The 43,008-nt window shown below is 66.3% G+C and carries 37 protein-coding genes and 1 tRNA gene (1 of these 38 cut by a window edge); 21 read left to right on the top strand and 17 right to left on the bottom strand.

Annotated elements, in window-relative coordinates; genetic code table 11:
* Nucleotides 1–105 precede the first annotated feature (105 nt).
* The 7 genes from hpxZ to ADADO0_RS10465 all read right to left on the bottom strand — a co-directional run bounded on the left by hpxZ (nucleotide 106) and on the right by ADADO0_RS10465 (nucleotide 7,886).
* Nucleotides 106–492: an oxalurate catabolism protein HpxZ gene (gene hpxZ, locus ADADO0_RS10495; RefSeq protein ID WP_511305076.1), complete on the bottom strand. Its 387-nt coding sequence runs from the start codon at nucleotides 490–492 to the stop codon at nucleotides 106–108.
* Nucleotides 493–501: 9 nt separating this feature from the next.
* Entirely contained in the window at nucleotides 502–1,959 is a 1,458-nt protein-coding gene (locus ADADO0_RS10490) for an AtzE family amidohydrolase (protein ID WP_511305075.1), read from the bottom strand.
* Complete coding sequence (locus tag ADADO0_RS10485) at nucleotides 1,956–2,168, bottom strand: AtzG-like protein (protein ID WP_511305074.1); 213 nt, start codon at nucleotides 2,166–2,168, stop codon at nucleotides 1,956–1,958. The genes ADADO0_RS10490 and ADADO0_RS10485 overlap by 4 nt, the downstream gene beginning before the upstream one ends.
* Before the next feature lie 250 nt (nucleotides 2,169–2,418).
* The gene (locus tag ADADO0_RS10480; RefSeq protein ID WP_511305073.1) at nucleotides 2,419–4,185 is read right to left on the bottom strand and encodes a dipeptide ABC transporter ATP-binding protein; all 1,767 of its coding nucleotides are present in this window, start codon (nucleotides 4,183–4,185) and stop codon (nucleotides 2,419–2,421) included.
* Nucleotides 4,186–4,199: 14 nt separating this feature from the next.
* Entirely contained in the window at nucleotides 4,200–5,087 is an 888-nt protein-coding gene (locus ADADO0_RS10475) for an ABC transporter permease (RefSeq protein WP_511305072.1), read from the bottom strand.
* Nucleotides 5,084–6,097: an ABC transporter permease gene (locus tag ADADO0_RS10470; RefSeq protein WP_511305071.1), complete on the bottom strand. Its 1,014-nt coding sequence runs from the start codon at nucleotides 6,095–6,097 to the stop codon at nucleotides 5,084–5,086. Before ADADO0_RS10470 ends, ADADO0_RS10475 begins: the two co-directional genes overlap by 4 nt.
* 166 nt (nucleotides 6,098–6,263) lie before the next feature.
* Nucleotides 6,264–7,886, bottom strand: a complete 1,623-nt coding sequence (locus ADADO0_RS10465; RefSeq protein ID WP_511305070.1) for an ABC transporter substrate-binding protein — start codon at nucleotides 7,884–7,886, stop codon at nucleotides 6,264–6,266.
* A 1,560-nt stretch (nucleotides 7,887–9,446) separates the two neighbouring features.
* Between ADADO0_RS10465 and ADADO0_RS10460 the strand changes: the two genes are divergently transcribed.
* The 14 genes from ADADO0_RS10460 to gltS all read left to right on the top strand — a co-directional run bounded on the left by ADADO0_RS10460 (nucleotide 9,447) and on the right by gltS (nucleotide 25,156).
* Nucleotides 9,447–10,442, top strand: coding sequence for a Bug family tripartite tricarboxylate transporter substrate binding protein (locus tag ADADO0_RS10460; protein ID WP_511305069.1), 996 nt, complete (start codon nucleotides 9,447–9,449; stop codon nucleotides 10,440–10,442).
* A 199-nt stretch (nucleotides 10,443–10,641) separates the two neighbouring features.
* Nucleotides 10,642–10,899 carry a hypothetical protein gene (locus ADADO0_RS10455; RefSeq protein ID WP_511305068.1) on the top strand — a complete coding sequence of 86 codons (258 nt, stop codon included), beginning with the start codon at nucleotides 10,642–10,644 and terminating at the stop codon, nucleotides 10,897–10,899.
* A gap of 303 nt (nucleotides 10,900–11,202) precedes the next feature.
* Entirely contained in the window at nucleotides 11,203–11,697 is a 495-nt protein-coding gene (locus ADADO0_RS10450; RefSeq protein WP_511305067.1) for a Na+/H+ antiporter subunit E, read from the top strand.
* Between the two features lies 1 nt (nucleotide 11,698).
* Complete coding sequence (locus ADADO0_RS10445; protein ID WP_511305066.1) at nucleotides 11,699–11,974, top strand: monovalent cation/H+ antiporter complex subunit F; 276 nt, start codon at nucleotides 11,699–11,701, stop codon at nucleotides 11,972–11,974.
* The gene (locus ADADO0_RS10440; protein WP_511305065.1) at nucleotides 11,971–12,267 is read left to right on the top strand and encodes a monovalent cation/H(+) antiporter subunit G; all 297 of its coding nucleotides are present in this window, start codon (nucleotides 11,971–11,973) and stop codon (nucleotides 12,265–12,267) included. The genes ADADO0_RS10445 and ADADO0_RS10440 overlap by 4 nt, the downstream gene beginning before the upstream one ends.
* The gene (locus tag ADADO0_RS10435; protein ID WP_511305064.1) at nucleotides 12,264–13,190 is read left to right on the top strand and encodes a hydrogenase subunit MbhD domain-containing protein; all 927 of its coding nucleotides are present in this window, start codon (nucleotides 12,264–12,266) and stop codon (nucleotides 13,188–13,190) included. Before ADADO0_RS10440 ends, ADADO0_RS10435 begins: the two co-directional genes overlap by 4 nt.
* Complete coding sequence (locus ADADO0_RS10430; protein WP_511305063.1) at nucleotides 13,187–13,501, top strand: NADH-quinone oxidoreductase subunit K; 315 nt, start codon at nucleotides 13,187–13,189, stop codon at nucleotides 13,499–13,501. The genes ADADO0_RS10435 and ADADO0_RS10430 overlap by 4 nt, the downstream gene beginning before the upstream one ends.
* On the top strand, nucleotides 13,498–14,985 hold the full coding sequence (locus tag ADADO0_RS10425; RefSeq protein ID WP_511305062.1) for a complex I subunit 5 family protein: 1,488 nt from the start codon (nucleotides 13,498–13,500) through the stop codon (nucleotides 14,983–14,985). The genes ADADO0_RS10430 and ADADO0_RS10425 overlap by 4 nt, the downstream gene beginning before the upstream one ends.
* On the top strand, nucleotides 14,982–16,613 hold the full coding sequence (locus ADADO0_RS10420) for a complex I subunit 5 family protein (RefSeq protein WP_511305061.1): 1,632 nt from the start codon (nucleotides 14,982–14,984) through the stop codon (nucleotides 16,611–16,613). The genes ADADO0_RS10425 and ADADO0_RS10420 overlap by 4 nt, the downstream gene beginning before the upstream one ends.
* Nucleotides 16,614–17,193: 580 nt before the next feature.
* Nucleotides 17,194–18,297 carry an efflux RND transporter periplasmic adaptor subunit gene (locus ADADO0_RS10415; protein ID WP_511305060.1) on the top strand — a complete coding sequence of 368 codons (1,104 nt, stop codon included), beginning with the start codon at nucleotides 17,194–17,196 and terminating at the stop codon, nucleotides 18,295–18,297.
* Nucleotides 18,294–21,365 carry an efflux RND transporter permease subunit gene (locus ADADO0_RS10410; RefSeq protein ID WP_511305059.1) on the top strand — a complete coding sequence of 1,024 codons (3,072 nt, stop codon included), beginning with the start codon at nucleotides 18,294–18,296 and terminating at the stop codon, nucleotides 21,363–21,365. The genes ADADO0_RS10415 and ADADO0_RS10410 overlap by 4 nt, the downstream gene beginning before the upstream one ends.
* A gap of 31 nt (nucleotides 21,366–21,396) precedes the next feature.
* Nucleotides 21,397–22,431: a patatin-like phospholipase family protein gene (locus tag ADADO0_RS10405; protein ID WP_511305058.1), complete on the top strand. Its 1,035-nt coding sequence runs from the start codon at nucleotides 21,397–21,399 to the stop codon at nucleotides 22,429–22,431.
* Between the two features lie 3 nt (nucleotides 22,432–22,434).
* Nucleotides 22,435–23,883 carry a GntP family permease gene (locus tag ADADO0_RS10400; protein ID WP_511305057.1) on the top strand — a complete coding sequence of 483 codons (1,449 nt, stop codon included), beginning with the start codon at nucleotides 22,435–22,437 and terminating at the stop codon, nucleotides 23,881–23,883.
* Nucleotides 23,884–23,944: 61 nt separating this feature from the next.
* Nucleotides 23,945–25,156, top strand: a complete 1,212-nt coding sequence (gene gltS, locus ADADO0_RS10395; protein WP_511305056.1) for a sodium/glutamate symporter — start codon at nucleotides 23,945–23,947, stop codon at nucleotides 25,154–25,156.
* A 27-nt stretch (nucleotides 25,157–25,183) separates the two neighbouring features.
* Here the strand turns inward: gltS and ADADO0_RS10390 are convergent, their stop codons facing one another.
* Nucleotides 25,184–26,329: an alpha/beta hydrolase gene (locus ADADO0_RS10390; protein WP_511305055.1), complete on the bottom strand. Its 1,146-nt coding sequence runs from the start codon at nucleotides 26,327–26,329 to the stop codon at nucleotides 25,184–25,186.
* Nucleotides 26,330–26,505: 176 nt separating this feature from the next.
* On the opposite strand from ADADO0_RS10390, the gene ADADO0_RS10385 reads away from it, so the two are divergent.
* Complete coding sequence (locus tag ADADO0_RS10385) at nucleotides 26,506–27,558, top strand: AI-2E family transporter (RefSeq protein ID WP_511305054.1); 1,053 nt, start codon at nucleotides 26,506–26,508, stop codon at nucleotides 27,556–27,558.
* A gap of 3 nt (nucleotides 27,559–27,561) precedes the next feature.
* Here the strand turns inward: ADADO0_RS10385 and ADADO0_RS10380 are convergent, their stop codons facing one another.
* The 5 genes from ADADO0_RS10380 to ADADO0_RS10360 form a co-directional block, all read right to left on the bottom strand.
* Nucleotides 27,562–29,010: an alpha/beta hydrolase gene (locus ADADO0_RS10380; protein WP_511305053.1), complete on the bottom strand. Its 1,449-nt coding sequence runs from the start codon at nucleotides 29,008–29,010 to the stop codon at nucleotides 27,562–27,564.
* Nucleotides 29,011–29,104: 94 nt separating this feature from the next.
* A complete protein-coding gene (locus ADADO0_RS10375) occupies nucleotides 29,105–29,809 on the bottom strand; it encodes a DUF1796 family putative cysteine peptidase (protein ID WP_511305052.1) in 705 nt (234 codons plus the stop codon).
* A gap of 125 nt (nucleotides 29,810–29,934) precedes the next feature.
* Nucleotides 29,935–30,333 (bottom strand): nuclear transport factor 2 family protein, encoded by a 399-nt coding sequence (locus tag ADADO0_RS10370; protein ID WP_511305051.1) that lies wholly within the window; start codon nucleotides 30,331–30,333, stop codon nucleotides 29,935–29,937.
* 1 nt (nucleotide 30,334) lies between these two features.
* Nucleotides 30,335–31,231 (bottom strand): MBL fold metallo-hydrolase, encoded by an 897-nt coding sequence (locus tag ADADO0_RS10365; RefSeq protein ID WP_511305050.1) that lies wholly within the window; start codon nucleotides 31,229–31,231, stop codon nucleotides 30,335–30,337.
* Nucleotides 31,232–31,299: 68 nt separating this feature from the next.
* Nucleotides 31,300–31,935: a DsbA family protein gene (locus ADADO0_RS10360; protein WP_511305049.1), complete on the bottom strand. Its 636-nt coding sequence runs from the start codon at nucleotides 31,933–31,935 to the stop codon at nucleotides 31,300–31,302.
* 116 nt (nucleotides 31,936–32,051) lie between these two features.
* On the opposite strand from ADADO0_RS10360, the gene ADADO0_RS10355 reads away from it, so the two are divergent.
* Nucleotides 32,052–32,963, top strand: coding sequence for a LysR family transcriptional regulator (locus tag ADADO0_RS10355; protein WP_511305048.1), 912 nt, complete (start codon nucleotides 32,052–32,054; stop codon nucleotides 32,961–32,963).
* Between the two features lie 315 nt (nucleotides 32,964–33,278).
* Here ADADO0_RS10355 and ADADO0_RS10350 read toward each other — a convergent pair.
* Together ADADO0_RS10350 and ADADO0_RS10345 are read right to left on the bottom strand one after the other, a co-directional pair.
* Nucleotides 33,279–33,355 (bottom strand) — tRNA-Met (locus tag ADADO0_RS10350).
* Between the two features lie 129 nt (nucleotides 33,356–33,484).
* Nucleotides 33,485–34,348 (bottom strand): RNA methyltransferase, encoded by an 864-nt coding sequence (locus ADADO0_RS10345; protein WP_511305047.1) that lies wholly within the window; start codon nucleotides 34,346–34,348, stop codon nucleotides 33,485–33,487.
* A 219-nt stretch (nucleotides 34,349–34,567) separates the two neighbouring features.
* Here ADADO0_RS10345 and ADADO0_RS10340 point away from each other — a divergent pair, with 219 nt between their 5' ends.
* Complete coding sequence (locus ADADO0_RS10340) at nucleotides 34,568–35,782, top strand: NADP-dependent isocitrate dehydrogenase (protein ID WP_511305046.1); 1,215 nt, start codon at nucleotides 34,568–34,570, stop codon at nucleotides 35,780–35,782.
* Nucleotides 35,783–35,850: 68 nt separating this feature from the next.
* Here the strand turns inward: ADADO0_RS10340 and ADADO0_RS10335 are convergent, their stop codons facing one another.
* Nucleotides 35,851–37,584 carry a cation:proton antiporter domain-containing protein gene (locus ADADO0_RS10335; RefSeq protein ID WP_511305045.1) on the bottom strand — a complete coding sequence of 578 codons (1,734 nt, stop codon included), beginning with the start codon at nucleotides 37,582–37,584 and terminating at the stop codon, nucleotides 35,851–35,853.
* Nucleotides 37,585–37,794: 210 nt separating this feature from the next.
* Between ADADO0_RS10335 and crcB the strand changes: the two genes are divergently transcribed.
* Nucleotides 37,795–38,172, top strand: coding sequence for a fluoride efflux transporter CrcB (crcB, locus tag ADADO0_RS10330; protein WP_511305044.1), 378 nt, complete (start codon nucleotides 37,795–37,797; stop codon nucleotides 38,170–38,172).
* 10 nt (nucleotides 38,173–38,182) lie between these two features.
* On the opposite strand, the gene ADADO0_RS10325 is transcribed toward crcB, so the two are convergent.
* The gene (locus ADADO0_RS10325) at nucleotides 38,183–38,956 is read right to left on the bottom strand and encodes a ferredoxin--NADP reductase (protein ID WP_511305043.1); all 774 of its coding nucleotides are present in this window, start codon (nucleotides 38,954–38,956) and stop codon (nucleotides 38,183–38,185) included.
* 191 nt (nucleotides 38,957–39,147) lie between these two features.
* Here ADADO0_RS10325 and ADADO0_RS10320 point away from each other — a divergent pair, with 191 nt between their 5' ends.
* The 3 genes from ADADO0_RS10320 to ADADO0_RS10310 form a co-directional block, all read left to right on the top strand.
* A complete protein-coding gene (locus ADADO0_RS10320) occupies nucleotides 39,148–40,752 on the top strand; it encodes an acyl CoA:acetate/3-ketoacid CoA transferase (RefSeq protein WP_511305042.1) in 1,605 nt (534 codons plus the stop codon).
* Between the two features lie 37 nt (nucleotides 40,753–40,789).
* Nucleotides 40,790–41,476 (top strand): TetR family transcriptional regulator, encoded by a 687-nt coding sequence (locus ADADO0_RS10315; RefSeq protein ID WP_511305041.1) that lies wholly within the window; start codon nucleotides 40,790–40,792, stop codon nucleotides 41,474–41,476.
* Nucleotides 41,477–42,160: 684 nt separating this feature from the next.
* Nucleotides 42,161–43,008: the 5' portion of an oxidoreductase gene (locus ADADO0_RS10310; protein WP_511305040.1), read on the top strand. It continues 628 nt past the right edge of the window; 848 of the gene's 1,476 nt are visible here — the first part of the coding sequence; it begins with the start codon at nucleotides 42,161–42,163; its stop codon lies off the right edge, out of view.

Below are 43,008 nucleotides of genomic sequence, written 5' to 3'. Positions count from 1 at the left end.
ATTCGCTGAAAGGCGATGATTTCATATCGACGTGTGTGGCCTCAATATGCGGCGTGAAAAGCCTAACGCATTGAGGGGACACGAATTTACCTCCGCGCGGCGCCCTCACTCCGGCTCCGTTATCACGCTGACGTGGGCGGCGACCACCTTCCAGCCCTCGGGAAACCGCACCCAGCTTTGCTGCTGCCGCCCCACCTTGCCCGACGCACCGTCGCGATAAAACAGGGTGGAGGCCGTGGCGAAATCCGCGCCGTAGCTGGTGATCACGGTGCGCGCGGTGGTGCGCATCAGCCCCACCGGCGAGCGCCCGCGCCGGAACGCCTTGATCTCGTCCATGCCATAGAGATTCTCGCCGCCGCCGTAGCGGATGGTGAGGGGGCTGTCGTTGAACAGCGCCTCCAGCGTCTCCACGTCATTGGTGACGAGCGCCACCTCGTATTGGGCGAAGGCGGCTTCGACTTCGGCGAGCACATCGGGACGGTTGATCTCCACGGAAACTCCTCAAAAGTTCGCCACCGGCGCCCGGCAGGTGCCGGCTTCGCTCAGGGCATGGGCGACACGCAGGGCCAGATCCTCCCGCCACGGCGGGGCGATCACCTGGACACCCAGCGGCAGCCCGCGCGGATCGCCATCGTCCACCCACACCGGCACCGCCACCACGGGCAGGCCGATGAACGAAATCGGCTGGGTGAACAGGCCGAGATTGGGTCGCACGAGCAGGGTCTCTCCGTCCAGTACGAACGTCTTCTGTCCACGCTCCGGCGCACGGCAGGGGGTGGAGGGCGCGAGGATCACGTCCACCTCCTCGAACAGCTTCAGCATCTCCAGGCGGAAGTGCCGGCGGAACCGCTGGGCCGCCATCACCCAGGCGGCGGGAATGGCAAGGCCGGCGATCAGCCGGTCGCGCACCGCCGGGTCGAAATCCTGCGGCCGGGTGCTGAGGCGGTGGGCGTGCAGCGCCGCCCCCTCGGCGGCTGTCATCACATAGGCGGACGCCCGCGCCCGCGCAGCGCCGGGAATATCCACCATTTTGTCCGCGCCCAGCGCGGTAGCCACCGCGTCCACGGCGGCGAACGCCTCGGGCATGGCCTTGGCGCGGAAATAGCCGCCCGCCACCGCGATCCGCAGGCTGGCGATGCCTTCGCCAAGACGCGGCGCGGTGGGTTCAAACGGGCGCGTCGTCTGGGATGGATCGTCGAAATCCTCGCCCTGCATGGCGTCATAGGCCAGCGCGAGATCGGTCGGGCAGCGGGCGAACGGCCCAAGATGGTCCAGCGCGGAAACAAAGGGGAAGGTGCGGGCCCGCGAAAGCCGGCCATAGGTCGGTTTCAGCCCGAAGATGCCGCACAGGGCCGAGGGCACGCGGATCGAGCCGTTGGTGTCGGAGCCGAGCGCCAGCGGCACCTCGCCGGCGCCGATCGCCGAGCCCGAGCCGCCGGATGAGCCGCCCGCCATATGCGCGAGATTGTGCGGGTTGCACGAGGCGCCGTCATGGGCATTCTCGCCGGTGAAATCATAGGCGTATTCGCCCATGTTCAGCCCGCCCACCAGCACCGCGTCGGCCGCTTCCAGCCGCTCTATCAGGGTGGCGTCGCGGGACGACGGCGGCAGGTCGCGGTTGATCTTCGAGCCGGCCTTGGTGGGAAGGCCGGCGATATCGAACAGGTTCTTCACCGCGAACGGCACGCCCGCGAGCCGGCCCAATTCCTGACCCGAGGCGCGGGCGGCATCGACGGCATCCGCCTTGGCGCGGGCGCGTTCGACGGTGACATCGGTGAAGGAATTCACCTTCGGCTCCACCGCCGCTATCCGCGCCAGCGTCGCCTCCAGCACCGCCCGTGCGGTGACGGTGCCCGCCTTCACGGCGGCGGCGATCTCGTGGGCGTGCGCGGTCGCGAAAGGGGTGGCGTCCTGGACGGGCGCGGCCAGGGTTTCAGGTGTGAGAATTTCGGTTGTCATGGGCGATACACCGGCGCGGGGTCGAACTCGTCGCCGAGATCGAAGGCCATCACGAAGGCGGCGGCATCGGCGACATTGCGCAGATAGGCGGTCGCCTCGCGGCGCCATTCCGGCTGCATGGGGATTGCGAATGCGCCAATGGCGCCATCCAGCAGCCGCTCCAGCGCGAGATCATCCGGCGCGGGGATCGGCGTCTTAGCTTCAGACATCAAACACTCCGTGGATTGAATTCATGATCCGCCGCCCATTCATCGTTGGGCCTCCCACTTTTACGGCCTCTCCCGCCCTCTCCCCCTTTTTCGCCCCCTCCCCCCTTGAGGGGGAGGGTTGGGGTGGGGGGTATGGCGCCGCCCAAACCACCCGCTCAAACCAGGTGGACAGATACCCCCCACCCTTCCCTCCCCCTCAAGGGGGGAGGGTGAAATCCGAGGGGTCGGCATGTGCTTGCCGCAGTTGGCCTCACACCGGCGGATGGGGAATCGCGGCGATGAGTTCGCGGGTGTAGGCGTCCTTGGGGGACTCCAGAACCTGGTCGGAGGTCCCCTCCTCCACCACGCGGCCATGCCGCATGACGATGACGCGGTCGCACAGCAGCTTCACGACGTGGAGGTCGTGGGAGACGAACAGATAGCTCATGCCCAGCGTGTGCTTCAGTTCCTCCAGAAGGTTGAGCACCACCGCCTGCACCGACACGTCGAGCGCCGCCGTGGGCTCGTCGAGGATCACCAGATCCGGGTTCAAAGCGATGGCGCGGGCGATGCCGACACGCGCCTTCTGGCCGCCGGACAGCTGGTGGGGGAAACGGTCCAGCAGGTCGCCGGGAAGGCCGACCATGCTCGCCAGTTCCTCGACCTTGGCCCGCAGCTTGGCGCCCCCGCCCATGCCGGCCATGCGCAGCAGCGGATCGGCGATGGCGCGGGCGGCGGTGTAGCGCGGATTGAGGCTTTCGGTCGGGTCCTGGAACACCATCTGGATGCGCTTGCGGATGGGATGGTGGGCGAATTCCTTGGCGGGAATGGCGCCGATATCCTGCCCGTCGAAGGTGATCTTTCCCGCCGTCGCATCGATCAGGCGCATGACGATGGTGGAGGTGGTGGACTTGCCGCAGCCGCTCTCGCCCACGAGGCCGACGCTCTCGCCCTTCTTCACCTCGAAGGAGATGCCGTCCACCGCGCGGAAGATATCGTCCGCCGGCTCGCTCTTCCCCGCCTTCTTGGCGAACAGCGAGGCCAGCATGCCGGCCGAGGCGCCCTGGCGCTTATATTCCTTGACGAGGTTTTCCACCTTCAGCAGCGGCACTGCGTCCGGCGCCGCCCTGAAGGCCTTGGTCTGCGAAGGCGCCGCGTTCGGATCGCCCTCGGGCAGCAGGTCCTTCAGGGTGATGCCGGGGCGCGGCGTCGCCCGCATCAGCTTGCGGGTGTAGGGATGCTGGGGATCGCGGAAGATGCGCTCGGCGGGGGCGGTCTCCACCACCAGCCCCTTTTCCATCACGATCACAGTGTCGCAATAGGCGGCGGCGAGGCCGAGATCGTGGGTGATCAGGATGGTGGACATGCCGCGCTCGCGCGTCAGTTCGGTCACGAGATCCATCACCGCCTTCTGCGTGGTCACGTCGAGGCCGGTGGTGGGCTCGTCGGCGATCATCAGTTGCGGCCGGCAGGCCAGCGCCAGGGCGATGACGATGCGCTGGCACATGCCGCCCGAAAGCTCGAACGGATAGGCGTGGTAGCGTTCCTCGGGCCGGGCGATGCGCACCTGGTTGAGGATGTCGATGACCTTTTCCTTCACGTTGCTGGGCTGGGCCTGCAAGTGGTGAAGCAGCACGTCGCCGATCTGGTGGCCCACCTTGCGGATGGGGTTCAGCGCGGTGCGCGGGTTCTGGAAGATCATCGACATTTCGCGGCCGCGCAGGTCGCGCATCTGCCCCTCGGGAGCGTGGGCGATGTCGATGCCGGAGAAGGCGATGGAGCCTTCCGCGATGCGCCCCGCGCGGTCGAGGATGCGCATCACCGTATAGGAGGTGACGGACTTGCCCGAGCCGCTCTCGCCGACGATGCCCAGGGTCTCGCCCTTGGCCACCGTGAGGTCGACATTCTTCACCGCTTTGACGATGCCCTTGCGGGTGGCGAACTCCACCGTGAGGTTCTTCACCTCCAGCAGCTTGCCGTGCGGCTCCTCCACCGGAGCGAGGGTTCCGGCCACAGCCGGGTCGATGACACCGTGCATGTTCCCCTCCATTGTCAGGTGCGGCGCTGGGGATCGACGATGTCGCGCAGACCATCGCCCAGCAGGTTGAAGCAGAACACGGCGAACATCAGCGCCAGGCCCGGAAACAGCGCGATCCACCATTCACCCGAGATGATGTAGGAGGCGCCCTCCGCCACCATGATCCCCCACTCGGAGGTGGGCGGGCGCACGCCGAGGCCGATGAAGGACAGGCCCGCCGCGTTGAGGATGGCGTAGCCCATGGTCAGCGACATCTGCACCATCATGATGGGCATGATGTTGGGCAGGATCTGCGTGAGCAGGATGCGCCATTCCGAATTGCCGGTGAGCCGCGCCGCCTGCACGAACCCCGCCTGCCGCCGCACCTGCGCTTCCGAGCGGGCGACACGGACATAGAGCGGAAAGTTGATGATGGCGGTGGCGATGACGATGTTGGTCACCGTATTGCCCAGCGCGGCGACGATGCCCATGGCCAGCACGAACAGCGGGAAGGCCATGATGGTGTCGGAGATGCGGCCGATGATCCGGTCGGTCCAGCCGCCGAAGAAGCCCGAGGCGATGCCGGCGATGCCGCCGGCCGCAAACACCAGCGCCACCGAACAGATCGCGATGCCCATGTCGAGCCGGGTGGCGACCACCACGCGGGAGAAGATGTCCCGGCCCAACTGGTCGGTGCCGAACCAATGGGCGACCGAGGGTGGCTTCAGCGCCATCGGCGTGTTGGACGCCAGCGGATCATAGGGCACGAAGAACGGCCCCAGCAGCGCACAGATCACCAGGATCAGGAACATGCCGAAGGCGAGGCCCGTGACCGGATTGTCCGAGATCACATAGCGGGCGTGCTTGAGGGTCGCGACCAGCGGGCTGGACGGACGTTCGGGATGTGCGGTCGCGAGGGTCATGCTTCGCTCCGGGCGCGGGGATCGATCACGCCGTAAGCGACGTCGATCAGAAGATTGAGGACGATGTAGAGGACCGCCATGGCGAGCACGAAGCCCTGCACCGGCGCGAAATCGGAGGTGATGAGCGCCTCCACCGCATAGGAGCCGATGCCCGGCCACGCGAACACCTTCTCCACCAGCACGTTGGCGCCCAGCAGGAAGGAGAACACCATGCCCAGCGTCGTGATGACCGGGAGCATGGCATTGCGGAAGGCATAGACGATGATGACCTTGTAGGGCGTCAGCCCAGCCGCTCGCGCGGTGCGCACGAACTCCGAGGAGAGCACCGCCAGCATGGAGGCGCGGGTCATGCGGGCGATCGGCGCCAGGGCGAAGATGGCCAGCGTGATCGCCGGGATCACCAGTTGCGCCGCCGATGCGCGGAAGGTTTCGAGATCCCCCGCCAGCAGGCTGTCGATCAGATAGAAGCCGGTGATGTCGGGCGGCGCGGTGGCGAAGGCGTCAAGCCGGCCGAGCGGCGCGGGCGCCCATCCCAGCTTGAAGTAGAACACATAGACCAGCAGCAGCCCGGTGAAGAACACCGGCAGCGAGACGCCCGCCGTGGTGATGATGCGACAGGAATGGTCCACCCATGTGCCCTGCTTCACCGCCGCCGCGATGCCGTAGGGAATGGCGATGAACAGCGCCAGGATCAGGCCCGACAAGGTGAGTTCGGCGGAGGCCGGCAGGCGCGCCGCGATCTCCTTGCCCACCGGCTGGCCGGTGGAGAGCGAGGCGCCGAGGTCGCCCTTGGCCAGCGCCGTCACATAGTCCACGAACTGCGCCGGCAAGGGCTTGTCGAGGCCCAGCTTGGCGCGGATTTCGGCGATGGCCTGGGGGGTGGCGGCGGGACCGGCGAAATACGACGCCGTGTCGCCGGGCAGCACCCGGGTCAAGAGGAACGTCACGATCACCACGCCGATCAAGCTCGGTATGGCTGTGGCGAGACGGCTTCCGATCAGCTTCAGCATGACGGCCTTCCCTCCGGCTCGAGTGCGAGCACGTCTTCATCAGATGCAAGGACGGCGCCAGAACCGGCGGCCGCGAACCTGTTCGAGATCGCTCTGGCGATCTGCCCGGCTCGGCCGGGGACGAGACGGAGGCATGCCTCCGTCTCGCGGGTTTGCGCGGGTGCGCTCAGCCCTTCTGGAGCGTCGCGTAGTTGAGGCGGCGGTGGAACCAGTATTCGTAGCCGGTGATGTTCTTCTGCATCGCCACGTTGACGTAGGGCTGGAACAGCGGGATGCGCGGAACGTCGGCGAACGCGAGATCCACCATGCCCTTGATGTCGGTGTCGTAGGCCGCCTTGTCGCCGATCGCCGCCGCCGCGCGGGCGCCGTCGATGAACGTGTCCATGGCCTTGGACTGGTAGCTCATGGTGTTGAACACCGAATTCGAGCCGTGATAGCACCAGAAGAAGAAGTATTCGGGATAATCCAGCCAGCCCGAGAACACGTTGGTGTAGAGCGGCAGAACCTTCTTGTTCAGCTCGGTGCGCCAGTTGGCGCCGGGGATCTTGTTGATGGTGGTCTTGATGCCGATCTGGCCGAGGCTCTCCTGCACCAGAACGCTCAGCGGCTCGTTGATGCCGGCGAACCCGAGGTCGAAGGAAATCTCGGTCTCGAAGCCGTTGGGATAGCCGGCTTCCGCCAGCAGCGCCTTCGCCTTGGCGAGGTCGGTGGTGTATTTGGTCGGCTGCGGCCAGGCGACCTGGGTCGCGGCATCGGCCGGGGCGCCGAACATCGGCTTGGAGAGGCCGAACAGCACCGCGTCCATGATCTTCTGATAGGGCATGGCATAGGCCATTGCCTGCCGCACCTTCACATTGTCGAACGGCGGCTTGGTGACATTCATCCCCATATACTGGAGGCCGTTGGAATAGGGCGTGGAGATGATGGTGAGCTTGCCGCTCTCCTTCAGTTCCACGAAATCCTTGTTCGGCAGGTCATAGGAGATGTCGGCATCGCCGCGCTCCAGCAGGGCGCGCCGGTTGCCGGCGGAGGGCACCATGCGCCAGATCACCCGCTTCATCTTCGGCGTCGGGCCGCCGACCCAGGCGTCGTTGCGCTCGAAGATGACTTCGGTGCCGGGGGTCCATTTGGTCACTTTGTAGGGACCCGAACCGGCGGTGTTCTGCTTGGTGTATTCCAGGCCCCAGGGGTCCTGCGCCGTGGCGTTCTTCTTCACCAGCTCGGAATTGTAGATGGAGGGCACGATTACTGCGAGATCGGGGATCGTCAGCCGGTCCTTGCGGATGAAGTCGACGCGAACGGTGCGGTCGTCCACCACCACGAACTGTTCCGCCTTCTCCAGCGAGCCGGCCTTCATCTGGAAGGTCGGGAAGCCGCCGACGGTGACGGCGCGGTCCAGCGACCACTTCACGTCCTTCGCCATGACGGGCGTGCCGTCGTGGAAGGTGGCGTTCTTCTTCAGCTTGAACGTGACCGACATGTCGCCGACATTCATGTCCTCGGCGAGCTGACCCTCGAACTTGTCGCGGTCGTAATATTGGGTGCCGTTCACCGTCTTCATGGGATGGGTGATCAGGCGGTCGTAGGAGTTCCAGCTGGCCTCGTAGCCGGGGACGTTGGTGCCGACACCCTGGATGTCGAGATTGTTGGGGCCGCTCTCAGAGACGATCAGCAGCGTCTCGTTTCGCGCCTGTGCCTGGGCGGATGAGAAAACAGCGGGCGCGGTGACGGCCGTGCCGGTGGCGACGGCGGTGGCGGAAGCAGACTGAAGAAATTCACGACGGTTCATCGAAGTCCCCCATAGGAGCGGCGTTCTATCCCTCTCCTTCAAAGAGCGTGCCAATTGCATGCTATTTTTCGTAAATTCAATTAGATCAATATCTTATCTAATTTTAGATGGTGCGGATGTGATGAGACATATGACTAATTTGACTATTTAATAATCAAATAAGTGCACATTGCATGCAATTACACCGCGCGAACCTGCCTGTTTGAAATGCGGGCGCATCTCAGCCGTGCCTGCGGAACGGGCGGAAGGTGCGTGTCCCATGCGAGTCCCAATCCGAGTGGGCGTTATTCCCACTCCCGCCTGCGAGAGCTCTGCGAAAGGGATCTCGCAAACTCCCGCAGTTCGTTAGGTGCAAAGGCCGGGCGGTTTCCACCTCGCCCCGAGGGGGAGAGGTCGGCTGCGAAGCAGCCGGGTGAGGGGGCTCCGGCATCTCAGGACTGGAGAGGGTTGCCCCCTCACCCCAACCCTCTCCCCGTCGGGGAGAGGGAGCATGGCGCGGTCACTTGAGACGCACCACCGATCCCGCATCAGCTCGTTTCGCAGATGTCTCGCAAGCGGGAGAGGGGCAGGGGGTAGGGAGGGGGAATAGGTGAGATATGGCCGGGTGCAGAGCCTTTTCTTACGGCTCCTGCCCCCTCCCCAGCCCTCCCCCGCAAGCGAGAGCTCTGCGAAAGGGATCTCGCAAACTTCCGCGGTTCGTTAGGTGCAAAGGCCGGGCGGTTTCCACCTCGCCCCGAGGGGGAGAGGTCGGCTGCGAAGCAGCCGGGCGAGGGGGCTCCGGCATCTCAGGACTGGAGAGGGTTGCCCCCTCACCCCAACCCTCTCCCCGTCGGGGAGAGGGAGCATGGCGCGGTCACTTGAGACGCACCACCGATCCCGCATCAGCTCGTTTCGCAGATGTCTCGCAAGCGGGAGAGGGGCAGGGGTAGGGAGGGGGAGTTGGTGAGATATGGCCGGGTGCAGAGCCTTTTCTTACGGCTCCTGCCCCCTCCCCAGCCCTCCCCCGCAAGCGAGAGCTCTGCGAAAGGGATCTCGCAAACTTCCGCGGTTCGTTAGGTGCAAAGGCCGGGCGGTTTCCACCTCGCCCCGAGGGGGAGAGGTCGGCTGCGAAGCAGCCGGGTGAGGGGGCTCCGGCATCTCAGGACTGGAGAGGGTTGCCCCCTCACCCCAACCCTCTCCCCGTCGGGGAGAGGGAGCATGGCGCGGTCACTTGAGACGCACCACCGATCCCGCATCAGCTCGTTTCGCAGATGTCTCGCAAGCGGGAGAGGGGCAGGGGGTAGGGAGGGGGAATAGGTGAGACATGGCCGGGTGCAGGCCTTTTCTTAAGGCTTCTGCCCCATCCCCAGCCCTCCCCCGCAAGCGGGAGAGGGGGCGGCATGGCGCATGACGCAACGCCCCCTTGGAAGATGTAGAACCCAGCGGCCTGCCCGCAATTAAATGCGCTGCGTCTCGCAGCCCCAAACAACTCCACCCCATTCCAGATGAGTGCGCGCAAAAATTGTGCGACACTTCTCATACGAGCGCCAAAAACCAAGAACGCTCGATCGGAGGAAGCCTATGCGGATGCTCAACCACCCGCCGCGCATTGCCCTATCCTGCGCGGCGCTTGTCCTGTCACTCTGCCTTGCCGGCCCTTCGGCGCGAGCGGCGGACTATCCGACCAAGACCGTGCACCTCGTGGTGCCCTTCCCCGCCGGCGGCACCACCGACATCTTCGCCCGCATCATCGCGGATCGGCTCGGCAAGTCGCTGGGGCAGCAATTCGTCATCGAGAACAAGGCGGGCGCGGGCGGAAACACCGGCACCGACGGCGTCGCGCGCTCCGAGCCGGACGGCTACACGCTGGTGATGGGCACGGTCGGCACCCACGCGATCAATGCCAGCCTCTACACCAAGATGCCCTACGACCCGATCAAGGACTTCGTGCCGGTGGCCTTCGTGGCAGGCGTGCCCAACGTCCTGGAAGTCAGCCCCAACAAGCTGAAGGCCAAGACCGTCCAGGAGTTCATCGCCGAGGCAAAAGCGGCGAGGCCGCCGCTGACAATGGCCTCGTCAGGCAATGGCACGTCGATCCATCTCTCCGGCGAGATGTTCAAGCAGGCCACGGGCATCGATCTGGTGCATGTGCCCTATCGCGGCTCCGGCCCGGCGGTGAACGATCTGGTGGGCGGGCAGGTCGACGTGATGTTCGACAATCTCCCTTCCTCCATCGGCCAGATCCGCGCCGGCACGCTGCGGGCCATCGCCGTGACCTCGGCGCAACGCTCCCCCGCCCTTCCTGACGTGCCGACCATCGCCGAATCCGGGGTTCCAGGTTTCGAGGCGTCGAGTTGGTTCGCCATCTTCGCCCCTGCCGGCACGCCGAAGGACGTGGTGAACAAGCTGAACGCCGAGGTCCGCAAGGCGCTGGACGATCCAAGCGTGAAGCAGAGGTACGCGGAAGTCGGCGCCGAAATGCGCGTCATGACACCGGACCAGTTCGCCGTGTTCGTGAAAAGCGAGCTGGAGAAATGGTCCAAGGTGGTCAACGCCTCGGGTGCGAAGGTTGATTAACACCGCCGGGCGAAAATCTTGAAAAAGATCGGAACCTTTTATCTCAGGCGACGTTTCGGCATCAGCGGGCACTGTGGGGATTTTGCCCTGTCCGCCCTCCCACTCTGTTCCCGCCCGCCGGCTGAAAGGCTTACGGGCGCTGCGTAGAGATCATCAATAGCCGCCTTTTCGGTGGCGAAAAAACATGGAGGATGCCGACGTGATTGTGCAACGCCACGCCCACGAAACTCTTCCGCCCCTCAAGATCGCCGTCTCCGGTTCCAGCATCGTGCTGCGCTCCCTGGAAGATGCGGCCGCATTCATGCGCGGCCATCCTGTCGGCGAACATGCGGAAATGCTCCTCGACCAGATGGAGTCCGCCTACCGCCCGGATCTTCAGCGCCGCGCATGGCGGGCGTTCGAGACCTTCGCCGAGGCCATGAAGCTCACCCGTGTGTCGCAAGCCCGCGTCATGTGAGCGCCGGGGCCTTCCGGCTCCCTACAATATGCCGCTTCGGATCATGTTCGGCCGGGGCGGCACTTCGCTTAAGCGCAAAATTCCTGATAAATTTCAGCTCCCTATAGTCAGGGGCGCCGCTTAGCGGCCATCCGGCGCTGCTGCGCCGGTAAAGTCCCCTCGGCGGGTGCGCCGCACCCACCCGCATTGTCACGTCTCAGCCCAGGCGATAGGATTCGCCCTCTGCTGCGATGCGGACGTTAGCGTGATGCCTTCCACCCCAGATTTCATGGTTCTGCACGCCGCCGCCCCAAGAGTGGCAGGATGAGCGAAGGTCGAACCTCGTCATTTCCCAGCCTCCCCTCTCTCGCTGCGCGGTGGCTGGCTCTTTTCGGCCTCTGGTGCCTGATCGCGCGACACGCGCCCGCCGATTTCGCCGCCGGCGCCCTGGCTGCCGCGCTTGCCGCCGCCGCCAGCTATTCGCTCTGGCCGGGGGGCGGAAAATTTCCCCAAGCCGGCCCGCTTCTGCGGTTCGCCGGCCGTTTTCTGGGTCAATCCGTGGTCGCGGGTCTCGTGACTGCGCGCTTCGCCTTCGCGCGGCGGCCGCAATTGAAGCCCGCGCTGATCCGCGTTCCCACCCGTTGCCCGGAGGGCTTCAAGCGGAGCTGCTTTCTCTCGGTCATGAGCCTCCAGCCCGGCACCATGCCGGTGGGCACCGAGGGCGACAGCCTCCTCCTGCATTGCCTCGATACCTCCGCCCCGATCGCCGCCCAGGTCGCGGCCGATGAAGCGGCCTTTTGTGCCATCGGCGGTGGTTGAGATGGCGGATGTCCTTCTGCTAGCCGCCGCCGGCATTCTCGCTCTGGTCGGCGCGGGGCTGGTCGGTTTGCGGCGCGCCAAAACCCCGGCGCTGGGAATGATGGGCCTGCAATTGCTGGGCAGCGGCTGCGTTGCCGTGCTGCTGCTGCTGTGCGTCGCCCTCGATATGCCCGCCCTGGCGGATGCCGCCCTGACGCTGGCGCTGCTCGCCGGCTTCGCCTGCGCCGCGCTCTACGGCACGGGTGGAGCCATCCCCCCGCCGAAGGCCGGCGGATGAGCACGCTTCTCGACATATTCAGCATCGCCTCAATTGGCGCCGGGCTGATCTTCTTCGCCGCCGCCGTGGCCGGCGTGCTGCGCTTTCCCGACACGCTGACCCGCCTCCACGGACTGGCGAAGGCGGACAATCTCGGGCTCGGCTTGGTGGTGCTCGGGCTGCTGCCCCAGGCCCCCGACCTCTGGATGGCGGGAAAGATGGTCGCTGTCTGGCTCTTGATGCAGATCGCGTCCGGCGCGGTCGGGCAACTCATGGCGTCCGCCGCCGCGCGCGAGCAAGGAGACGAGTCATGAGCATTGTGCTCGATCTCGCCATCTGCGCGCTGGTGCTCGGCCTCGGGTTTCGCGTCATCGCCGCGCGCGACACGCTGGCCGCCGTCATCGCCTTCATCGGCTGCGGGCTGGCCCTCGCCCTGCTGTGGGTGCGCCTGTCGGCGGTGGACGTGGCGCTGACCGAGGCGGCGGTGGGCAGCGGCGTCACCGGCCTCCTGCTGCTGCGCGCCGCATCGCGCCCGCAGCCCAAAGCCTCCCCCACCCCCGGCCGCGCCCTGAAGATTGCCGCTGCTTTGCTGTCGGCCGGTGTTGCCGGCGCCCTCGCGGTGGCGATGATCTCGCTGCCGACGCCCGCGCCCTCGCTGGCGCCGGAGGCGGCGCAGAATCTCGCCCGGACCGGGCTGGGCAATCCGGTGACGGCGGTGCTGGTGGCCTATCGCGCGCTCGACACTTTGCTGGAAACCGTGGTGCTGCTGCTGGCCCTGGTGGGTGTCTGGTCGCTCGGCTCCAGCGCGCAGTGGGGCGGAACCAGCGCACCGCTCGGCACCGAACCGGCCGCGCCGCCGCTCGTCTTCATCGGCCGCGTCCTGCCGCCGTTCGGCGTGCTGATCGGCATCCATCTCCTGTGGACCGGCGCCGATGCGCCGGGCGGGGCGTTCCAGGGCGGGGCGGTGATCGCCGCCATGTGGCTGCTGGCCCTGCTTGCCGGGAGCGGCGCGCTTCCGGCGCCCACCAACCGCCGGCTGCGCATCCTGGTGGTGGTTGGGCCGCTTTTGTTCATGGCCATGGGCATGCTGGGCATCGCCATTGCCGGGTCTTTCCTGGCTTTCCCGGATGCCATCGCCAAGCCGCTGATCCTGATCATCGAGGCCGGGCTGACGCTCTCCATCGCGGTGGCGCTGGGCCTGATGGTGGCCGGCCCCGCCACGCGGGCTGCGCCATGAACGGCGCCATCAGCGATGCGACGACGCTCTATGGGCTGGTCGCCTGCGCCCTGGTGGGGCTGGGGCTCTACGGCCTGATTGTCCAACCCGAACCCCTGCGCAAGGCCATCGCCTTTTCGCTGATGGGCGCCGGCATTTTCGTCCTGTTTGGCGTCATCGCACGGCGCGGCGCGGGGGCGGGCTTCGGCGGCGATCCGGTGCCGCAGGCCATCGTCATTACAGGCATCGTCGTCGCCTTCTGCGCCACCGCGCTCGCCGTCACCCTGCTGACCCGCCTCGCCACCGTCGAAGATGACGAGGAGGCGCCATGACCGGCGGTCTGGTGCTGGTGGGCGCCATTCTCCTGCCCTTCGCCTTCGCCGCGATCCTGTTTGTCGCGGGCGGGCGGGCGGCGGAGCGCATCGCGCTGGCGTTCCTTCCCATTGGCCTTGCCCTCGCCGTTGCGATCTTCGCCATGGTGGTGATCGGTCAGGCCCCCGTCGCCTATCTCCTCGGCGGATGGCGCCCGCCGCTGGGCCTCGGGCTGCGGGCCGACGGCTTCGCGGCGGCGATGCTTCTGATGACGGCGGTGGTGATCTCAGCCGTCGGCCTGTTCGCCGCGCCCACATTCCGAACACTGCCGGGAGAGCCGGAGACCCGCGCCTCCCTGGCGTTCTGGGTGCTGCTGCTCTCGCTCTGGGGCGCGATGAACCTCGCCTTCCTCGGGCAGGATCTGTTCAACCTGTTCGTCGCGCTGGAATTGCTGACCTTCAGCGCCGTGCCCCTGGTGTGCCTGGACGGCAAGGCCGCGACGCTGCGGGCGGCGCTGCGCTATCTGCTGTTCGCTTTGGTGGGCTCGGCCTTCTATCTCCTCGGCACGGCCCTGCTCTATGGCGCCCACGGCACGCTCGATATCCTGCTGCTGGCAGAGCGGGTGCGCGCGGGCAATGCCCTGGGCATCACCCTGCTCGCCCTGAGCCTGATGACCATTGGCATGCTCGCCAAGGCGGCGCTGTTTCCGCTGCATCTGTGGCTGCCGCCCGCCCACGCCGGCGCCCCTGCGGCGGCGAGCGCGGTGCTGTCCGCCGTGGTGATCAAGGCGCCGATCTTCATCGCCATCCGCCTCTGGTACGACATCGCCCCGCCCCTCGCGCTGCCCCAGGCAGGACAGTGTCTCGCTGTGCTGGGCGCGGGCGCCATCCTGTTCTGCGGCGTGCTCGCGTTCCGGCAGGCACGCCTGAAGCTGCTGATCGCCTATTCCACGGCGGCGCAGATCGGCTACCTCTTCCTGATGTTCCCGCTCACCGGGGACATGCCCTTCTCCTCCTTCGCCTGGACCGGTGGCATCCTCCATCTGGTCGCCCACGGCCTCTCGAAGGCGGCGATGTTCCTGGCCGCCGGCCTGATCGCCGAGGCGGTGGGGCATGATCGCATCGACAGGCTCTCCGGGGTCGGCCGCGTGCTGCCGGTGAGCGTGTTCGCGTTCGGCCTCGGCGGGCTGTCACTCATGGGCCTGCCACCGAGCGGTGGCTTCACCGCCAAGGTCATGCTGCTCTCCACCGCCGTGGCGCAGGGGTCGTGGTGGATCGCGGTGGTGATCCTGGCCGGCGGCCTGCTGGCCGGCGGCTATGTGCTGCGCCTTGTGCTGCCAGCCATCGCCTCCGGCGCGACGCCGCCTCTGGTCAAGACCCTATCCATGCAGCGCCAGATGGTGGCGCTGGTGCTGGCGCTCTGTGCGCTGGCGCTGGGCTTCCTGCCGCTGGAGCCGTTCACCTTCCTCGCCATCGGCCGCCCCGGCGCGTGGGGGATGCCATGACGGGCGCCGTCTATCTGCTCGCGGCCGCGCCGCTGTTGCCCTTCGCCATGGCGCTGCTCTGCGTGCTGGAGCCGGTGCGGCGCCGGATGCCGTCGCTGCTGGCGTTCGCCGCCGTGCCCGGCCTGCTCGCGGCTTTTCTGGCGCCCGGCGACCTGCTGGTTCTGCCCCCAGCCCCGTTCCGCATCACTTTGTTCCTGGATACGCCCGGCGCGATCCTGCTCGGCGCCTCATCGACCCTGTGGATCGCCGCCGGCGCCTATGCCGCCACCTATCTGCGCGCGGACACCGACAAGCGCGGCTTCGCCATCTGGTGGCTGCTGACGCTTGCCGGCAGCCAGGGCGTGTTCCTGGTGGCCGACCTCACCTCCTTCTATCTCGCCTTCGCCTTGGTGAGCCTGTCCGCCTATGGCCTCGCCGCCCATGAGGAAAGCGCGGCGGCACACCGCGCCGGCATCATCTATCTGGTGCTGACGCTGCTGAGCGAAGCCCTGCTGCTGATGGCTTTCGTGATGCTGGCGAGCGGCTCCGGCGGCAATCCGGCGATCCGCGATGTGGTCGCCACCCTGCCCGGCCTGCCGTGGCGCGATTGTGTGATCGCGCTGCTCATTCTCGGGTTCGGGCTGAAGATGGGCCTCGTGCCGCTGCATGTGTGGATGCCGCTGGCCCATTCGGTGGCCCCCGTCCCCGCCTCGGCCGTGCTGAGCGGGATCGTCGTGAAGGCCGGCGTCATCGGCCTGATGCGCTTCCTGCCCTTCGGCGCGGCGCTGGCGGATTGGGGCAATGTGCTGCTCATCGCCGGACTGGTGACGGCCTTCTACGGCATATTGGTCGGCCTCACCCAAACCCATCCCAAGACCGTGCTCGCCTATTCCACCGTCAGCCAGATGGGCGTTGTGGGTGCGGTTCTGGGGGCGGGACTTGCTGCTGGGGATGCCGGCGCCCTGGTGCCGGCTGCGGTCTATGCCGCCAATCATGTGCTGCTGAAGGGCGCCCTGTTCCTGGGTGTCGGGGTCGCCCTGGCGAGCCGGCGCGAAAGGCTCGTGCCGATCCTGGCGGTGAGCGCGCTCACCGGTTTGAGCCTCGCCGGCCTGCCCTTCACCGGCGGGGCCATCGCCAAGCTCGCCATCAAGGGGCCCATGGGCGACGGGATTTCGGCCGCGCTGCTCACCCTTTCGGCTGCCGGCACCACCTTGCTGGTGGTGCGCTTCATCGCCTGCCTGCGCGCGGCGGCGAACGACGGGCCGGTCATAGGGCATCCGGCACCGTTGGGTCTTAGCGCCCCCTGGCTCGGCCTCGCCGCCCTGGCGCTGATGGCCCCCTATGGCCTGTTTACGCTTGCCACCGGATATAGCGTCTCAAGCGTGTTCGTGCCGGCAGACATCTGGAAAACCTTCTGGCCGGTTCTGCTCGGTCTTGGCCTCGCGGCTCTGTTGCGCGGCTGGGCGACCCGCCTTCCCGCCATTCCCCCCGGCGACCTCGTGGTGCTGGCGGACCGTCTGCGACCGACGGCGAAAGCCATGAGCGACGGCGCGGACGATCTCGACGGTGTGCTGCGCCGCTGGCCGGTGGCGATGCTGCTCCTGGCGGGTCTTACGCTGGTGCTTGCGGCTTTGACGACGTGGCCCTGAAGGTGGTGGCCGATGATCTCGATCAAGGCCGAAGAGCCGGACCTGTCGGCTCAGAGAGAGTATCGGGTTATTCCCCTCCCGCTTGCGGGGAGGGGAATTGCATATGGCTTTGTGCGGGCGTTCCCGCCCTACATGACGTCATGCCCGGGCTTGTCCCGGGTATCCACGCCCCTCCGTGCGCGCTGACCTCCTGGGCCGGCGCCCGGCGGCACCGCGTGGATGGCCGGGACAAGCCCGGCCATGACGATTCCATGAGGTCTTCGGCCGCGCGTTTCAAAGAAACGGGGCTCCAAATTTCCAAATGCAATTCCCCTGCGCTTGCGGGGGAGGGTTGGGGAGGGGGCAGGAGCCTAAGAAGAAGCTCGACCCCCGGCCATGTCTCACCCATTCCCCCTCCCTAGCCCTCCCCCGCAAGCGGGAGAGGGAACAACGCCAAAGTGATCCTGGATCCCAGAGATGTAGCGGCATCCCCACACCCAATTCGGCGGGATCGACGGGTTCCAAAGCGATACTGTCAAGCTGGCGTCCATCGTAAATTCGTGTCAGATGAGCGAACGTTTTGGCCTGAAAGGACTGGCTGGTGCCTGTGTTTAAGGATCGCCTGCAACCCATCGGGCGTCGCCCGTTCATTGCCCTCGGGGCTTTGCTTCTGCTGTCCGCCTGCGGCGGCGAACAGAAGGCTGCAGCGCCGGAGCCGCGCCCGGTTCGCACCGTCAGTGTGGCGCCGCACGGCGCCGGAGACGTGATCTCGCTCACCGGCCATGTGGAAGCGCAGAACGAAGCCAATTACGCCTTCCGCATCGGCGGACGCATCACCGAGCGTCTGGTGAATGTGGGCGATCGGGTCGAGGCCGGACAGGTCGTCGCCCGACTCGATCCGCAGAACGAAATCAACGCGCAACGCTCCGCCCAGGCTGCCGTCGTCGCCGCGCGCGGGCAACTCGTCGTCGCGCGCAATGCCTATGAGCGTCAGCGCGCCCTGCTGGCGCGAGGCTTCACGCCGCGCGCGCAGTATGAGCAGGCCGAACAGGCCTATCTCAACGCCCAGTCCCAGGCGGACGATGCGGAAGCCCGCCTCAAGACCGCCGAGGACCAGGTCAATTTCACTGAACTGCGGGCCGATTCCCCCGGCACCGTCACCGCGCGGCGCGCCGAGCCCGGCGAGGTGGTGCAGGCCGGCCAGCCAATCATCCAGGTGGCCCGCAAGGATGGGCGCGATGCAGTGTTCGACGTGCCGGCGCAATTGCTGCGCACCCTGCCATCCGACCCCGAAATCCGCGTCACGCTGACCGACGACGCCTCGGTTTCCGCCACGGGGCGGGTGCGCGAAGTCGCGCCGCAGGCCGATCCCGTCACCCGCACCTTCCGCGTCCGCGTCGGCCTGATCGATGCGCCGGAGGCCATGCGCCTCGGCTCCACTGTCACCGGCCGCACCCAGGTGGACAGCGGCCCGGTGATCGAAGTCCCGGCAAGCGCGCTGACGCGCATCGACGGCAAGCCGGCAGTGTGGATCGTCGATCCCACCGCGCTCACCGTGTCGCTGCGCCCAGTCGTTGTGGTGCGCTACACCCCGGCGAACGTCACCGTGGCCGAGGGCCTGAAGGAAAAGGACATCGTCGTGACCGCCGGCGTCCAGGCACTTCATCCGGGCCAGAAGGTCCGCCTGCTGGGGGCGCGCCCGTGAAGTTCAACCTTTCGGAATGGGCGCTGCGGCACCGTTCCGTCGTGATTTATTTCATGGCGGTGGCGGTTCTGGCGGGGCTGCTCTCCTATCAGCGGCTCGGCCGCGGGGAAGACCCGACCTTCATCATCAAGACCATGGTGGTCCAGGCCGCGTGGCCCGGCGCCTCGGTGGAAGAGACGCTGAGACAGGTGACGGAGCGGCTTGAGCGCAAGCTTCAGGAAACCCCGAAGCTTGATTTCCTGCGCAGCTACACCAGCGCCGGCCTCACCACCATTTTCGTAAACCTGAAGGGCAGCGCCACGGCGCAGGAAGTGCCCGACATCTGGTATCACGTTCGCAAAAGCATCGGCGACATTCGCGGGACGCTGCCGCAGGGCATCGTCGGGCCGGGCTTCAACGACGAGTTCGGCGACACCTTCGGCATCATCTACGGCTTTACGGCCGATGGCTTCTCCCGGCGCGAACTGCGCGACCATGTGGAGGACATCCGCTCCAAGCTGCTGAACATCCCCGACGTCTCGAAGATCGAAATCCTGGGTGCCCAGGATGAGCGCATCTTCATCGAATTCTCCATGGCGGAACTCGCCAGCCTCGGCATCGACCGCAACGCGCTTGTCGCCGCCCTGCAAAGCCAGAACGTGGTGCAGCCCGCCGGCAACATCGAGACCGGCAACGAGATCATCTCGCTGCGGGTCTCCGGCGCGTTCCAGGACGAGCGCGACATCGCGGACGTAAATTTCGTGGTCAACGGCCGCGTGCTGCGGCTCTCCGACATCGCGACGGTGCGGCGCGGCTATGCCGATCCGCCGCAGCCCATGTTCCGCGTCAACGGCAAGCAGGCGCTCGGCCTCGCCATCGCCATGCGCGACGGCGGCGACATCCTGGCGCTGGGTAAGAACATCACCGCCGCCATGGCCGACATCACCGCCGACCTGCCGCTCGGCATCGAGCCGAATCTGGTGGCGGACCAGGCGGTGACGGTGGACGACGCCATCGGCGAGTTCATGAGTTCGCTCTGGCAGGCCATCGGCATCATCCTGGTGGTGAGCTTCATCAGCCTCGGCGTGCGCGCCGGAACGGTGGTCGCGCTCTCGATCCCGCTGACGCTGGCAATCGTGTTCGCGGTCATGGACATCGCCGGCATCGACATGCAGCGCATCTCGCTCGGCGCGCTGATCATCGCCCTGGCGCTCATGGTTGACGACGCCATGACCACCACCGACGCGACCATCAATCGCCTCGCCGCCGGGGACGACAAGGAAAGCGCGGCGACCTACGCCTTCCGCACCTATGCCATGGCGATGCTCGCCGGCACGTTCGTCACAGTGGCGGGCTTCGTGCCGATCGGCTTCGCGGCAAGCTCGGCGGGCGAATACACCTTCTCGCTGTTCGCTGTGGTCTCGATCGCGCTAATCGTCTCCTGGTTCGTGGCGGTGATCTTCGCGCCGCTGCTGGGCGTGCTGATCCTGAAGGCGCCGCCGAAGACGGCGCCCGGCGCGGTGGAAAAGCCGAGCCGCATTCTCGGCGCCTACCAGAGCCTCCTGACGCTGGCGCTGCGGCGGCGCTGGATCACGCTGGCGATCTCGGTCGCGCTGTTCGTGCTCTCTTTCCTGGCCCTGCCGCTGATCCCGCGCCAGTTCTTCCCCTCATCCGACCGGCCGGAACTGCTGGTGGACCTGCGCCTGCCGCAGAATTCCTCCATCTACGCCAGCGAAACCCTCGCGGAACGCTTTGACGCGGTGCTGAAGGGCGACACGGATGTCGACCGCTGGAGCACCTATGTCGGGCGCGGCGCGATCCGCTTCTACCTGCCGCTCAACGTGCAGCTGCCCAACGACTTCTTCGCCCAGGCGGTGATCGTCGCCAAGGATGTGGCCGCGCGCGAGCGGCTGCGGGTGAAGCTGGAAAAGGTGGTGGCGGACGAATTCCCGAGCGTGGTCGGGCGCATCTATCCGCTCGAACTCGGCCCGCCCGTCGGCTGGCCGCTGCAATATCGCGTGGTCGGGCCGGACATCGAGAAGGTGCGCGCCATCTCGTTCGACCTGGCCCAGGTGCTCGCCTCCGACCGGCGCGCCGAGCGGGTGAATTTCGACTGGATCGAGCCCACCCGCGAAGTGCGCATCCGCGTCGACCAGGACCAGGCGCGCCTGCTCGGCCTGTCCACCCAGTCGCTGGCCGGCGTGCTCAACACCGTCATGTCCGGCCGCCCGGTGACGCAGGTGCGGGACGACATCTATCTCGTGAACGTGGTGCTGCGCGCCACCGACGAGCAGCGGGTCTCGCTCAGCGACCTCGCGACGCTGCAAGTGCCGCTGCCGAGCGGGCGCACGGTGCCGCTCAGCCAGCTCGCGACGTTTGAATACACCCAGGACTATCCGGTGGTGTGGCGCCGCGACCGGGTGCCGACCCTCACCGTCCAGGCGGACGTGATCCCCGGCGAACTGCCCGAGAGCGTGGTCAGCGCCCTCGCCCCGAAGATCGCCGCGCTGAACAAGACGCTGCCGCGCGGCTATCGCATCGAGACCGGCGGCACGACCGAGGAGAGCGCGCAATCGCAGGCCTCGGTGGTCGCCGTGGTGCCGGTGATGCTGCTCATCATGTTCACCGTGCTGATGCTCCAGCTCCAGAGCTTCTCGCGCCTCATTCTGGTGCTGTCGGTGGCGCCGCTGGGGCTGATCGGCGTCTCCTCGGCGCTGCTGCTCTCGGGCAAGCCGCTCGGCTTCGTCGCGATCCTCGGCATCTTGGCGCTGATCGGCATGATCACCAAGAACGCGGTGATCCTGATCGGCCAGATCGAGGCGGAGCGGGAGGCCGGCGCCACCGTGTGGGACGCCGTGGTGAGCGCGAGTTGCACGCGCTTCCGCCCCATCATGCTGACCGCGGTCTCCACCGTGCTCGGCATGATCCCCATCGCCCCCACGGTGTTCTGGGGTCCCATGGCGTTCGCCATCATGGGCGGCCTATTGGTCGCAACCATGCTGACGCTGATTTTCCTTCCCGCGCTCTATGTGACGTGGTTCGGTCCCGAGGCACGCCTCGCGACCGCCCCGCAGCCGACGGAGGCGTGAGCGGCCGGGTTTTCAAAGAGGTATAGAAGCGATGCCGTCATACAGCCCCGACCGCCCAACGCTTCTCGTCGACCTCGCGTTGCAGGGCGGCGGGTCCCACGGCGCCTTCACCTGGGGCGTGCTGGACCGCCTCCTGGAAGAACCCTGGCTGAAGATCGAGGGGGTCTCCGGCACCTCGGCGGGGGCCATGAACGCCGCCGTTCTGGTGGACGGCTTCGCGGCGGGCGGTGCCTCCGGCGCCCGCGCGGCGCTGGAGACATTCTGGCGCACGGTGTCGAAGGCCGCCCGCATGAGCCCGATCCAGCGCGGGCCGCTCGACATTTTGATGGGCAAGTGGAGCCTGGACCATTCCCCGGCCTACCTGACCATGGATCTCATGGCGCGCATGTTCTCGCCCTATGATCTCAACCCGCGCGGCACCAATCCGCTGACCAAAATCCTCAACGAAACCATCGATTTCGAGCGGCTGTCGAAAAGCCCGATCAAATTGTTCATCACCGCCACCAACGTCCTGTCGGGCCGTGCGCGGGTGTTCCGCAACGCCGAGATTTCGCCCGACGTGCTGCTGGCCAGCGCCTGCCTGCCCTTCATGTTCCACGCCGTGGAGATCGACGGCGAGCCCTATTGGGACGGCGGCTACATGGGCAACCCCACCATCTCCCCGCTGGTGCGCGAATGCGACTCGCAGGACACCATCATCGTCCAGATCAACCCGGTGCAGCGCCCCACCGCGCCCCGCAGCGCCCGCGACATCCTCGACCGGCTCAACGAGATTTCCTTCAATTCCGCGACGCTGAAGGAATTGCGCATGATCGCCTTGCTGCGGCAGGTGGCCGACCCCGGCCATAGCGAGGGCGCCCGCTGGGCCTCAATGCGGGTGCACCGGGTGCGCAGCGACCTGATGCTGGAGCTGGGCGCCTCGTCCAAGCTCAATGCGGAATGGGCGTTCCTCACCATGCTGCGCGACGACGGCCGCAAGGCGGCGGACGCCTTCCTCACCGACCATGGGGGCGATCTCGGCGTGCGCTCCTCGCTCGATCTCGACGTGCTGTTGAAGGATATCTGATCCATGGGGCTTCTCGGCATCCTGGTCGCCCTCGGGCTTCTACTGGCGCTGGCCTATCGGGGCTGGAGCATTCTCCTGCTGGCGCCGGCGGCGGCGCTGGTGGCGGCCGCCTTCTCCGGCGAGCCGCTGCTGGCCCACTGGACCCAGACCTTCATGCAGAACGCCGCGACCTTCGTGGCGCAGTTCTTTCCCCTGTTCCTGCTCGGCGCCCTGTTCGGCAAGCTGATGGACGACAGCGGCTCGGTCACCGTGATCGCCGAGGAGATGACCCGGCGCCTCGGCGTGAACCGCGCCATGCTGGCGGTGGTGCTGGCCGGCGCCATCGTCACCTATGGCGGCGTCAGCCTGTTCGTCGCCTTCTTCGTGCTTGCGCCCATGGCGACCGCGCTGTTCCGCACCGCCGGCGTGCCGCGCCGGCTGATGCCGGCGGCAATCGCGCTCGGCACCTCCACCTTCACCATGTCGGCCATGCCCGGCACCCCGGCGATACAGAACGCCATCCCCATGCCGTTCTTCGGCACCACCCCGTTCGCGGCACCGGGCCTCGGCATCATCGCCTCGCTCATCATGCTGGGCTTCGGCATGTGGTGGCTGACCCGCGCCGAAAAGGCCGCCCGCGCACGCGGCGAGGGCTTCGGCGACGAGACGCCGGCCGGCGACATCGCCAACGACCAGTTCATCCGCGAGCGCGCCACTGCCTCGCACGAATTCGATACCGCCGAATTGGGCCACGGCGCCCACAGCACAAGCGCGCCGAGCTTCCTGGTTGCGGCCCTGCCGCTGGTGGTGGTGGTCGCCATGAACCTGTTCATGTCCATGGTGGTCCTGCCGCGCATGAACGTGAGCTTCCTGGCCGAGGAACGCTGGGGCAACACCACGCTCGCCGCGGTCGGCGGCGTCTGGTCGGTGGCGGTCGCCCTGGGCAGCGCCATCGTCGTGCTGATCGCCCTCAACTTCCGCCGGCTGCCGGCCCTCAAGGCCACCATGGACGCGGGCGCCAACGCCTCGGTGCTGCCGGCCTTCAGCGTGGCGAGCCTGGTCGGCTTCGGTGCGGTGGTGGCCGCCCTGCCCGCCTTCGCGCTGGTGCGCGACTGGGTGCTCGGCATCGAGGGTGGACCGCTGGTCTCATTGGCGATCGCGACGAACATCCTCGCCGCCCTCACCGGCTCCGCCTCCGGCGGCCTCACCATCGCGCTCGACGCGCTGGGCGGCGCCTATATGAAGCTCGCCGCCGAAACCGGCATCGACCCGGCGCTGATGCACCGGGTGGCGGTGATCGGCGCCGGCACGCTCGACAGCCTGCCCCACAACGGCGCCGTGGTGACGCTGCTGGCGGTCTGCGGCTCCACCCACGCGAAAAGCTATCTCGACCTCGTGATGGTCGCGGTGGTAGGTGCCATCCTCGCCCTGGTGGCGGTCATTCTCCTCGGCGGCACGTTCGGGTCGTTCTGAGGGTCGAACACATACACAGGCCGGACTGGCACAGGCCAGACCGGTCCAGGAGACAGACACGATGCTACCCGCCGCCCTCCAGGTTCCGGGTCTCCTGACCTTCACCATCGCCATCCTGGTGTTCTTCCTCGGCGCCGGCCTCAACAAGGCGGTGGCGCCGCTGCGCAAGTGGAACATCCCGGAAGCGGTGTCCGGCGGCCTCATCGCCGCCCTGGTGACGCTGGCGGCCTATAAGGTCCTCGGCACGGCCATCTCGTTCGACCTGAACGCCCGCGACATGCTGCTGCTGTATTTCTTCACCGGCATCGGGCTCAACGCCCGCCTTTCGGACCTTGTGACGGGCGGGCGGCCGCTGCTGATCCTGCTGGTGCTGACGGTGATTTATCTGGTGCTCCAGAACCTCGTCGCCGCCGGCGCCACCAGCATGCTGGGCCTGCCCAAGGGGATCGGCCCGTTGCTGGGTTCGGTGTCGCTGATCGGCGGGCACGGCACGACCATCGCCTGGGCGCCGTTGATTTCCGAGCGCTTCGGCATGCCCAACGCCATGGAGGTCGGCATCGCCTCCGCCACCCTCGGCCTGGTCATCGCCAGCCTGGTGGGCGGCCCTGTGGCCGGCATCCTGATTTCCCGCTTCAATCTGCGGGGGCCGGCGAGCGAAGACGCGGTGGTCGGCATCAAGGACCCCGACACCGGGCCGGAAGCCGGCAAGCTCACCTATATCAGCGTGCTCACCTCGGTCCTGGTGCTCAATCTCGCGATCCTCATCGCCTTCGCCCTGGAAGAGGTGGTCGAAGCCACCGGCATCAAGCTGCCCATGTTCGTGGTGTGCCTGCTGGTCGCCATCGTGCTGACCAACACGGTGCCGCACATTCTTCCGCGCGTGCCGTGGCCCACCCGCTCGCGCGCGCTGGCGCTGATCTCGGACCTGTCGCTGAACATCTTCCTCGCCATGTCGCTCATGAGCATGCAGCTCTGGACGCTGGGCGGGCTCGGCCCGGCGCTGCTGGTGGTCCTGGGTCTCCAGACCTTGGTGGCGGTGGTCTACATCCTGTTCGTGGTGTTCCCCGCCATGGGGCGCAATTATCAGGCAGCGGTGCTGGCGGCCGGTTTCACCGGCATCAGCCTGGGCGCCACGCCCACCGCCATCGCCAATATGACGGCGGTGACAAAGGTCTACGGCGCCGCGCCGACCGCCTTCATCATCCTGCCACTGGTGTCGGCTTTCTTCATCGACATCGCCAACGCCCTGGCCATCGGCTTCATGCTGCGCTGAGGGCGGTGCCCGGCCGGCGGGTGCGGATCAGTTCCGCATGCCGCCGGTGAAGACCAGGATCGGCGCCGCCACCACCGTGCCGACGGCCGTGCCCACCGCCTGAACCGCGGCGGCGCCATCGGCCTTGCCCCCGCCTTCCGAAATGCTCTGCCCCGCCACGAGGCGATTGCCGAGCAATTGCACCGCCGCCGGCGTGTTGGCGAACTTGCCGTGATTGAGCGGATCGCCGGCCTGGAGCGCGGTGAGATCCAGCACGGTGATGCCGCGCGCCGATTCCAGTTGCGTGCGATACGGCTCCTGGCTGAGGTCGACCGCGCCCACACGGGTCACGCCGCCGGCGATGAAGCTGGACACGCTCAAAGCGGTGTCGTTGCGCGAGACGAAGATGGTGATGTCCGGACGCTGCTTGCCCATCTCCACCACCTGCCGGCGGAACACGTCCACGTCCAGGTCCGGCGATGCCAGGATCAGGTTGGAGATCTTGGAGGGAATCTTTCCGTCCTGGAGCGCGATCTGGCGCAGGGCCTCCATCGTCACCCAGGCGCCCATGGAATGGGCCATGACCACCACCTCGTCCACCTTCGGGCTCGCAGCGGCGGCGCGCAGAACATAGGCGAGGTCTGAGCGCGAGAAATTGGTGCTTTCCCGATCGTAGACGTAATCGAACACGCTGCCGCGCGAGGGCCACGAGAACAGCACCGGCGCGAGGTTCGCGCTCACGTCGTGGGCGAACTGCGCGAAGAAGAACACCGCCCCGTCGAACCGGGTGTTGAAGCCATGCACGAAGATCAGCACGCGCCGCTTGCCGGTGGAGGCGAGCCATTTCGGCACACCGTCGCGGGGCACCGCCGAGAGCGAGGTGACGGCGAATTCGCGCGCGGGATCGCCCGGCCCCTGCTGCGGCCATTGAATGGTGCCGATCTGGCGGTTCGGCGGGATCGACACCACCACGTTCGCGAGGGAAAGCCCCTCCCCCCGCTCGCCAGTAAACACCGTACCGGGATTGTCGGAGGGCGCGCGGGTGGTGGCGACCAGCATGTCGACCTTGTCGGTTCCGACCGGCGGCTCCGCGACTGGAAGCAACAGATTGTCCGGCCGTCCGCAGGCCGCGAGCAGCCCCACCGCGATCACTGCGCCGAACCGCGCGAAAAAGCCTATCCCCTGCAACGCCACGTCACCCCTCCCAAGAGGCGGCAGTCTTAAACCATCTTGCCGGGAAACTGAACTACGGGGCGAATCAAGGTAAAGCCCAGGTTGGGGCGAAGCATCGGGCCACGCCGCGCGCATTGACATCGCGCGCGGCGCCCTGCCTCCTCCCGCCGGGATAGAGATTGGGGAGACATAGGTCGATGGGCGGGCGTGGAACCGGAATTCTGGTGGGCATCATTGCCGCCATCGCCATCTGCGCCGCGCTCTCGCTGGCCGAAACGCTGCTGGTGCCGGTCGCCTTCTCGCTGTTCATCATGGCCGTCGTCTGGCCGCTTCAGAAGGCGCTCCAGGCCCGGTTGCCGAAAATCCTCGCCGTGCTCGCGACCCTGGTGATCACGCTGCTGGTGGTCGGCTCGGTGCTCTCCCTGGTGGTCTGGGGACTGGGGCATGTGGGCCAGTGGGTGTTCTCCAACATGGCGCGGCTCCAGAGCGTCTATCTGGAGATCACCGAATGGCTCGAAGGCCATGGCTTCGTCATGGCGGGCCTGCTCGCCGAGCATTTCGACGTGCGCTGGATGCTGCGGCTGGCGCAGGGGCTGTCGAGCCGCCTGAACAGCCTCGCCTCCTTCCTGATCGTCACCCTGGTCTTCGTGCTGCTCGGCCTGCTGGAAATGGACGCGCTGCGCAGCCAGGTCGCCAACCTGCGGCGCCGGGATTTCGGCGCCTTCCTGCTGGTCTCCGGCGCGGACGTTGCGGCCAAGCTCCAGAAATACATGCTGGTGCGCACCCTCATGAGCATCGCCACCGGCGTCGTGGTGTGGGGTTTCACGCTCGCGGCAGGGCTGGAACTGGCGACCGCCTGGGGCGCCATCGCCTTCGCGCTGAACTACATCCCCTTCATCGGCCCGTTCGTCGCGACCATGCTGCCGACCACCTTCGCGCTGGCGCAGTCGGGCTCGTGGGAACTGGCGCTGCTGGTGTTCGTGTGCCTGAACGTGATCCAGTTCCTGTCCGGCAGCTATCTTGAGCCGCGCATCGCCGGAAAGGCACTGTCCGTTTCGCCCTACATGGTGCTGTTCTCGATCTTCCTCTGGAGCTTCCTGTGGGGCCTGCCCGGCGCCTTCATCGGCGTGCCGATCCTGATCGCCGCCGTCACCATCTGCGCCCATTCGAGTTCCGCAAGCTGGGTCTCCGACCTGCTCTCCGGCCAGGAGGCCAAGCCGGCGGCGACACGGCCGGCGGAGTATCGCTGAGGCTCAGGGCGCGGACGTGGGAATGCCCTCGGCCACCCGGTCCATCATGTAGGGAAAGAACGGGTTGGACGAGATGCGCGTGAGCACGTCGACCGTGACCTGAAGCGAATCGCGCTCGCCATGGGCGACGATGTTGCCAAGATTGATGCCGAAATTATCCGCCGGGTCCGGCTGGAGACCATAGAGCCCGTCCGACAGGGAAAACGGCACGGCGATATGGGACAGCGAATAGACGCTCCGGGGATAGGTGAGGTCGAGAGGCTGCGTCGTGACGATGCTCTGCCCGGCCTGATTGATCCGCGCCTCCACCGCCGCCTCGCCCGGCGAGCGATTGGCGATGATGGTGGTGCGGAACGGCCGTGGCATCGGCGGCAACAGATTTTCCAGCGCGGTGTCGGACGCTTTGTCGAGCAGCGGCGCCAGGGTCGCGTTGCGATTGACGTCGAACAGCACAAGCTCGCTGCGGCCGGCGGGAAGCTGGGCGTGCAGATGGGTGACGATATCCGGTGCGCTCACCGTGTGGTCCAGGACCGACTGGAAGGTCAGCACGGGCGGCATGTTGTTCATGGTGGTGGAATGGCGGCGGATGTTCGCCTGGAGCACCTGCGTCAGCAGATAGGACTGGCGCGCCGCGTTCACCGGGAAGGAATTGTACTTGAACGGATTGAACTCCGGCACGATGCCGAGCCATTTCGCCTGGGCGAATGCCGGGATGACCGCCGGGATCGCGGCGAGCCCGGCGAACCGCGCGGCGCCGGTGATGCCCACCATGGGCGAGACCAGCACCAACCGCTGCGGCCGGTCGAGGGTCGGATCGTCCAGCGCATCGAGCGTATACATCAGCGCCAGCGCGGCGCCGTTGGAATAGCCGACGATATGGATCGGCGCCCCCGCCCCGGCACGGGCCCGCGCCTCGCGGACCGCCAGCCGGGTCGCCGCCATCCAGTCCTGCCACGTCACATCGGTGAGCGCACCGGGCACGGTGCCATGGGCCGGCATCCGGATGCCGATCGCTGCGAACCCCTTCGCGGCATAAAGCTCAGCGAAGTGGCGCAGGCTGTATGGCGAGTCGGTGAGGCCATGGATCAGCACCACCGCGCCCTTCACCGGACCCTGCGGCGCGATCTCGAACGAGCGATTCCAATCTTGCGATAGACGTGGCGGGTAGATCGGGCTGTTGGCGACATAGCGGCTCGGGTAGATCTTGGCGTTCGCGGAGAGCTTGTCGGTGACGTTGGCCTTCACATCGGCGAACACACGGCCCTCGGCGGCGATGTAGCCGGCCCAGTCGGACGTGTCGATTTCCGCAATGGTCAGCTCGTGCGGAACATAGGTGTGCCAAAGCTCAAGCGGCGGCCCGCGCAGCACATCCACCGTCCGCCCAGCCAACGCCAAAAGCACCACCACCACACCGATGATGACCAACCGCTTGAAAAATTTCCAAATACGCACGCCGAACGCCTCCGTCTCCTGATCTTAGAGACCAGCCGGGCTCACTTCGCAAGACGATGCCGCCGTGAACCGGTTAGGTGCGCTTAGATTTGAACTACCGGGTGGCTCCACCGCGACGAAATGGGTTGAAACTCCACCGCTTGGGCCCGAAGGACATCTTCAAATCTTCGTAGGCGAACCGCTGACCTTGGTTGCGACAAGCGATCCCCGCACTACGGAACATCAAATCCCATCCCTTGCGGGAGCCAAGATCATTAACATCGTTCAGACGGGGCACCCTCGCCTGGATCAGGCGCGGGTGCGGCTGCACCTCGGAATAGTCGAGCAGCAGCAAATGCACATCCGGCCCAAGAGCAGAAAGCTGCCCCAAAAGCTGTTCGACAGCAGTCTCCAGCGCCTCGCCCTTGGGATCATGCTCCGCCATCCGCTGACGCACGAACAAAATGGTCCCCGCCTGGCAATCGTCCAGCATCCGGCGATGCAGAAAGGCGTATTTGGACTGCAATGTTGCGGCTATGGCGTCTTCGCCGAGAAGCAGAAAATCCTCTGCTTTGGGATATTCGTGCAGATGCACCGTTCCGGACAGGCGGGAATACAGCGCGCGATCGCCGCCATAGTCCGGCACTTTCACCAGATGCTCGGGCGCGAACACAGCATCGGTGCCGGCCTCCAGCGCCTTGCCGACGCCGGCCATCGGCGTGATCCACCAGTCGAACGGGTAGGCACGCTCCGCCCGGGCGAACCGCCGCGCCTGGAACGCCACCTCGCACAATGCGCCCAGGCTGATGATGCGGTCCACAACGAGACGGGGCGCGGGATCACGAGAGAACGGCCACATGGCGCCATCATTTCAGGACGGTCGTCGGAAGTCACGCCCACCGCCTGACTCAGCGCGGCTCGGTCGGCGTTATGTGGATCCGTTGGTCACGCCGACGGCGTAAGTGCCTCTCGGACCACTGCACTATCGACATATTGCGTCATGCTGGCGATCTTGCCGCCCTTCACCTCATAGAGATGCGCGAAGGCGGCACGCATGGACTTGCCTGTCGCGTTGTAGGTGCCGGAATAGACGCCGAAGGCGGCGACACGGTCGCCGTCTTCCAGGAAGGTGTGGACCTCGGCGCGATAGCCGGTCCATTCGGTGCCGAGACGGCGGAACACGCCGGCGATAATCGCGTCCGGCCCGACATAGGTTCCCGCATACGGGAACCCTTCTGCCTCGGTCCAGGTGGCATCCGACGCCAGAGCAGCCAACAGATTCTTGCCGTTTTCCTCCGACGTCCCCTCATAGGTGGCGCGGATCAGATCGAGATTTGTACCCATCTCAGCCCCACTTCATCTCGCCGGTGGCGACCTTCGCGCCGATATCGAGCGCGACGCCCATGCCGAGGCCGGGGAAGCGGGCGATCATCGCGGCCTTGAGTGCGGCCGAGTCTTTGGCCCTGGCCAGTTCTTCCTCGAAGGCGAGGAGATAAGCCTTGGTATACGCGACGCTGGAGAGATCGGTGGCGGCAGTCGGCACCATGTGGCCGGGCACCACGATGGCCGGCTTGCGGGCCGCGATCTTGTCGAGAGTGGCGATCCAGGCGGCACGCTGTTCCTTGGTCGGGGTGTCCGCAGTCCAGACATACACGCCGGAGAAGATCATGACCCCGCCGAACACGGCGTTCAGCGACGGCACGAAGAGAGAGCGGCGGTTGGCCAGCCCTTCGGCCGGCACGATCTCGACGGTTTCGCCGTCGACGGTGAGCGTGGGCCCATCGAACACCTCGGGGATGATGATGTCGGCCAGCGTCTGCGGGCCGTTCTCCTTGAGCTGCGGGCCCCACACCGCGAGCTTCTTCTCCACACTCGTCTTGATGGCGGCGACCGTCTCGGAGGCGGCGATCACCTTCGTATTGGGGAAGGCGTCCTTGATCGGCTTGAGGCTGAAGTAATAATCGGGATCGGACTGGCTGACATAGATGGTGGTGAGCGTCTTGCCGCTCGCCTTGATCGCCTCTGCCACGGCCCGGCCGTCGGGGAAGGTGAAGCCGCCGTCGATCAGCAGCGCTTCCGAGGCGCCGGTTACGAGCACCGGGGCGCGATAGAAGCCCTTTTCCCCGGCGGGGAAGTGCTTCCAGGAAAGTCCGCCGGCGGCGTAGCCTAGCCCGGTGGGAGCAAAGACGGCGGCGGCGCCGGCGGCGAGGGTGGTTTTCATGAGGGTTCTCCGGGTGAGCATGGGTGTCTCCTGGTGAGGTTGGTTGAATGTGAAGGCAGGCAAACGATCGCCCCGCCAATGGCGCTGGCTCAGGCCGCCTTAAGTTCAGCGACCAGCATGTCCATGCTGCCGAACAAGGCGCTGGCCCTCAGAAGCCGGCGGCGGTCTCCCGCACCGACAATGAGGGCCGGAACACCCTCGGCACCGAACCGGCGCATCTCACCGCGTGCGGTCTCGATGCGCGAACGATAGGCGGCCATCAACGCCTCGTCGGGCGTTTCGAGGCGGTCGGCGATCTCCGGCATGTCCAGGGTGCGCAGCACCTGCACGAGGACGTCCATGTCGGTGATATCGTGACCATCCACATAGCGGGCGTGCTGGATCGCCTTGAGCGCAGCGAACGCCCGCTCCGGGGCGGTCACGGCAACAGCTATGATCGCCAGCGTCGCCGGGCCGGAATCGAACAGCCGTGTGTGGTCTGCCAGAACCTCGTGACGGTAGGCGTCGCTGAACGGCTGGCCGGTCAGGCGGGCGATGCGCTGGTCATTGCTCCACGCATAATCCGCGAAGCCCGCATCCATCGGGCGGGCGCCGGTCCCGGCGAACAGGCCGGTCGGCGCCAGCTCAACATCGATATCCGGCTTGCGCATTAGACTTTCGAGAGTCGCGGATGCCCCGTAGCACCAGCCGCAAAGCGGATCGAACAGATAGGTGATGTTGGTCATGGCCGTCTCCTGGGCCAAGAAAATGGCACGGGAGAACTGACCATAAAAGACAAACAAAACTGACACTCCGTATGTTAAAAACGAACAATCAACCACACCTCCAAAGCTTGTGACCCATGAACCTCAACCGGCTGGCCTATTTCACTGCCGTGGTCGATACCGGCTCATTCACCCGCGCGGCCGAGCGGCTCGGCATCACCAAGGCGGTGGTGAGCAAGCAGGTCGCGCAATTGGAAAGGGATCTGGGAACCAGCCTGCTGGTACGCACCACGCGGCAGGTCCGGCCCACCGAGGCCGGTCGCCTGTTTCACGCGCGGTGCGTCATGATCCTGCGCGACGCGGAAGATGCGTTCGATGAACTGGCGCAGGCCGCGGCGGCGCCAACGGGAACGTTGCGCATCACCGCACCGAACGACTACGGCACGGTCCTTGTCGCCCCTGTCGCGTCCGCCTTCACCGCCCGCTTTCCCGCCTGCCGGGTGGAACTGACGCTGAGCGACGACACGGTCGATCTCGTCTCCGGCCGCATCGATCTGGCGATCCGTGTCGGCTGGCTGGTGGATTCCAGTCTTCAGGCGCGCAAGATCGGCGCCTTTGACCAGTTGCTGGTCGCGAGCCCCCTCTTCGCCGATCGGATCGCATCGCTGCGCGAGCCGGAAGATCTGGGGACCTTGCCCTTCATTGCCAATCTTGCGTTGCGCGAACCGCTGCTCTGGTTGTTCGCGCGCGGTGACCTCGACCGGCAGACCGCACGCATGCAGGCGACCATTGCCATTGACGCGACGCCCGGCGTGCTCGCGGCGGTCAAGGCCGGCGGCGGGCTTTCCATCCTGCCGGACTTTCTGGTGGCGGAATATCTCGCAAACGGGCGACTGATCCATGCGCTACCCGCGTGGAAATTGCCGTCCGGTGGCATCTATACGGTCTATCCCACCGCACGATTCCGCCCGCCCAAGGTCACGGCCTTCGTCGAGATGCTCGCGGCAGCACAGAAGAAGAAGTCACTCGGCCCGGCGCCGGTGGATTAGTGTCGGCCCCCGGCAGGTCGGTCTGCACCACCACTCTCTGGTTGCGCGGATCGGTGACGTCGACGATCGAGCACCAGCCCGCCGCCGTCGCCGCGCCGGAAGTTCCAGCTCGAACGCTGCGCCGGCTTGCTCTCGCCATCGAATATCCACCAGGGATCGGAAGCGCGTGCCCCTTCCGATCCCAAACGGCAGCCCGCCTCGGCGTGACGAACCTTCCATGTCCGGGGCAATTCTTGAGCTAGGGGCTAGTTAGGCCCCTAGAACGGAAAAAGAGAGCCAGGCTTTCGCCTGGCTCTCTTATTTTACCGGTAAATTTGGTTGCGGGGACAGGATTTGAACCTGTGACCTTCAGGTTATGAGCCTGACGAGCTACCGGGCTGCTCCACCCCGCGTCAGAGCTGACAAGTGAGCCGGCGAAGCGGCTGGTCAGCGAGGGGTATGTACCAACCCGGCCCGCTAATTGAAACCCCTGGAGCGATAAATTTAGCGCTTATTATCGCTCCCTGTGGACGACGCAGGCTTCAGTCACCCTCGCCGGCGCCCTCCGGCCCTTTGGCGGCAACGGGTTTCGCGCGCTTGGCGGCGGCTTCGGTGTTGTGGGCAAGTTTGCGGGCTTCGCGGCCGGAGCGGCCCTCCACCAGGGCCGTCACCATGCCGTGGAGCGTCGCAAGGTCCTGCCGGGTCAGGGCGATGCGGTGAAATATGTTGCGGATGTTGCGGGTGGTGGAGGGCTGCTTCTCCGGCGAGCGGAAGAAGGAGGCTTGCTCCAGTTCCCGCTCCAGATGGTCGAAGAAGGCGAACAATTCCTGCTTTTCCGCCACCGGAAACTTGTCCGGCGCCGCGAACGGCAGCGCGCCACCGGTTGCCGCCTTGAACCATTCATAAGCGGCCACCGCCACGCACATGCCCAGGTTCAGCGAGGCGAAGGCCGGGTTCACGGGAAGCGTCAGGATGGCGTCGCACAAAGACACCTCCTCGGTATAGAGGCCGGTGCGCTCGCGCCCGAACACCAGCGCCACGTCTTGCCCTTGCGCCTGCCGGCTCAGGCACGCGGCGGCGGCTTCGTCCGCGCCCACCACGGCCTTTGCCATGCCGCGCTCGCGCGCGGTGGCGGCGAAGGCGAAATTCACGCCCGCGAGCGCGGCGCGCAAATCCGGATAGATCACGACGCCTTCGAGGATTCGGTCGGCCCCGGCACTGAACACGCGGGCGCGCTCGTCCGGCCAGCCCTGGCGGGGGTTGACGATGCGCAGGCGCGAAAGGCCGAAATTGCCCATGGCGCGCGCGGCGGAGCCGATGTTCTCGCCGAGCTGCGGCTCCACCAGAATCACCAGCGGGCCGCCTTCGGCCCAGGGTTTCGTGCTGTCTGTTCCAGAACCGGACATGGGGTTCTCTTGCATCGCGAAGCGCGCCGTGTCGAGACCGAAGCGCGACGGGGGCGCATTGCCGCGCTGCAATTCGGTTCAGGTGCTTCTTCTTCGCGTGTGCGAGTGCTATAGCGGCGACGCTGGGATCGGTGTCATCGGCTAGGAGCGGGGGCGCGCCGGGCCACACCTCCCGTTACCACTCCCACGCTCTCAGAGCGCCCCGAAAGGCCCGTCCACATGGCGAAGATCAAGGTGGCCAACCCCGTCGTCGAGCTTGACGGCGACGAGATGACCCGGATCATCTGGCAGTACATCAAGGACAAGCTGATCCACCCTTATCTCGACGTGGATCTGAAATATTACGACCTCTCGGTCGAGAAGCGCGACGAGACCAGCGATCAGATCACGATCGACGCTGCGGAAGCCATCAAGAAATACGGCGTCGGCATCAAGTGCGCCACCATCACCCCCGACGAAGGGCGCGTGAAGGAATTCGGCCTGAAGGACATGTGGAAGTCGCCCAACGGCACGATCCGCAACATCCTCGGCGGCGTGATTTTCCGTGAGCCGATCATCTGCAAGAACGTGCCGCGCCTCGTGCCCGGCTGGACCCAGCCGATCATCGTCGGCCGCCACGCGTTCGGCGATCAGTACAAGGCCACCGACTTCAAGGTGCCCGGCAAGGGCACGCTGACCCTGTCCTTCGTGGGCGAGGACGGCACGAAGATCGAGCGGGAAGTGTTCAAATTCCCCGGCGCCGGCGTCGCGCTCTCCATGTACAACTTGGATGAGTCGATCACGGATTTCGCCCGCGCTTCGCTGAACTACGGCCTGAACCGGAACTACCCGGTCTATCTCTCCACCAAGAACACGATCCTCAAGCAGTATGACGGTCGGTTCAAGGACATCTTCCAGGCGGTCTACGACGCCGAGTTCAAGGCCGAGTTCGAGAAGCGCAAGATCATCTACGAGCACCGCCTCATCGACGACATGGTGGCGGCCGCGCTCAAGTGGTCCGGCGGTTACGTTTGGGCCTGTAAGAACTACGACGGCGACGTGCAGTCGGACATCGTGGCCCAGGGCTTCGGCTCGCTCGGCCTCATGACCTCGGTTCTGATGACGCCGGACGGCCTGACGGTCGAGGCGGAAGCGGCGCACGGCACCGTGACCCGTCATTACCGCGAGCACCAGAAGGGCAAGGAGACCTCGACCAATTCCATCGCCTCGATCTTCGCGTGGACCCGTGGGCTCGCCCACCGCGCCAAGCTCGACGACAATGCGGAATTGGCGAAGTTCGCCCTGACCCTGGAAAAGGTCTGCGTCGACACCGTCGAAGAGGGCTACATGACCAAGGATCTGGCGCTGCTGGTCGGCGCCGAGCAGACCTGGCTCTCCACCACCGGCTTCCTCGACAAAATCTCCGAGAACCTCACCAAGGCCATGGCGGCCTGAGCCTTTTTGGATATCAGGGACCGGCCGCGGGTGGACTGCCACCCGCGGCCGTTAATTTTTCCGCCGCCTTAATTTTTCAAGGTGCCGTGCTCGATCCGCTCGCGCTCCTTTTCCCGCGCCGCCTCGATCCGGACGGACACCTCCGCCTCCGGCAGGCCCAGCACCACGAGAAGGCGGGCCGAAAGCTGGAGGCTGGCCTCGACAGTCTCCGGGATGACATGGGACACGCCGAGCCCCACCAGCCTGTGGGCATGAGCCGCGTCCTTGACGCGGGCGAGGATGACGGCGTCCGGCCGGTGACGGCGGATCTGCCGCACCATGTCGTCGGCGGCCTCCGGTGCATCGAGCGTCACCACGAAGGCGCTGGCGCTCTCGCAATCCACCCGCTCCAGCATTTCGCCACGACTGGCATCCCCTAAGAACACCTGCCGCCCCGCCGCCTGCTCGGCGCGCACCCGGTGCGGGTCGGCATCCAGCGCGATGAAAGGGACCCCTTCCTCCTCCAGAGCTTCGGCGACGATGCGCCCGACCCGGCCGAAGCCGCCGATCACCACATGCCCGCTCCGCGCCGGGGCAAGCACCATCTCCTGCGCATCCTGCTGCTCATGCTCCAGGCGCAGGCGCAGGAGACCGCCGAGGCGGGCAAGAAGCGGGGTGCAGACCAGGGAGAGCGTCACCACCGTCACCAGGAAGCTCGCCTGCTCGGCATCGATGATCCGGCTGGTTGCGATGAGCCCCAGGACCACGAAAGCGAACTCGCCGGTCTGCGCCAGCAGCATCGCCAATTCGCCGGCGAGCGGGCGCTCCACCGAGAAGAACCGCGCCGCCGCATAGGTCATGGTGATTTTCACCAGAACCAGAACCGAGACCGCCAGCAGCACCAGCGGCAGGCGGGGCAGCACGGCGGCGAAATCCACGCTCATGCCCACCGAGACGAAGAACACGCCGATCAGCAGCCCCTTGAACGGCTCGAGATCGACGCTGATCTGGTGGCGATACGCCGTGCCCGATAGCAGCATGCCGGCCAGGAACGCGCCGAGCGCGGCGGAGAGGCCGGCGGCTTCCGTCAGCCCCGATGTCCCGGCGACCACAACGAAGGTGATGGCCATGATGAGGTCGCGGGACCCGGTGTTTGCCGCCGCCGCCACGAGGGGCGCGAGGATGTAGCGGCCCGCCACCAGAATGATGCCGATGGCGGCCACCGCCTTGGCCAGGGCGGTGAGGACCAGCAGGAATATCCCTTCCTCGTGGCTGCCGAGAAGCTGCGCGGCCAGCAGAACCGGCACGACGGTAAGGTCCTGAAACAGCAGCACCGCCAGCGCCGCCCGCCCGAGAGGGGCCAGCGCGCGGCGGTCCGCCAGCAGGATCTGCATCACCACCGCCGTCGAGGACATGGCGAGGGCGAAGCCCACCACGAAGCTGGTGCCCGCATCCAGGCCGCTGAGGGCGGCGGCAAGCGCCATGGCGATGCCGCAGAAAACCACCTGCAACAGTCCGACGCCGAACACTTCCCGGCGCAGCGACCAGAGCTTGGCGGCGGAGAACTCAAGCCCCAGTAGGAACAGAAGGAAGACGATGCCGATTTCGCCGATAAAGCCCACCCGCTCGGCATCGCGGATGGTGATGTATTCGATCCAGGGCAATTCGCCCGCGAGCCGGCCCAGGCCATAGGGCCCCAGCAGGGCGCCGACGATGATGAAGCCCACCACAGCGCCGACGCGCGCGCGCTGAAACAGCGGCACGAGAACGCCGGCCGCAACGAGATAGACGAAGGCATCCTTGGCCCAGAAAGCGTGTTCCATGGGCCTCTCAAGATGAAGCGGGGCAGAATCGCGCGCCTGACCCTACCAGGGTAAATCCGCCAGCGCGCGGGCGAGGCCCCAACGTGGCCGACCATACCCGTCTCAACCCCGTGGCCGGGCATTGGGTGCGGCGCTTTTTCCCGTCACGGCAGCCGCCGCGAGATGCCCGCATCGGGTAATCTTAGTCTCATCCGGACCGGAGGGGCGGCGGTGAAGTTTCTGATCGTTTTCCTGGGGTCGGGGATCGGCGGCGCCCTGCGGCTGGGCGTCTATGAACTGACCGGCGGGCTGTCGCTGGCCTTTCCCTACGGCACGCTGTTCATCAACATCGTCGGCTCGTTCCTGATCGGCATCCTGGCCGAATATTTCGTGATGCGCGGGCAGATGTCCCACGAATGGCGGCTGTTCCTGACAACCGGCATTCTCGGCGGCTTCACCACGTTTTCCGCGTTCTCCCTGGAGACCGGCCTGCTATACGAGCGCGGCGCCCATGTCGCCGCGGCGCTCTACATTATCGGCTCGGTCGGCCTGGGGCTCTGCGCCCTGTTCGCCGGCCTCGCGCTTGCGAGATATGTGCTGGCCGCGTGATGAGGCCGCCTCACTTCTCCACGAAGGCCTTCTCGATCACATAGTGGCCGGGCTCGGACATATTGCCCTCGCTGAAGCCGTAGCCGTCCAAAAGCGCCCGGATATCCTGGATCATCGCCGGGCTGCCGCACATCATCACCCGGTCGGCGTCGATATCCAACGGCGGCAGGCCGATGTCGGCATAGAGCTTGCCGGAGGCCATAAGGTCGGTGATGCGCCCGGTGTTGCGGAAGTCTTCGCGCGTCACGGTGGGATAATAGATCAGCTTCTCCCGCACGCCCTCGCCCAGGAATTCGTCCTCGGGCAGGTCGCGGGTGATCAGGTCCTCATAAGCCAGTTCCGCCACGGTGCGGCAGCCGTGGATCAGCACCACCTTCTCGAACCGCTCATAGGTGTCGGGATCGCGGATGATGCTCATGAAGGGCGCGAGGCCGGTGCCGGTGCCGAGCAGATAGAGGTGGCGGCCGGGCAGCAGATTGTCGTGGATCAGCGTGCCGGTGGGCTTGCGCCCCACCAGGATGGTGTCACCCACCTTGAGATGCTGGAGGCGCGAGGTGAGCGGACCGTTCTGCACCTTGATGGAGAAGAATTCGAGCTGCTCGTCATAGTTCGGGCTCACCATGGAATAGGCGCGTACCAGCGGGCGCCCCTCCACTTCCAGGCCGATCATCGTGAACTGGCCGTTGATATAGCGCAGGCTCTGGCTGCGGGTGGTGCGGAAAGAGAACAGCGTGTCGGTCCAGTGGTGGACAGACAGCACCTCTTCGTGGTCGAAATTGCTCATGGGCCGCTCGGTGTCTCTGGGGATGCGGGGCGCACGACGACAGCGCGTCCGGCGGGACCGGACGTTGACGGATCGATGGGCGAAGTTATATAACTAACTAGTGAGTTAAACAAGAGACGGTGCGCTCCGGCTTCAGCCGGGCGATGCCGGCGGGCTTGCGAGCGGGCCCGGTACTGGTCTGGGAGGATCGGATGGCGATGCGCGTTGTGAGCGCCGAAGAAGCGGCGCGGGTGGTGCAGTCGGGCGATACGATCCTGATCGGCGGCTCCGGCGGCGGCCATGCGGTGCCGGATACGCTCATCGCGGCGGTGGCGGACCGTTTCCTCAAGGAAGGGATGCCGCGCAACATCACCACCGTCCATCCCGTCGGCCTCGGCGACCGGAAAACCCGTGGCGTCGGCCACCTCGCCCATGACGGCCTGTTGAAGCGGGTGGTCTGCGGCACGCTGGTGGATTCCCCGCCGGTGGAGAAAATGGCGCTGGAAAATCGGGTAGAGGCCTACACCCTGCCCCAGGGCGCGCTGTCCCAGCTCACCCGTGAAATGGCCTCGGGCCGCCCCGGCCTCTTCACCCATGTCGGCCTCAACACCTTCGTCGATCCGCGCCTCGGCGGCGGCCGCCAGAGCGCGAGCGCCACGGAAGATCTGGTGGAAGTGGTACAGTTGGCCGGTCGGGAATGGCTGTTCTACAAGCCGTTCACGCCGAACGTCGCATTCCTGCGCGGCACCACGGCGGACGAGGACGGCAACATCACCATGGAGCAGGAGGCCATCTTCGGTGAGATGATCTCCATGGCCCAGGCCACCCGCCGCACCGGCGGCACGGTGATCGTCCAGGTGAAGCGGCTCGCCAAGCGCGGCACACTCAACCCCAAGATGGTGAAGATCCCCGGCATCATGGTGGATCTGGTGGTGGTGGACCCCACCCAGATGCAGACCTATGTCTCCGACTATAATCCCGCCTATGCCGGCGAACTGAAGATCCCGCTCTCGCACATCGCCCCCCTGCCCTTCGATCCCCGCAAGGTGATCGCCCGGCGCGCGGCGCTGGAGCTTTACGAGGGCGCCGTGTGCAATCTCGGCTCGGGGATCTCCACCGGCATCGCCACCGTTGCGGCGGAAGAGGGCTGTCTCGACGCCATCACGCTCACCAACGAGCAGGGCCTGATCGGCGGCGCGCCGGCCAGCGGCAACGAGGTGGGCGCGAGCCGCAACTTCCACGCCATGATCGACCAGCCCTATCAGTTCGACTTCTACGATGGCGGCGGCCTGGACGTGGCGTTCCTCTCCTTCGCCGAGGTGGACGGCATCGGCAGCGTGAACGTCTCGCGCTTCTCGGACCGCATCATCGGGCCGGGCGGCTTCATCAACATCTCCCAGAACGCGAAGAAGGTGATCTTCTCCGGCACCTTCACCTCCGCCGGGCTCGACATCGCCTGGCCGGACGGCAAGGCGGTGATCGCCCGCGAGGGGCGCGACCAGAAGTTCGTCGCCGACCTCCAGCAGCTCACCTATAGCGGGCTCTATGCCCACAAGGTCGGCCAGGAGGCGCTCTACGTCACCGAGCGGGCGGTGTTCCGCCGCAACGAGAAGGGTCGGCTTGAGCTGATCGAAATCGCGCCCGGCATCGATCTCGAGCGCGACGTTCTAAGCCAGATGGGCTTCAGGCCCGAGATCTCGCCCGACCTGCGATTGATGGATGCCGCGCTGTTCCGTCCCGGCCTGATCGGGCTTGAACAGAGGCTTCAGGTGTCGCAACGTCCCGGCCGCGCGACGCGGCCCCGACTCAGCGCCTGACCGGCGCGCGGCGGGACCGCGCTTATCGGAAATCCAGATGACCGTCACCGCAAGCCCCCGCAAGGCCGCCCGCATCAAGACCGATGCCGCTCCTGTCAAGGAGGCGGCGACGCGCGATGCGGACAAGACGCGGCTGAAAATTCTGGAGGCGGCGGAGGCGGAGTTCGCCCGCAAGGGGCTGGCAGGGGCGCGGGTGGATCTGGTGGCCGAGGAGGCCGGCGCCAACAAGCGCATGATCTATTATTATTTCGGCAGCAAGGAGGACCTCTATGTCGCGGTCCTTGAGCGCGTCTACACCGACATGCGCATCGCCGAGGCCGAGTTGGAGCTGGAGGACTTGCCCCCGCTCGACGCCATCACCCGTCTGGTGGAATTCAAGTTCGACTATCCCGCCGCGCATCCCCACCTCATCACGCTGCTGAACGGCGAGAACATGCTGGGTGGCGAGTATCTGCGGCGCTCCACGCGCCTGCGGGAAATGCAGCTCTCCCTGATAGAACGCATCAAGACGATCCTCGCCAAGGGCGAGAAAGAAGGGTGCGTGCGGCCGGGCATTGACCCGCTGCACCTCTACATGACGATTTCGGCTGTGAGCTATTTCTACTTCTCCAACACCCCGACCCTCTCCACCGCCTTCGGCCGCAATCTCGCCACCGCCAAGGAACGCGAAATCCGCAGGATGCATGTTGTGGATGTGGTGAGCCGCTTCATCGAGGCCACCTAAGACCGCGCGGCGGGCGGCTGCGACGTTTCACGTCCTCCCCGCTCTGAGCCGGGGGCTCCCACCGCGCTCGCCCTGCCGCCTCTAGCACCGTTACCCAATGCCAGCGTGCGTCACGGCGGGGCTTCCCGGCCATCCGTGCGGCACCGACTTTTATCGCCCCCGCTCTGAGCCGGCAGGAGCTTTCCGAACGTGCAGACATGAAGGCCCCGGACAAGCCCGCCATGGCGTTAGCGAGGCGGATCGGATTATAGGAAAAAATACTATAGACTATATTCCTATTTCCTCCGACCTGTGGTAGCGTCCTTTCACCTTGCACCAAGGAGGGGCGCGTCCGGAGCGACCTGATGTGTGGTGCGAGGGGCGGTTGTCCGACGGGAACGGGATTAACGTCCCCGGGAACGTTAGCTAGAGGAGGCCCAAGGGCGTGGCGCATGGTGCCGGCAAATGGTTCGGCCGGCGTAATTGGGAGAACTGATCACCCACTCGGCGCACGCAGAAAGCCATAAATCACCGCGCGGGAGCGGACGGGGCGAAGGCCCTGATATCACCCTTCCCACGACGCGCGTCTTGCCGGCGCGCCGACCGCTCCCGCATCCCTCCACCCTCGCATTGACAGGTGCCGTTTCACGATTTAACTAACTAGTTACATAAAGAGCCTCAAGGCCCGCCCTCAAGGAGCCGCCCATGAAGTATGGGGATTTTCCGAAGGTCACATCGCTGAGCGGCGTCGCCGGTTTCCGCGCGCATCTCGCAACACTGGGCGCCGACATGCCCTGCGACGACATCGTCGCCGGCGGGCCGGATTCCCCGCTCGCGGCGCCGCTGACCGTGGATGGCATGACCATCGGAAATCGTTTCGCCATCCACCCGATGGAAGGCTGGGACGGCACGCGCGAGGGCGCGCCCTCCGAGAACACGGTTCGTCGCTGGCGGCGGTTCGGTGAAAGCGGCGCGAAGCTGATCTACGGCGGCGAGGCCGTCGCCGTGCGCCATGATGGCCGCGCGAACCCGCTCCAGCTCGTCATGTCGGAGCAGACCCAGGGCGCCATCGCCGGCCTGCGCGAGACGGTCGTCGCCGCACACAAAGAGGCGACCGGCGGGGATGATGGCCTCGTCATCGGCCTCCAACTCACCCATTCCGGGCGCTTCTGCAAACCGAACGACAACAGCAAGTTCGAGCAGATCATTCTCTACCGGCACCCGGTCCTGGACCGGAAATTCGGCATCCCCGCCGAATATCCCGTGATGTCCGACGACGACATCTGGCGGCTGATCGACGATTACATCGCCGCCGCCAAGCGCGCCCAGGCCTGCGGCTACGACTTCATCGACCTGAAGCATTGCCACGGCTATCTCGGCCATGAATTCCTCAGCGCCAAGACCCGCCCAGGCCCGTTCGGCGGGCCGCTGGAGAACCGCACCCGCTTCATCCGCGAATTGGCCGCCGGCATCCGCGCCGCCTGCCCCGGCCTGAAGCTGGCGAGCCGCATCAGCGCCATGGACCTGATCTCGTATCGTCCCGATCCCGCGCG

Source organism: Aquabacter sp. (assembly GCF_965279295.1).
Classification (GTDB): domain Bacteria; phylum Pseudomonadota; class Alphaproteobacteria; order Rhizobiales; family Xanthobacteraceae; genus Aquabacter.
Note: the sequence above shows the minus strand (reverse complement) of the source record. Positions and strands in the feature narration are given on the sequence as shown.

What these genes read in the sequence shown, in the direction of transcription:
- ADADO0_RS10490 (WP_511305075.1), bottom strand. Translation starts at nt 1,959, where the DNA reads ATGACAACCGAAATTCTCACACCTGAAACCCTGGCCGCGCCCGTCCAG.
- ADADO0_RS10485 (WP_511305074.1), bottom strand. Translation starts at nt 2,168, where the DNA reads ATGTCTGAAGCTAAGACGCCGATCCCCGCGCCGGATGATCTCGCGCTG.
- ADADO0_RS10480 (WP_511305073.1), bottom strand. Translation starts at nt 4,185, where the DNA reads ATGCACGGTGTCATCGACCCGGCTGTGGCCGGAACCCTCGCTCCGGTG.
- ADADO0_RS10475 (WP_511305072.1), bottom strand. Translation starts at nt 5,087, where the DNA reads ATGACCCTCGCGACCGCACATCCCGAACGTCCGTCCAGCCCGCTGGTC.
- ADADO0_RS10470 (WP_511305071.1), bottom strand. Translation starts at nt 6,097, where the DNA reads ATGCTGAAGCTGATCGGAAGCCGTCTCGCCACAGCCATACCGAGCTTG.
- ADADO0_RS10465 (WP_511305070.1), bottom strand. Translation starts at nt 7,886, where the DNA reads ATGAACCGTCGTGAATTTCTTCAGTCTGCTTCCGCCACCGCCGTCGCC.
- ADADO0_RS10460 (WP_511305069.1), top strand. Translation starts at nt 9,447, where the DNA reads ATGCGGATGCTCAACCACCCGCCGCGCATTGCCCTATCCTGCGCGGCG.
- ADADO0_RS10450 (WP_511305067.1), top strand. Translation starts at nt 11,203, where the DNA reads ATGAGCGAAGGTCGAACCTCGTCATTTCCCAGCCTCCCCTCTCTCGCT.
- ADADO0_RS10445 (WP_511305066.1), top strand. Translation starts at nt 11,699, where the DNA reads ATGGCGGATGTCCTTCTGCTAGCCGCCGCCGGCATTCTCGCTCTGGTC.
- ADADO0_RS10440 (WP_511305065.1), top strand. Translation starts at nt 11,971, where the DNA reads ATGAGCACGCTTCTCGACATATTCAGCATCGCCTCAATTGGCGCCGGG.
- ADADO0_RS10435 (WP_511305064.1), top strand. Translation starts at nt 12,264, where the DNA reads ATGAGCATTGTGCTCGATCTCGCCATCTGCGCGCTGGTGCTCGGCCTC.
- ADADO0_RS10430 (WP_511305063.1), top strand. Translation starts at nt 13,187, where the DNA reads ATGAACGGCGCCATCAGCGATGCGACGACGCTCTATGGGCTGGTCGCC.
- ADADO0_RS10425 (WP_511305062.1), top strand. Translation starts at nt 13,498, where the DNA reads ATGACCGGCGGTCTGGTGCTGGTGGGCGCCATTCTCCTGCCCTTCGCC.
- ADADO0_RS10420 (WP_511305061.1), top strand. Translation starts at nt 14,982, where the DNA reads ATGACGGGCGCCGTCTATCTGCTCGCGGCCGCGCCGCTGTTGCCCTTC.
- ADADO0_RS10405 (WP_511305058.1), top strand. Translation starts at nt 21,397, where the DNA reads ATGCCGTCATACAGCCCCGACCGCCCAACGCTTCTCGTCGACCTCGCG.
- ADADO0_RS10400 (WP_511305057.1), top strand. Translation starts at nt 22,435, where the DNA reads ATGGGGCTTCTCGGCATCCTGGTCGCCCTCGGGCTTCTACTGGCGCTG.
- gltS (WP_511305056.1), top strand. Translation starts at nt 23,945, where the DNA reads ATGCTACCCGCCGCCCTCCAGGTTCCGGGTCTCCTGACCTTCACCATC.
- ADADO0_RS10385 (WP_511305054.1), top strand. Translation starts at nt 26,506, where the DNA reads ATGGGCGGGCGTGGAACCGGAATTCTGGTGGGCATCATTGCCGCCATC.
- ADADO0_RS10370 (WP_511305051.1), bottom strand. Translation starts at nt 30,333, where the DNA reads ATGGGTACAAATCTCGATCTGATCCGCGCCACCTATGAGGGGACGTCG.
- ADADO0_RS10365 (WP_511305050.1), bottom strand. Translation starts at nt 31,231, where the DNA reads ATGCTCACCCGGAGAACCCTCATGAAAACCACCCTCGCCGCCGGCGCC.
- ADADO0_RS10360 (WP_511305049.1), bottom strand. Translation starts at nt 31,935, where the DNA reads ATGACCAACATCACCTATCTGTTCGATCCGCTTTGCGGCTGGTGCTAC.
- ADADO0_RS10355 (WP_511305048.1), top strand. Translation starts at nt 32,052, where the DNA reads ATGAACCTCAACCGGCTGGCCTATTTCACTGCCGTGGTCGATACCGGC.
- ADADO0_RS10345 (WP_511305047.1), bottom strand. Translation starts at nt 34,348, where the DNA reads ATGTCCGGTTCTGGAACAGACAGCACGAAACCCTGGGCCGAAGGCGGC.
- ADADO0_RS10340 (WP_511305046.1), top strand. Translation starts at nt 34,568, where the DNA reads ATGGCGAAGATCAAGGTGGCCAACCCCGTCGTCGAGCTTGACGGCGAC.
- ADADO0_RS10335 (WP_511305045.1), bottom strand. Translation starts at nt 37,584, where the DNA reads ATGGAACACGCTTTCTGGGCCAAGGATGCCTTCGTCTATCTCGTTGCG.
- ADADO0_RS10325 (WP_511305043.1), bottom strand. Translation starts at nt 38,956, where the DNA reads ATGAGCAATTTCGACCACGAAGAGGTGCTGTCTGTCCACCACTGGACC.
- ADADO0_RS10320 (WP_511305042.1), top strand. Translation starts at nt 39,148, where the DNA reads ATGGCGATGCGCGTTGTGAGCGCCGAAGAAGCGGCGCGGGTGGTGCAG.
- ADADO0_RS10315 (WP_511305041.1), top strand. Translation starts at nt 40,790, where the DNA reads ATGACCGTCACCGCAAGCCCCCGCAAGGCCGCCCGCATCAAGACCGAT.